The following is a 43917-nucleotide window of genomic DNA, read 5'->3' as shown; positions in this document are numbered from 1 at the left end:
GTCCCGGCGTGCGCCGGGATGACGGGTAGAAGGGACGCCCCGTCCCACGACGGAAAAAGGGCGCCGGTGGTATCCCACCGACGCCCCGATTCGTCGCATCGCACCAGTCGCTTATGCGGCCTGGGGCAGTGCCGCCTTCGCCTGGGCGATGATGGCGCTGAAAGCCGCGCCCTCGTGCATCGCGATGTCGGCCAGGACCTTGCGGTCGAGCTGGACGCCGGCGAGCTTGAGGCCGTGCATGAACTGCGAATAGGTCAGACCCTCGGCGCGGACGCCGGCGTTGATGCGCTGGATCCACAGGCCGCGGAAGGTCCGCTTCTTTACCTTGCGGTCGCGATACGCATACTGGCCGGCCTTTTCGACGGCCTGGCGGGCGATGCGGATGGTGTTCTTGCGGCGACCGTAATAGCCCTTGGCCTGTACAAGAATCCTCTTGTGCTTGGCCCGGGTGGTTACACCGCGCTTGACGCGTGCCATATCCTGTTATCCTTACTTGAGGCCGTACGGCGCCCAGGCCTTCACCGTGGCGGTGTCGGCCTTCGACAGCACCTTGGTGCCGCGATTCTGGCGAATGTACTTGCTGTTGTGGCTAATCAGGCGGTGGCGCTTGCCGGCGACGCCGTGCTTCAGCAGGCCGCTGGCGGTCAGCTTGAAGCGCTTCTTGACGCCGCTCTTGGTCTTGAGCTTGGGCATTTTGGTCCTTTCGCTATGAGCATGGCATGGACAGCCGCGGCAGCCCTTGATGGCCGGGCAGTCCTGTAGCGCCTCGCTCGGGAAGCGCCCCCCTTAGCGGGCCCGATCGCGAAACGCAACCGATGCGGAACCGGAACGAGGCCGCGCGCGCTTGGTGGCTCCATGGACACGGCCACCCCCGCCCCGGATACCCCCGCCCCTTCGCCGACCGAGGTCAGGCGGCGCCGGCGCCGGATATGGCGGATCGCGCGCAACACGCTGCTGACGCTGGTCGGTCTGATCGTCGCGATCTGGCTGGTGCTCTACATCACCAAGGGCCGCTTCCTGAAGCATCCGTTCGAGCGGTTCGTCGGCGGCCAGACGCATCGGCCGGTCACCGTCGCCGGCGATTTCCAGCTCTATTTCGCACCGTTCCGAATCAAGTTCCTCGCCGAAAAGATGACGATCGCCAATCCCGACTGGGCGACGAAACCCTATCTGTTCCAGGCGGAACGGATCGACACGCGGATCGCGCCGCTGTCGCTGATCTGGGGCAAGCGGCGATTGTACTGGCTCGATCTGGCGAACGGCGCGGTCGACCTCGAATGGAATGCGGCGCACACCGCCAATACCTGGACGTTCAGCACCAAGAAGGGCGGCAAGCCGCTCGACTTTCCCCGGATCGACGTCGCCAGCGTGCGCGGCACCACCGTCCGCTATCGCGATCCCCGCATGCAGCTGCTCGCCGACCTCGACGTCGACGACATCCGCTCCACCGATGCGCGGATCGGCAAGGCGGTGGGGGTCGACGGCAAGGGCACGATCCGCGGCACGCCGTTCCGCGTCACCGCGCAACTGCTGTCGCCCGACGCGACCGTCAATCGCGGCCGCAACCAGCTCGTCGCGCGCGCCTGGGCCGCGCACAACGTCGTCGACGTGTCCGGCACGCTGCCGTCGATCGCCGGGATCGAGGGCGTGCCGCTCCAGACCCGCGCACGCGGCCGCAACCTGTCGGAGCTGCTCGGCATCATCGGCGTCGTCATCCCGACCACGCGCACCTACCGGCTGAAGGCGCAGCTGGTGCAGCAGGGCCAGGACTATCGCTTTACGCGGATGAGCGGCACCGTCGGCGCGAGCGACGTCGCCGGCACGCTGACGATCACCAACGGCGACCGGCTGCACCTCGATTCGGTGCTCGCCACGAAGACGCTCGACATCATCGATGCCGCACCGTTCATCGGCTACAACCCCGATATCGTCGCCACCAAAGGTGCGATCGCCGCCGCCGCCGCGACCGGCGCCGCGCCGCAGCGGATCATGCCCGACGCCGAACTGCCGATCGCGACGATGCGGCGGTTCGATGCCGACCTGAAATGGACGATCCGCACGGTCCGGTCGCGCAACCTCCCGATCAGCAACATGGACGTGACGCTGAACCTCGATCGCGGGCGGCTCGCGCTGTCGCCGCTCAGCTTCGCGATGGCGCGCGGCAACGTCGCCTCCGACGTGGTGTTCGACACACGCCAGCGGCCCAGCGCGGTCAGCTACGACATCCGGCTCGCGCCGACGCCGATGGGACGGCTGCTCGCCGGCTATGGCGTCGCCGAGGCGGGGACGACGGGCACGATCAAGGGTCGGATCAAGCTGGACGGGCGTGGCGATTCGATCCACGATTCGCTCAGCACCGCCGCCGGCCGCATCGCCTTCGTCATGCCGCAGGGCCAGTTGTGGACGCGCAACGTCCAGCTGGCGGAGCTCGACCTCGGCACGTTCGTGCAGAAGATGTTCGAGGACAAGTTGAAGAAGCCGGTCGAGGTGAATTGTGGGCTGGTCGCCTTCACCGTCCGCAACGGCGTCGCCGCGGCGGACCCGATCCTGATCGACACGACCAAGAACGTCATCGTCGGACGCGGCGGCTTCAGCTTCCGCACCGAAGGGGTCGATCTCGCCTTCCGCGCCGACGGCAAGAAGTTCAGCCTCTTCTCCGGCCAGTCGCCGGTCGGCGTCGGCGGCGTGTTCGCCGCGCCGAAGCTGAACGTCATCAGCGATCAGCTGCTCGGCCGCGCCGGCGTCGGCCTCGGGCTGGCGCTGGTCGCGACGCCGGTGGCGGGGGTGCTCGCCTTCGTCGATGTCGGCGACGCCAAGTCGGCCGCCTGCGGGCCGGTGCTGTCGGGCGCGACCGCGAAAGCGCAGCGCACGACCAAGGGCGAGGCCCGCGACGACGTCGGCCGCGGCACGACCGCCAAGGCCGAGAACGGCAAGGGATCGGGCGGCGAGAAGAAGGAGCAGCGGAAAAAGTTTCTGGGGATATTCTGAGGGCTATCGTCATCCCCGCACAGGCGGGGATGACTGAGGTCAGTGATCGTGAGGATCGTGACCACCCGCCGTCGCCCGGATCGCCTCCAGCACGTCGTCGGTCCGCGCCGGGTCGCCGATCGCGAGGACGTGGCCGGCGCTGGCGGCGGTCAGCGGGTCGCCGTTCCAGTCGCACATCCGTCCGCCGGCGCCCTCGACCACCGGCACCAGCGCCGCGAAATCGTAGAGCTGCAGCCCCGATTCGCAGACGATGTCGAGGTGACCGCTGGCGAGCAGGCCGTAATTGTAGCAGTCACCGCCATAGACCGGCCCCTGTCGCGCGTGCCCGCCGGAGGCGGCGGCGACCAACGCCATATAATGCGGCACGTCGTCGTCGTCGAACAGGTGCGGGCTGGTCGTCGCCAGCACCGCGCCCTCCAGCGCGGCGCAGGTCCGCGTCCGCGTCGGCGTGCCGTTGAACGTCGTCGGTCGCCCGGCGACGCCGACCCAGCGTTCGCGCTGCACCGGCTGGTCGATGATGCCCAGCAGCGGCCAGCCGTCCTCGACCAGCGCGATCAGCGTGCCGAAGATCGCGCGACCGACGGTGAAGCTGCGCGTGCCGTCGATCGGGTCGAGCACCCATGTCCGCCCCGTCACGCCGGGCTTCTCGCCATATTCCTCGCCGATCACGCCGTCGCCGGGCGCCTCGGCGTCGAGCAGCTTGCGCATCGCCGCCTCCGCCTCGCGGTCCGCGCGGGTGACGGGGGAATGGTCGTCCTTCAGTTCGACGCCATGCTGGCCGCGGAAATAGGGGCGGATCGCGGTGCCGGCGGCGTCGGCGAGGCGGCTGGCGAGCTGGATGTCTGCGGCGGTGATCGGCATGGCCTGCGCCCTATCCTGCCCGCTCGCGCCGCGCTAGGGTGCGGCAACTTCGAGAGGATCGTCTGATGCGCCTGTTTCCCATGCTCGCCGCCGTCGCCATCGTCGCCGCGCCCGCCACCGCCGCGGGCCTGGCGGTCGGGGCCAAGGCGCCGACCTTCGCCACCCGCGGCGCGATCGCGGGCAAGGTCGTCAACATCGACCTCGCGCAGCAGCTGAAGAAGGGGCCGGTGGTGCTCTATTTCTTCCCCGCCGCCTTCACCGGCGGCTGCAATGCCGAGGCGCATGCCTTCGCCGAAGCCGTCCCGGAATTCCAGAAAGCGGGCGCGACGGTGATCGGCATGTCGGCGGACGACGTGCCGACGCTGCAGCGTTTCTCCGCAGAAAAATGTGCCGGCAAGTTCGCGGTGGCCAGCGCCGGTCCGGCGGTCATCGGCAATTATAACGTCGCGCTGAACGCCCGGGGCAAGTCACTGACGACGCGGACAAGTTATGTCATCGGGCGCGACGGCCGCGTCGCCTTCGTGCACGACGACATGAACCCGGCGCAGCATGTCGCGCTGACCCTCGCTGCGGTGCAAAAACTTCATCATTCCTGACCAAAGTGCAACGCTCCGATAACCAATCGCCGCTACATCCATGGCGGAGATTGAAGGGTGGGGCATGCGCGGACCGTTCGCGGCAAGGAAGGACGACAAGGGCGATCTGTTCGCGCAGATCGGCACCTTCCTTGCGTCGCATGCGCTCAGCCCTGAACCGGCCCATTATAATTTCGCCTATGACGTCATCGCCAACCCCGAGGGCCCGATCGCGCAGGCGGTGGCGCGGCTGACCGATGGCGGCGTCCGGCTCAACCGGTCGGATATCGAAAAGCTCGGCGGGACCGTGGTCATGGGCGGCGGCGGCGTGTCATCCCCGCCACCGCGCCACGAGCAGCGCGCCGCGGAGCAGCGCGTCGAGGACGAGGCGGTGCAGCTCGTCGCCGAGACGCAGGCGCAGGTCGACGGCTTCGCCGATATGATGCGGGCGATGCAGGACGAGACGCGCGGCTTCGGCCGCGACTTGGCGCAGAGCGCCGCCGCGATCGAACGCAGCACGCCGGTCTCGCAGGCCGCGGCGGGGCTGGACGAGATCGCGCGCATCACCGGATCAATGCTGTCGCGCATCCGCGATGCCGAAACGCGGCTGGCGCGGGCGACGCACGAGGCGGACGCGCTGCGCGCGAAGCTGGCGGAAGCGAACGACACCGCGCGGCGCGACGCGCTGACCGGCCTGCCCAATCGCCGCGCCTTCGACGAGGCCTTCGCCACCCGTAGCGAGCCGGACGGCCCCTTCTGCCTCGCCATGTGCGATATCGACCGGTTTAAGCGGATCAATGACGTCCACGGCCACCAGATCGGCGATCGCGTGCTGAGTGCGGTCGGCCGGACATTGGCGGAGGAATGCGAAGGGCACCTCGTCGTCCGCCATGGTGGCGAGGAATTTGCTGTCCTGCTTCACGGCATCGCGCTCGCCGACGCCGCCACGCATCTCGACGCCGTGCGCAACGTCATCGCCGGCAAACGCATGCGGCTGCGCGAAACCGACAAGCCGCTAGGGCAAGTGACGATCTCGATCGGCGTCACCGCGGTCCAGACCGGCGAAACCATCGCCGCGGCGTTCGATCGCGCCGACCGCCTTTTGTACACGGCCAAGGCCGAAGGCCGCGATCGGGTATGCGCCGCCTGATAATGGCGTAGAATCCGCAGGCCGCTTGGCGAAAAACGCCAAATCTACTGACACAAATTCGCCTTTTCCCATGTTTTCCGTCAGTTACACAAACTGGCACGGCAGCTGCAACGTCCCTGGCATCGGCGGCGAACACCTCGCACCGATCACAAAAGGGAATGCCATCATGTTCATCCGCTTCGAACTCGCCCAGCGCGCCGCCTTCTCGGTCGTCGCCGCCCTCGCCTTCGCCGCCGTCGCCGTCAGCGCCGCCGTCCCCGTCGTTCCGATCGCCTGATCCGCCACCGCATCAGCGCCCGTAAGGGAGAAACACCATGTATCGCAGTCTTTTCCTCGGCCTCGCCTCGTTCGCGACGACCATCCTCGTCCTCGCCAGCCAGGGCGGCACGACCCTCGGCTGAGCCCGAGGCCAGAGCGGATCGGGCCCGGCGCGTCACGGCCGGGCCTCCGCCCTCCACCGATACTCAGGCGACCGCCGCCGCGCCCACCGGACCAACCGGTGCATCCTCGCCGCGACTATAGGTCCCAATCATCACACCAGCGGCGAGCACATGCCCCGCCATCGCCTCCAGCACCGCGCTACGGCCGGGCGTCTGGCCCGGATCGCCCGCCCCCGCATCCAGCGCGAACAGCTGGAAGGCATAGCGATGCGGTCCGTGCCCGGTAGGCGGGTCGGGCGGCAGCCAGCCTTCACGGAAATAGGAATTGCGCCCGACGTCGCGCTCGGGCGTGCCGGCACCGTCACCGATCACCGCGCCCTCCGCCAGCCGGCCGGCGTCGGCGGGAATCCCCCACACCACCGCATGGACCAGCGGTTGCGGCGCGGGGGCGTCCGCATCCTCGACCAGCAGCGCGAGCCGCGCGGTGCCGGCGGGCGGCATGCCCCAGGTCAGCGGCGGCGACACGCCGTCGCCGTCCGCGGTGAACCGTTCGGGCATCCGCGCGCCATCGGCGAACGCGGGGCTCGACAGCTCCAGCGACGGCACGCCATTGTCGGTCACCAGCCGCGCCACCGCCAGTTTCTCCATGCCGGCGCGCACGTCGCCGAGCGCCTTGCCCAGCCAGGCGGGAACATGTTCGAGCATCGATCTACTCCTGCGGGCAATCGCCGGGACGGGATTTGGGCGCCGCGCCTGCGGCATACCAGCGGCTGGTCGCGCCCATGTCGGCCGCGTCGTGATAACAGGCCTCACCGCGGCTGCCGTCGGCCGCGACGACGAACGTCCAATTGGCATCGGCGCAATTGTGCGGTTCGCAGCCGTGCGCGGCGACGCGGCCGTCCCGCATCGCGAAGATCGGCACGGTCACCGCATCGCGCGCCAGGAAACGGCGGCGGACCGCATCGTCGCCGACCGCGTCGTTCAACGCGCGCGACACCTCGGTCCGGTCGTAGAAGCCGACGCCATCGACCGCATCGGTCGGATATCTGCCGACATAGGCGGTGATCGGATTGCTATGCGCCTGCCCCGGGATCGGCGTCGGTGCCTGCGTCGGCGGCGGCACGAATCCTGCCGCGGCGGCATTGTCCGCCGTTTTGTCGGTCTGGCTGCCGCATCCCGCGAGCAGCAACAACGGGGTGAGGAAAAGCACGCGCATGGAGAGTGGAACGCGGCGAGACGCCCGAGGGTTGCCTGCGCCATGGTAGAGGATCTCGACCGTTTCACATCCGCACAGGCGAGCGTCTACGACCAGGCGCTTGCCGAACTGCATCACGGCCGCAAGTCCAGCCACTGGATGTGGTTCGTCTTTCCACAGATCGCCGGACTAGGCCAAAGCGACACCGCGCGTTTCTATGCGATCCGCGATGCGGCGGAGGCGCGGGCCTATCTGGAACACCCGCTGCTCGGGCCGCGCCTTTACGAAGCGACCGCCGCAGTCACGTCCGCCACCGGCAGCGCCGGGGCGATCCTCGGCGGGATCGACGCGATCAAGCTCCGATCGTCGATGACCCTGTTCGCCGCGGTGGCGGACGACCCGGCACCGTTCGTCGCCGCGCTCGACCGGTTCTTCGGCGGCATGCGCGATCCCGCGACGCTGGCGCTGCTCGACCGGGGGTGACCGGTCAGAACAACCGGCCGCCGTTCGGCACCGGCAGGCTGGGGCCGATCAGCACCACCTTGCCGTCCGCATCGGAAAAGCCCAGCGTCAGCACCTCCGACATGAAAGGCCCGATCTGCCGCGGCGCGAAGTTGACCACCGCCGCCACCTGCCGCCCGACGAGCGTGTCGGGCGTATAATGTTCGGTGATCTGCGCGGAGGATTTCTTGACGCCGATCGCCGCACCGAAATCGATACGCAGCTTGAACGCCGGCTTGCGCGCCTCCGGGAAGGGCTCGGCGGCGACGATCGTGCCGACGCGAATATCGACCGCCTCGAAATCGGCGAAGGCGATGGGATCAGAAGTCGACATTGTCATAATGCACCGGCGGAGCGATCATCTCCATACGTTCGGACAGCAACGGCCGGAAGCTCGGCCGGCTCTTGAAGCCGCGATACCAGCGCGCGGTCTGGTCATGCCCCTTCCAGTCGATGCCGCCGAGATAGTCGGCGACCGAGATCTGCGCCGCGGCGGCGAGATCGGCGAGGCTCATCGTCGCGCCGCCCAGCCAGTTACGGTGATCGAGCAGATAATCGGTGTAATCCAGATGGCTGACCGCCGCCTTCATCGCCTCTCGCAGTCCCTTGGCGTCGGGCGCGGCGCGATGCGCGAGCCGCTTCACGACGCGCTCGTGCAACAGCGGCCCGGTGACGTCGCGATAGAAATGCGTGTCGAACCACGTCACCAGCCGGCGGATTTCGGCGCGGTTGGCGGCGGTGCCGTTGATCGTTGCCGCCTTGTCGACGGTTTCCTCGAAATATTCGCAAATCGCCATCGAATCGATCAGCGGCGCGCCGGGGCGGGAGGCATCGACCATCACCGGCGTTTCTCCGGCGGGGTTCATGTCCATGAATTCGTCGCGCCGATCCCAAGGCGATTCGCGCACCAGCTCATAGCCGATGCCCTTCTCGCCGAGCAGCAGGCGGACCTTGCGACTGAACGGACACAGGGGGAATTGGTAAAGCTGCCACATATCGGCACCTGTAGGCCAATCGTGGCGTGGAGGTGAAGCCGTTGCGTTCCGGCGGGTGTTCTATAAATTGAGGCTGGGTTTTCTAGAAAGCGGCGCGATGGGCATCAACATCAAGCATGACGCCTATGAACAGGCGATCCGTGAACTGGCGGCGAGCCGCGGTCTGTCCCTGACGGACGCCATCGGCATGGCCGTGTGCAACGAGTTGCAGCGTGATCGCGAAGCGGAACGCAAGGCCGGTTTCATGGCCAGGGTGCGGGAAGCGCAGGCCATTTTCGCCGCCGCACCGATGATCGATCCGCGGACGCCGGATGAGATTCTCGGTTATGACGAAAACGGTCTGCCGACATGATTGCGCTCGACACGTCGGCCATCGTCGCGCTGTTGCGTCACGAGCCGGACGCCGAACGGTTTGCCCGGCGAATGTCCGATGCGGCACGACTGCTGATCGGTCGTCCGACGGAGCTCGAACTGCATCTCGTGACCACGAACAAGGTTGGCGATTCCGCCGCCCGTGCATCGTTGGCCGCCATTCTGTCAGGTGTCGAACGAATTGACTTCGATGCCAAGCATCTTGCCGCAGCCACCGCCGCCTTCGATCGCTTCGGCAAGGGGCGGCATCCCGCATCGCTCAACTACGGCGACTGCATGGCCTATGCGGTGGCACACGTCGCGGGTTGCCCCCTGCTCTACAAAGGCGAGGATTTCGCGCGGACCGATATCCGGTCCGCGCTGTGATCCATCACTCCGCCGCGACCAGTTCGACCGTATCGTCGAGCGGATAGGCCTGCCGCGACAGCATTTCCTTCGGCACCACCTGCCAGAAGTCGCCGGCGATCCGGTCCCAGTCGGCGAGCAGACCCTTCGACCATTTGCTGTCGGTCGCCTTGGCATGGCGTTCGACGAGGTCGCGGAGCACACCCTCCCAATGCGCCGAGGCGAGGCGCTGCCAGACGATGCTTTCCGGATTGGCGCGGCGTTCGAAGTCGGCATCGGGATCGTAGACGAACGCCATGCCGCCGGTCATGCCCGCACCGAAATTCTGGCCGACCTTGCCGAGCAACACCGCGACGCCGCCGGTCATATATTCGCAGCCGTTGGCGCCGCAGCCCTCGACCACCACGGTCGCGCCCGAATTGCGCACCGCGAACCGCTCGCCCGCCTGCCCCGCCGCGAGCAATGTGCCGGAGGTCGCGCCATACAGGACGGTGTTGCCGAGGATCGTGTTCTGCTGGCTGGCAAGCGGCGACGACACCGCCGGCCGCAGCACGATCGTGCCGCCCGACAGGCCCTTGCCGACATAGTCGTTGGCGTCGCCGAACACCTCGAGCGTGATGCCCTTGCACATGAACGCGCCGAGCGACTGGCCCGCGCTCCCGCGCAGGCGGATGGTGACATGGCCGTCCGCCAGCTTGCTCATCCCGAACCGGCGGGTGATCTCCGACGACAGCCGCGTGCCGACCGCGCGATGCGTGTTGCGCACCGAATAGGTGAGCTGCATCTTCTCGCCGCGGCTGAACACCGCCGCCGCGTCCTTGATGATCTGCGCATCGAGGCTGTCGGGCACCTCGTTGCGGAAGGTCGAGAGCGAGAAGCGGCGTTCCGCGTCGGTCGCATCGACCTTGGCGAGGATCGGGTTGAGGTCGAGGTCGTCGAGATGCTCGGCGCCGCGGCTGACCTGCCGCAGGAATTCGGTCCGCCCGATCACCTCGTCGAGGCTGCGCACGCCCAGCCGGGCGAGGATGTCGCGCACCTCTTCGGCGATGAAGGTCATCAGGTTGATGACCTTTTCCGGCGTGCCGACGAACTTGCCGCGCAACGCCTCGTCCTGCGTGCAGACGCCGACCGGACAGGTGTTCGAATGGCACTGGCGCACCATGATGCAGCCCATCGCCACCAGCGACAGCGTGCCGATGCCATATTCCTCGGCGCCGAGAATCGCGGCGATGATGATATCGCGCCCGGTCTTGAGCCCACCATCGGTGCGCAGCCGCACCCGGCCGCGCAGGCCGTTGAGGGTCAGCACCTGATTGACCTCGGACAGGCCCATTTCCCACGGCGTCCCGGCATATTTGACGCTGGTCTGCGGGGAGGCGCCGGTGCCGCCGACATGGCCGGCGATCAGGATGACGTCGGCATGCGCCTTGGCGACGCCCGCCGCGACGGTGCCGATACCCGACGAGCTGACCAGCTTGACGCACACCCGCGCGCGCGGGTTGATCTGCTTGAGGTCGTAGATCAGCTGCGCGAGGTCTTCGATCGAATAGATGTCGTGATGCGGCGGCGGCGAGATCAGCGTCACCCCCGGCGTCGCATGACGCAGCTTGGCGATGAACTCGGTCACCTTGAAGCCGGGCAGCTGCCCGCCCTCGCCGGGCTTGGCGCCCTGCGCGACCTTGATCTCGATCTCCTCGCAGGCGTTGAGATATTCGGCGGTGACGCCGAACCGGCCGCTCGCGATCTGCTTGATCGTCGAATTGGCGTTGTCGCCATTCTCGTAGGGCGTGAAGCGCTTGGTATCCTCGCCGCCCTCGCCCGACACCGCCTTGGCGCCGATCCGGTTCATCGCGATCGCCAGCGTCTCGTGCGCCTCCGGCGACAGCGCGCCCAAGGACATGCCCGGCGTCACGAAGCGCTTGCGAATCTCGGTGATCGCCTCGACCTGATCGACCGGCACGCCCTCGTTGGGGAAGTTGAACTGGAGCAGGTCGCGCAGATAGACCGGCGGCAGGTCGGCGACGCCGCGGCTGAACTGCAGGTAGCTGGTATAGCTGTCGGTCGACACCGCGGTCTGCAGCAGGTGCATCAGCTGCGCCGAATAGGCATGCGTCTCGCCGGTATGGCGCTGGCGGTAGAAGCCGCCGATCGGCAGCTTCGCGACCGCTTCGTCCCACGCCAGTTCGTGGCGGACCAGCGCGCTGTAGTGCAGCGAATTATACCCCTCGCCCGAAATCTTGGCGGGCATGCCGGGGAACAGGTCGTTGACGAGGCTGCGGCTCAGGCCGACCGCCTCGAAATTGTAGCCGCCGCGATAGGAGGAGATCACCGCGATCCCCATCTTGCTCATGATCTTGAGCAGTCCCTCCTCGATCGCATGGCGATGCCGCTTCAGGCATTCGTCGAGGCTGAGGTCGCCGAACAGCCCGCGCCGCTGGCGATCGACGATCGCCGCCTCGGCCAGATAGGCGTTCACCGTCGTCGCGCCGACGCCGATAAGCACCGCATAATAATGCGTGTCGAGGCATTCGGCCGAACGCACGTTGATCGAGGCATAGGAGCGCAGGCCACGCCGGACGAGATGCGTATGCACGGCCGCCGCGGCGAGCACGCCGGCGATCGCGATCCGGTCCTCGGAGACATGCTCGTCGGTCAGGAACAGCTCGCTCTTGCCCTGCCGCACCGCCTGTTCGGCCTCGTTGCGGATCCGCTGGATCGCCGCGCGCAGCTTTTCGGGGCCGCCCTCCGCATCGAACGTGCAGTCGATCTCGGTCGCGCTGCCCGCGAAATGCGCGCGCAGCCGCGCCCAATGCTGCCCGGTCAGCACCGGCGAATCGAGCACCAGCACGCGGTCGCGCTGATCCTCGGTATCGAGGATGTTGGCGAGATTACCGAACCGCGTCTTGAGCGACATCACATAGCGTTCGCGCAGCGAATCGATCGGCGGGTTGGTCACCTGGCTGAAGTTCTGGCGGAAGAACTGGCTGATGAGCCGCGGCTTGTCGCTGATGACGGCGAGCGGCGTGTCGTCGCCCATCGACCCGATCGCTTCCTTGGCCGTCTCGACCATCGGCGACAGGATCAGCTCCATGTCCTCCAGCGTCTGGCCGGCGGCGACCTGCCGTCGCGCCAGCGCGGGGCGGTCGTATTGCACCAGGGCGTCCGGCACGTCGGGCAGGTCGTCGAGCGTGTGGAATTCGCCGATCATCGCGGCATAGTCATGCTCGCCGCTGATCCGGTCCTTGACCTCCCGGTCGTTCATCACCCGGCCTTCGTCGAGGTCGACCGCGATCATCTGGCCCGGCCCCAGCCGCCCCTTGGCGACGACGGTCGATTCGGGAACGACGACCATGCCGGTCTCCGATCCGACGATCAGCAGCCCGTCCGAGGTCTGGGTATAGCGCAGCGGCCGCAGCGCGTTGCGGTCGACGCCCGCCACCGCCCAGCGGCCATCGGTCATCGCCAGCGCGGCGGGGCCGTCCCACGGCTCCATGACCGAAGCGAGATACTGGTACATCGCCGAATGGTCGGCGGGGATGTCGGCGTCCTTCTGCCACGCTTCGGGCACCAGCATCAGCTTGGCGGTCGGCGCATCGCGGCCCGAACGGCAAATCGCCTCGAACACCGCGTCCAGCGCCGCGGTGTCGGATGCGCCCGCCGGGATCACCGGCTTGATGTCCTCCGAATTGTCGCCGAACGCGAGGCTCGCCATCCGGATCTCGTGGCTGAGCATCCAGTTCTTGTTGCCGCGGACCGTGTTGATCTCGCCATTGTGCGCGAGGCAGCGGAACGGCTGCGCCAGCCACCATTGCGGAAAGGTGTTGGTCGAATAGCGCTGGTGGAAGATCGCGACGCGCGATTCGAACCGCTGGTCCTGCAGGTCGGGGTAGAAGACCGACAGGCTCTCGGCGAGGAACAGCCCCTTGTAGACGATCGAGCGGCACGACAGCGAACAGATGTAGAAGCCCTGGATCTGCGCCGCGATCACCCGCTTCTCGATCCGGCGGCGGACGAGGTACAGGTTTTTCTCGAACTCGGCGGCGCTGACGTCGTCGGGCATCGGCCCGGCGATCATGATCTGCTCGATCTCCGGCCGCGTCGTCTGCGCCTTCATGCCGATCACCGACACGTCGACCGGCACCTGCCGCCAGCCGTAGATGGTATAGCCCGCCTCGATGATCGCGCTCTCGACGATCGTGCGGCAATTCTCCTGCGCTCCGAGGTCGGTGCGCGGCAGGAAGATCATGCCGACTGCGAGCCGGTTCGGCAGCACCTTGTGCCCGGATGCGACGACGGCATCGTCGAAGAAGCGGTGCGGCAGGTCGATGTGGATGCCCGCGCCGTCACCGGTCTTGCCGTCGGCATCGACCGCGCCGCGATGCCACACCGCCTTCAGCGCATCGACCGCCGACTGCACCACGCGCCGCGACGCGCGCCCGTCGGTGGCGGCGACGAGGCCGACGCCGCAGGCATCGCCTTCGCTGTCGGGGCGGTACATGCCATGCTCGGCGAGATACGCACGCTGGTCGGTCTTCATCGGATCGGTCATGGTTTCGCCTTCCCTGCCGGGCGTCATCATCGTCGGAACGTCGGTCACGCCGCCACCTTCCCGGCCTTGGCCTTCGTCTTCAGCCATTTGTGCATCGTCGCGGCGACGTCGCGGCCGTCGCGGATCGCCCAGACCACCAGGCTCGCGCCGCGGACGATGTCGCCCGCCGCGAAGACGCCGTCGAGGCTGGTCATCAGCGTCTTGCCGTCGACCAGCACCGTGCCCCAGCGGCTCACCCCGAGTTCGGGCGCGCCGAACAGCGCGGGCAGATCCTCGGCGTCGAAGCCCAATGCCTTCACCACCAGATCCGCCTGGAGCGTGAAGTCGCCGCTCGGGTCCGGCTCCGGCGCGCGGCGGCCGCTGGCGTCGGGCGCGCCGAGCCGCATCTTGCGCGCGCGGACCGTCCCGTCGCTGTCGAAGGCGGCGGGGGCCGAGAGCCAGACGAACTCCGCGCCCTCCTCCTCGGCATTGGTCACCTCGCGCTGGCTGCCGGGCATGTTGGTGCGATCGCGACGGTACAGGCACTTCACCGATGCCGCGCCCTGGCGGATCGCGGTACGGACGCAGTCCATCGCGGTGTCGCCGCCGCCGATCACGACGACATGCTTGCCCTCGGCATTGAGCGCGCCGCCATCGAATGCCGGGACGGCATCGCCGAAGCCCTTGCGGTTCGACGCGATCAGATAGTCGAGCGCCGCCACGACGCGATCGTCGCCCCCGCCCACGACGTCGAGCGCGCGCGCCTTGTAGACGCCGGTCGCGATCAGCACCGCATCATGCTGCTGGCGTAGGGCGTCGAGGCTCGCCTGTTCGCCGACGCTGAAGCCTTCGTGGAAGACGATGCCGCCCGCCTTCAGCCGCTCGACCCGGCGCATGACGACCGGCTTCTCCAGCTTGAAGCCGGGGATGCCATAGGTCAGCAGTCCGCCGGCGCGATCGTGGCGATCGTAGACGTGGACGTCATAGCCGTGGCCGCGCAGATATTCCGCCGCGGTCAGGCCCGCGGGTCCGGCGCCGATCACCGCGACCGACTGGCCACGAGCCGGCCCGGCGACGAGCGGTTCGACCCAGCCCTCTTCCCAGGCGGTGTCGGTGATGAACTTCTCGACCGACCCGATCGTCACCGCGCCGTGGCCGGTGAATTCGATCACGCAATTGCCCTCGCACAACCGGTCCTGCGGGCAGATGCGGCCGCAGATCTCGGGCATGGTCGAGGTCGCGTTGCTCAGCTCATAGGCCTCGCGCAGCCGGCCCTCGGCGGTCAGGCGCAGCCAGTCGGGGATATGGTTGTGGAGCGGGCAATGGACCGAGCAATAGGGCACGCCGCATTGCGAGCAGCGCCCGGCCTGATCCTCCGCGGCCGGCGGCGCATAGCGCGCGGCGATCTCGGCGAAGTCCTCCGCCCGGATATCCGCCTCGCGCTTGGCCGGATAGGCCTGCGGGCGGCCAACGAACTTGAGCATCGAATCGTGCGCCATGGGGCCTCCTGACGTCGCCGCTACGAAGGTGGAGGCGCCATGTCACGCACAAAATGGCCTATTGGCAAGCAATGCTGCCCTTGTTTTGGTGCTTTTCTTTGCGACCGCTTCGCAACAACCTCTCAAGGCCATAATTTAGGGTGCTTTTCGGTCCTATCGCATTTGCAGCGCGATCAGCGCGATGGCACCGACGACGATCCGGTACCAGGCGAAGGGCGCGAAGCCGTGGCGGCTGACGATGCCGACGAACCAGCGGATCACCACCAGCGCGACGATGAACGACACCACGAAGCCGATCGCGATGCTCAGCCATTCGCCCTCGCCCAGCGCCGCGCCCGACTTGAGCAGGTCGTAGCCGGACGCCGCCAGCATCGTCGGGATTGCGAGGAAGAACGAGAATTCCGCCGCCGCGCGCCGGTCGACGCCCAGGCTCAGCGCGCCCATGATCGTCGCGCCCGAGCGGCTGACGCCGGGGATCATCGAGATGCACTGGATCACGCCGACGCCGAGCGAGGTCTTCCACGGCATCGCCTCGACCGTGTCGTAGCGCGGCTGCTTCACCATCCGCTCGATCGCGAGGATCGCGACGCCGCCGACGATCAGCGCGACCGCGACCACGGTCGGGCTTTCGAGCAACGCCTTGACCGCCTTGTAGACGACGAGGCCGATCACCGCGGCGGGAATGAAGCCCAACGCGATATTGCGGACGAACGCCCAGGATTTGGGCTGGCCGGCGAACAGGCCGACGGCGACGTCCCAGAACCGGCGCCAGTAGAGCACCACCACCGCCAGGATCGCGCCCAGCTGGATGACGATGTCGAACGTCGCGGTCGCCTTGTCCTGCACGCCGAGCAGCGTACCGGCGAGGATCAGATGCCCGGTCGACGAGACGGGCAGGAACTCGGTGACCCCCTCGACGATGCCGAGGAGGATGACGGTGAGGAGGTCCATGGCAGTTCCCGTAGGTTAAGCGGCGAGCGTTTCGGCGCGACGGCCGAAACGGCCGGTGCGGCGGAAGCGGACGAGCCATTCGGGCGCGACCGCCTGCAGCGGCGTCGCCTCGACGCCGAGCGCGTCCAGCCCGGCCGCGCCCGGCGCGACCACAGTGTCGCGCTGGAGCATCAGCCACTGGTCCTTGCTGATCGGTGCGAACGGCAGGCTGGCGAGCAGCGACCCCGCCGCATCGGGCAGTTCGACGATCGAGGGCGACTTGCCGATCGTCCGGGCGATCCAGCGAATGATCTCGCCCATGCTCATCACGTCGGGGCCGCCCAGTTCGAACGTCTGCCCGGCGAAGCGCGGATCGCTCGCCTGCGCCATCGCTTCGCCGACGTCGCCGGCGAACACCGGCTGGAACTTCACCGGCGCGCGCAGCACCGGCACCACCGGCGACTTGCCGATCATCGCGGCGAAGCGGTTGATGAACTGGTCCTCGCGCCCGAACACGATCGACGGGCGGATGATCGCGGCACCCGGGAACGCCGCACGGACGGCCTCCTCGCCGCGGCCCTTGCTGCTGCCATAGGCCGACGGCGCGGCGCTGTCGGCGCCGATCGCCGACATATGGACGAGGCTGGCGACGCCGGCGCCGGCCGCCGCCTCGGCGACGTTGCGCGCGCCGGCGACATGGATGCGCTCGAAATCGCCGGCGAGCACGCCGACCATGTTGATGACCACGTCCGCCCCGGCGACTGCGCGCCGCACCGTGTCGGACAGCGTCACGTCGGCGGCGACGAATTGCGTCTGGCCCAGCCCGCCCAGCGGCTTCAGGAACCAGGCGTGGCGCGGATCGCGCTCGGCGATGCGCACGCGCGCGCCGCCGCGCAGCAACGCCTGCACCACATAGCGGCCGACGAAGCCGCCGCCCCCGAAGATCGTAACCAGCTTGTCCTTCATGCGCCTGCAGCCTTTTTTCGTCGCTTTCCTGACAATCCGCCCCTTGCCCGGCGAAACCCGTGTTGACAAGCGCAGCGACCGCCCCCTAAAGGCCGCCGCCTACCCCGTGCCCAGATGGCGGAATTGGTAGACGCACCAGCTTCAGGTGCTGGCGATCGCAAGGTCGTGGAGGTTCGAGTCCTCTTCTGGGCACCATTTCTCCTGCCCGCGGGTGATCCGCGGACAGTAGAGAGCGATAGTATCGATCGAATCGGCGGGTCCTGCTCTCTCCGCTGATCTGCGGGGCGCGGCGCGGTTGTGATCGGGGCCCCGGTAAAATCTTTTCCAAACCCTGCCGATCGATTGCGTCGCTTTGGCGATCACCTAAGGACCGCCACGTAACCGGTTGCATCGGCGCTGGCGCGAGAGGATGGTGAGCCCGGCATGTCGACCCCTTCCTTCCATGAACAGATCGCGCGGATGCGTGACCCCATGGCGGTGCCGATCGCACGGCACGACTGGTCCGCCTCGCCGCTCGGGCGGCCCGATGCGTGGCCGCCGGCGTTGCGGACCTTGGTCGGACTGATGCTGGCATCGGACCAGGCGATGGCCGTTGCCTGGGGGCCGCAGCGGACGCTGATCTACAACCATGCCTATGCCGATAGGCTGGCGGGGCATCCCGCGGCGCTCGGCCGCGATGCGCGTGCCGTCGACGTCGACCTCGCGCCGCTGATCGAACGTGCCTTTGCGGGCGAGCCCGCCAGCCATCGCCGGCCCGGCATCGCGCTGTCCTGCACCCCCGTGTGCGATCCCGACGGCACCGTCGTCGGCGCCTTCGCCTCGGGCATCCCGTCGCAGGACACGGGCGCCCGCCGCGGCGATCGCGCCGAAGAGGCGCGGCGCGAAACCGAGGAGCGCTATCGGCTGGTCGCCCGCGCCACCAACGACGCGGTCTGGGACTGGCGCATAGCCGACGGCCATGTAATCTGGAATGCCGCGCTGGCGACGCTGTTCGGCCATCCGCAGCGCGACACCGACGCCGACTGGTGGCTCGACCACATCCACCCCGACGATCGCCAGCGGGTCGGCGACAGCATTCACGCCGTCATCGACGGAGAGGCCGACAGCGACGGCGACGGCAATGGGGACGGCGACCGGGTCAACTGGTCCGCGGAATATCGCTTCCGCCGCGCCGACGGCAGCCATGCGCATGTCCTCGACCGCGGCACGGTGCTGCGCGACGAATCCGGCACAGCGGTGCGCATGATCGGCGCGATGCTCGACCTCACCGAACGCCGCCGGATGGGCGAGCGATTGCGCCAGAGCGAGGCCCGCTACCGCACCCTGTTCGAATCGATCGAATCGGGCTTCTGCGTCGTCGAGGTGCGGCTGGACGCGCGCATCGACTATCGCGTGATCGAGGCGAACCCCGCCTTCCACCGCCAGACCGGCTTTCCCGAAGACGTGATCGGCCGCTGGCTGCGCGAGGCGGCGCCGGCGCTGGAGGAGGAATGGTACGACATCTACGGCCGCGTCGCGCGCACCGGCGTGCCCGAACGGTTCGAACAGGGATCGATCGCGCTCGGCCGCTGGTTCGACGTCTATGCCTTCCGCATCGGCGAGGCGGACGACCGCCGCGTCGCCATCCTGTTCAACGACATCTCCGCCCGGCGCAATGCCGAGGAGCAGCTGCGCCAGCTCAACGAGACGCTGGAGGCACAGGTCGCCGAGCGCACCGCGGACCGCGACCGCATGTGGCGGCTGTCGACCGACATCATGCTGGTCGCGCAGTTCGAGGGCACGATCACCGCGGTCAATCCCGCCTGGACCGCGCTGCTCGGCTGGCAGGAGCAGGACCTGATCGGCCGCTCGTTCCTCGACCTCGTCCACCCGGACGACGGCGCCGCCACGGCCGATGCGGCGGCGGCCCTGTCGGACGGCACGACGATCGGCCGGTTCGAGAACCGCTATCGCACCCGCGACCACGGCTATCGCTGGATCTCCTGGACCGCGGTGCCCGGCGCCGGCCTGATCCATGCGGTCGGCCGCGACGTCACCGCCGAACGCGAACGGCAGGTCGCGCTGGAAGCGGCGCAGGAACAGCTGCGTCAGGCGCAGAAGATGGAGGCGGTCGGCCAGCTGACCGGCGGCATCGCGCATGATTTCAACAATCTGCTGACCGGGGTGATCGGCTCGCTCGACATGATGCAGCGGCGGATCGCGCGCGGCGAGCTGGACAGGATCGAACGCTACGCGACCACCGCGATGACCTCCGCCAACCGCGCCGCCGCGCTGACGCACCGGCTGCTCGCCTTCTCGCGCCGCCAGCCGCTCGACCCCAAACCGGTCAACGCCAACCGGCTGGTCACCGGCATGGAGGAGCTGCTGCGCCGGACGATCGGCGAGGCCGTGCGGCTGGAGATCGTCACCGCCGGCGGGCTGTGGCAGACGCTGTGCGATCCGCACCAGCTGGAAAGCGCGATCCTCAACCTCGCGATCAACGCGCGCGACGCGATGCCGACGGGCGGCATCCTGACGATCGAGACCTGCAACGCGCATCTCGACGGCGCCTATGCCGCCCGCCAGCGCGACGTCCGCCCCGGCCAGTACGTCTGCATCTGCGTCACCGACACCGGCACGGGCATGACCCGCGAGACGATCGAAAAGGCGTTCGAACCCTTCTTCACCACCAAGCCGATCGGTCAGGGGACCGGGCTCGGCCTGTCGATGATCTACGGCTTCGCGCGCCAGTCGGAAGGCTATGCGCGCATCTATTCCGAGCTTGGCCAGGGCAGCACGATCAAGCTCTACCTGCCGCGTCATCACGGCGCCGCCGATCAGGACGAAGCCGATGCCGCCGGCCTGACGGAGGAGCATCGCGCCGAACATGGCGAGGTGGTGCTCGTCGTCGAGGACGAAACCGCGGTGCGCGACCTCGTCGTCGAACTGCTGCAGGAGCTCGGCTATCGCGCGATCGAGGCGAGCGACGGCCCCTCCGGGCTCCAGCTGCTGCAATCGTCGCTGCACATCGACCTGCTCGTCACCGACGTCGGCCTGCCCGGGCTGAACGGCCGCCAGCTCGCCGATGCCGCGCGCCAGCACCGGCCGGGGCTGAAGGTGCTGTTCATGACCGGCTATGCGGAAAATGCGGCGGTCGCCAACGGCTTCCTCGATCCGGGCATGGCGATGATAACCAAGCCCTTCGCCATCGACGCACTGGCGACCCGCATCCGCGACATCATCGGCACCGAGGGATGAGGCACGCCGGCGCCTGAAGCGCTTCGCCGGTCACCGCTGAAGCACACACGCTGTTCGCGCAAAGGCGCAGAGGGCGCGGAGGTGTCCCAAGTGGGAAAGCGTGGCCCTGTCATCACGACGGCGTAATGGGAGGGCCGCGGATGAGGCGAGGACAGCACCCCCGTGTCCTCTGCGCCTCCGCGCGAACCCGCTCGTCTTCGCCCGAACCGGACCGTCGATCCGATCTAACCCGCCATATCCTCCAGCTCGCGCCCGCGGGTTTCGTTGACCATCGCCCGCACGAAGAAGAACGACACCGCCGCGAAGAAGGCATAGCCGAAATAGGTCGCCGACAGCCCCGGCGACACCGCCAGCGCCGGGAAGCTGACCGAGATCGCGGCATTGGCGATCCACTGCGCGAAGCCCGACACCGCCAGCCCCGATCCGCGGATCTGGTTGGGGAACATTTCGCCCAGCATCACCCACATCACCGGGCCCCAGCTGGCGTTGAAGAAGATGACGTACAGATTGGCCGCGACCAGCGCGAGGATGCCGTTGTTGCCGGGCAGCGACACCGCGCCCGCCGCATCGGTGACCGCGGTGGAAAAGGCATAGGCGACCACCGCCAGCGTCACCGCCATGCCCGCCGATCCGACCAGCAGCAGCGGCTTGCGGCCGATCCGGTCGACCGTCAGGATCGTGAACAGGCACGCCGCGATCGACAGCACGCCCGACAGGATGTTGATCTGCAACGCATTGTCTTCGGTGAAGCCGACCGCCTCCCACAGCACCGCGCCATAATAGAAGACGACGTTGATGCCGACGAACTGCTGGAACACGGCAAGGCCGATGCCCGCCCACAGGATCGGGCGGATCTTGCCCGTCGTCTTGTCGCGCAGGTCGGACAGCCTCGGCTTGTGGTGGTCCGCGGCGAGGCTGCGGCGGATCTCGCCGACCTTGCGATCCGCCTCGGCGCTGCCGAACAGGCGGGTGAGCACGACATGCGCCTCGGCATCGCGCCCCTTGGCGACGAGGAAGCGCGGGCTTTCGGGGATCACCAGCAGCGCGACGAGATAGATCGCCGCCGGGATCGCCTGCAGCCAGAACATCCAGCGCCACGCCGGAAAGCCGAGCCAGAAGTCCGCCGTCGATCCGCCGGCGTAGCGCGCGAGCGCGAAATTCGCGACGAAGGCGCCGGTCAGGCCGGTGATGATCATCACCTGCTGCACGCTCGACAGCCGGCCGCGGATCGAGGCGGGGGTGACTTCGGAGATATAGACGGGCGAGATCACGCTCGCCGCGCCGACGCCGAGGCCGCCGATGATGCGCGCGATGATGAAGACGACCGATCCGTTGGCGGCGCCCGCCAGCATCGCGCTGACGAGGAACAGGAAAGCGGCGATCATCATCACGTTGCGTCGCCCGATCGCATCGGCCAGCCGCCCCGCCCCGAACGCGCCGATCGCCGAACCTACCAGGATCGCGCCGACGTTGACGCCGATGCCGAGCCGGCCGAGGTCGAACGCCGCCTCCAGCCCCTTCTGGGTGCCGTTGATGACCCCCGAATCATAGCCGAACATGAAACCGCCGATCGTGGCGACCGCGACGATCGCCGCGATGAAGCCGTGATTGGTGGCGGTGCCCCCCGCCGCGCGCGCGCTGTCCGTCATCGTCTCTCCTCCGCCGGCGGCCGCCGGCCGGCGCGTGTCGAACCGCGGGCGAGCCTGTTCGCCGGCGATGGACCGCACCTTATTCTGGTAACGCTATCACCATCCGGCCCCGCGTCAAGCGGCGTGCGCGGACGGGACGGCGCTTAGCGGGCGCGTGGACGACGCCGCGGCGGCGCGTCCGACTGGCGGCGGATCAGCGTATAATCGAGCACCTGCTGCTGCGGCATGCCCTCCCCGCCCTTCTGCCGGCGCAGCGTGCCGACGAGCAGTTCGACCGCGGCGCGCGCCATGTCGGCGATCGGCTGGTGGATCGTGGTCAGTTCCGGCCAGATCGCGGTCGACAGCGTCGTGTCGTCGAACCCGCACACCGTCAGGTCGCCCGGCACGTCCAGCCCGCGGCGATGCGCCACCGCCACCGTCGCCGCCGCCATGTCGTCGTTGGACGAGAAGATCGCGGTCGGCGGGTCGTCCTGTTCGAGCAGTTGCTCCGCGGCATCGAGGCCGGAGAGATAGGTGAACAATCCGTCGACGATCAACGCCGGATCGACCGGGATGTCGGCGGCGGTCAGCGCCTCGCGATAGCCCTCCAGCCTTTGGTCGCTGGCGGACAGGTTGGGATTGCCCTTGATGAAGCCGATGCGGCGATGGCCCAGGTCCATGATATGCCGCGTCATCGTCGCCGCCGCCTCGCGGTCGTCGATGCGGATCGCCAGCTGGCTCGCGGCGGGCAGGCCGGTCGCCACCGCGATCGTCGGCACGTTCGCGGCGGCGAGCAGCGCGAGCAGCGCCGGTGCCTCGCACAGCGGCGGCGGCAGGATGATGCCGTCGATGCCGCCGTCGACCAGATGTTGCGCGACCTCCAGCTCATGGTCGCCCAGATCGCATTTCTCGACGACGATCTGCACGTCGCTGCGGCTCGCCTGGTCGAGGCTGCCGAGCAGGAATTCGCTGAGGAAGCCGGCGCTGGGGTTGCTGTAGAGCAGGCCGATCCGCGCCGGCCCTGCCCCGGCCAGGCTGCGCGCCGCCGGATTGGGTGCGTAATTGAGCGCGCTGATCGCCGCATTCACCGCCTCGCGCGTCGTCGGGCGGACGTTGGTCTCGCCGTTGATGACGCGCGACACGGTCATCGGCGACACGCCCGCACGCCGCGCCACGTCGCTGATCGTCGGCGCGGACCCCGAGCGGCGGGAGGAACGGGGCGGGGCGGCGGTGGGTGGGCGCATGCGGCGGGTCGGCCAATCCGGAGAGGAAACCGGACAGGCATGGACGCAAGCGGCAGGCGGAGCAAGAGCGCCCCCGTGCCGCATATGCCTTGCGCGCCGTGGGATGCCGCCATATGGTAGCGCTATCTAGACCGCGTGGGCGGTCGCGCAGGTCTCGCCAGAAGGCCGTCGGACAGGAAGGATCACGGGCCATGCCCCCTCGTATGACGCTGTGTCTGGCGACCGCCGCACTTGCCGCCACCACCGCCCTCGCCCGGACGACTTCGCCCGCCGGAACGGCACCGCGTAGCCCTGATGGCCGCGGCTACCGGTCCCAGCCGCTGGTCACCGATATCTACACCGCCGATCCTTCGGCGCACGTCTTCGGCGGCAGGCTCTACGTCTATCCCAGCCACGACGTCGATGCGGGCATCCCCGACGACGACCTCGGCAGCCAATATGCGATGCACGATTATCGCGTTCTCAGCATGGACCGGATCGGCGGCCCGGTGACCGTCCACCCGGTCGCGATCGACGTGAAGCAGATTCCCTGGGCATCGAAGCAGACCTGGGCGCCCGATGCGGCGTACCGGAACGGCACCTATTATCTCTACATGCCCGCCCGCGACAGACAGGGCATCTTCCGCATCGGCGTCGCCACCTCGCGGTCGACGACCGGCCCGTTCCGGGCGGAGCCGCAACCGATCCGCGGCAGCTATTCGATCGACCCGGCGGTGTTCACCGACGACGACGGCCGGAGCTACATGTATTTCGGCGGCATCTGGGGCGGGCAGCTGCAGCGCTGGGCCACCGGCACCTACGACCCGGACGGTGGCGACACCGACCTGAAGCGGGACGACCGCCCCGCCCTCGCCCCCCGGATCGCGCGGATGCGCGCGGACATGACGCAGTTCGCCGAACGCCCCCGCGCCGTCGTCATCACCGACGCGGCCGGCAAGCCGATCCTCGGCGGCGACCACGACCGCCGCTTCTTCGAAGCGGCATGGACGTTCAAGCGCGGCGGCAGATATTATTTCACCTATTCGACCGGTGACACCCACTTCCTCAACTATGCGATCGGCGCGTCACCCTATGGCCCGTTCCGCTACGCCGGCCATATCCTGTCGCCGGTGCAGGGCTGGACGACGCATCATTCGATCGTCGCCTTCCAGGGCAAATGGTGGCTGTTCTACCACGACACCCAGCTGTCGAACCGGAACCACCTGCGTTCGGCCAAGGTCACCGAACTGACGTTCAACCCGGACGGCACGATCCGCCCGCTCGATCCGTTCGCCGCCTGATGTTCCTCGGCATCGATATCGGCACGTCCGGCGTGAAGGCGGTGGTGCTGGACACCGCCGGCCAGGTCGTCGGGCAGGGCACCGCCGCGCTGACCGTACAGCGCCCCCATCCGTCCTGGTCGGAACAGGACCCCGACGCCTGGTGGGATGCGACCACCGCCGCCGTGCGGGCGATCGACCCGGCGATCCGGCGGCAGGTGCGCGGCATCGGCCTTGCCGGGCAGATGCACGGCGCGACGCTGCTCGGTGCGGACGACCGGCCGCTGCGGCCTGCGATCCTGTGGAACGACGGCCGCTCCGCCGCCGAATGCGCCGAGCTGGAGGCGGCGACGCCGGCCTTCCACGCGATCGGCGGCAACCTCGTCATGCCGGGCTTCACCGCGCCCAAGCTGCAATGGGTCCGCCATCACGAACCCGAGGTGTTCGACCGCATCGCCACCGTGCTGCTGCCCAAGGATTACGTCCGGCTGCGGATGACCGGCGACATGGCGTCGGACGTGTCGGATTCCGCCGGCACGCTGTGGCTCGACGTCGCGGAACGCCGGTGGAGCGACACGCTGCTCGCCGCCACCGGCCTAACCGAGGAACAGATGCCGCGGCTGGTCGAGGGCAGCGCCGCGACCGGTCGCCTGCGCCCCGACGTCGCTGCCGACTGGGGGATGGACGCGGTTCCCGTCGCGGGCGGCGGCGGCGACAATGCCGCGGGCGCGGCCGGTGTCGGCGCGGTGCGCGACGGCGATGCCCTGCTGTCGCTCGGCACGTCGGGGGTGATCTTCGTCGCCACCGACGGCTTCCGTCCCAATGTCGCCGGCGCGGTCCACGCCTTCTGTCATTGCGTGCCGGACATGTGGCACCAGATGGCGGTCCATCTCTCCGCCGCCGCCTGTATCGACTGGGTTGCGCGGCTCACCGGCGCGGACGGCGCCGCCGACCTGTTCGCGCGGGCCGAGCGCGCCGGCCCGGCCTCCGGCCCCGAACTCTTCCTCCCCTATCTGTCCGGCGAACGCACCCCGCACAACGATGCGCAGGTGCGCGGCGCCTTCCTCCGCCTCGACAACGACAGCGGCCCCGACGCCCTCGCGCAGGCGGTGCTGGAGGGGGTCGGCTTCGCGCTCGCCGACGGCCTCGGCGTCGTCCGCGACGCCGGCACGACGGTCGAGCGGCTGTCGGTGATCGGTGGCGGCGCCCGCTCGCGCTATTGGGGCGAGACGCTCGCCGCCGCGATGAACGTCGAGCTCGTCTATCTGAAGGGCGGCGAGGTCGGCCCCGCGCTCGGCGCCGCCCGGCTCGCGCAGCTCGCGGTCGACGGCGGCACCCCTGCCGACGTCTGCCAGCCGCCGCCGGTCAGCCACGTCATCGCCCCCGATCCGGCGCTCGTCGACCGCCTCGCCCCCAAATACGCCGCCTTCCGCGACGCCTATCCCCGCATAAGGACCCTCTAGATGGCCGACTTCTTCGCCGACATTCCGCAGATCCGCTACGAAGGGCCGGACAGCGACAACGACCTCGCCTATCGCTTCTACGACAAGGACCGCGTCGTTCTCGGCAAGACGATGGCCGAGCATCTGCGCTTCGCCGCCTGTTTCTGGCACAGCTTCTGCTGGCCGGGCAGCGACGTGTTCGGCGGCGGCACCTTCGACCGGCCGTGGCATCGCGGTGCCAACGACGCCGCCGCCGCGGCGCAGAAGCGCGAGGTCGCGTTCGATTTCTTCGCGAAGCTCGACGTGCCTTATTATTGCTTCCACGACGTCGACGTGATGGCGGATGCCGGCAATGTCGCCGAACACCGCCGCTCCTTCGCCGAGGCGGTCGACCATCTCGAGCGGTTGCAGGCGGCATCGGGCCGCCAATTGCTGTGGGGCACCGCCAACCTGTTCAGCCACCCCCGTTTCGCCGCCGGCGGCGCGACCAACCCCGATCCGGAGGTGTTCGCGTTCGGCGCGATGCAGGTCCGCGACGCGCTGGAGGCGACGCACCGGCTCGGCGGCCAGAACTACGTGCTGTGGGGCGGCCGCGAGGGCTATGAGACGCTGCTCAACACCGACATGAAGCGCGAGCTCGACAATCTCGGCCGCTTCCTCGGCCTCGTGGTCGAACACAAGCACCGGATCGGCTTCACCGGCACGATCCTGATCGAACCCAAGCCGCACGAGCCGACCAAGCATCAATACGACTTCGACACCGCGACCGTATACGGCTTCCTCAAGCGCTACGGCCTCGAGAACGAGGTGCGCGTCAACATCGAGGCGAACCACGCCACGCTGTCGGGCCACACGTTCGAACACGAGATCGCGACCGCGGGCGCGCTCGGCATCTTCGGCTCGATCGACGCCAATCGCGGCGATCCGCAGAACGGCTGGGATACCGACCAATTCCCGAACTCGGTCGAGGAGATGACGCTGGCGATGCTGGAGATCCTGCGCGCGGGCGGCTTCACCACCGGCGGGTTCAACTTCGATGCCAAGGTGCGCCGCCAGTCGATCGACGCGGTGGACCTGTTCCACGGCCATATCGGCGGCATCGACGTGGTGGCGAAGGGGCTGCTCAACGCCGCCGCGCTGATCGAGGACGGGCGGCTCGATGCGGCCCGGACCGAACGCTATGCCGGCTGGACCGGCGACTTCGGCAGCGCGATCGCCGGCCTCGACCTCGTCGGCATCGCCGACCTCGCCGTCGCACGCGCGATCGATCCGAAGCCGCGTTCGGGCCGGCAGGAGCGGCTGGAGAATCTCGTCAACCGCTTCGTCTGACCGATCCGGACGGCGGTGCCGGTCGACGCTAGCGGAACAGCGTCACCGGCACCGCGTCCGCCATAGCGCGATAGCCGGCGGCGCCGGGGTGCAGGCCGTCGCCGCTGTCATAGGCGGGGGCGAGATAGGCGGGGCGGGCCGGATCGCGCAGCGCCGCGTCGAAATCGATCACCGCATCGAAATGGCCGGGGGTGCGGATCCAGGCGTTGATCGCCTGGCGCATCCGCTCCGACGCCGCGTCGGGATGGTAATAGCGGTTCGCCATGAACGGCAGGATCGTACCGCCATAGACCCGGATCCCGCGCTGGTGCGCCCGCGCGACCATCTGCGCATAGCCCGCCGTCACCTGCGCGATCAGCGCATCCTGTTCGCCGACGCCCGCCGGGGCGTCGCGCTGCAGCACGCCGACGTCGTTGATCCCCTCCAGCAGCACGACATGGCCGACGCCCGCCTGCGACAGCACGTCGCGTTCGAAGCGGGCGAGCGCGTTCGGCCCGGTGCCGTCGCGCAGGATGCGGTTGCCGCTGATCCCCTGGTTGACCACCGCCCGACGGCCGCCCAGCCGGCGCGCGAGCACGTCGGTCCAGCGCCCGTTCGAATCGATCGCCACGCCATGGCCGTCGGTGATCGAATCGCCGAACGCGACGATCCCGCGCGCGCTGCCGCAGCGGCGCACTTCGATCCCGCCGACGAAGTACCAGTGCGGCGTCGTGTCCGCGCCCGGCAGCGCGGTGTCGGCGACATGCGCGCCCTTCGCCAGATAGGACGTGGCGCGCGATCCGGGATGGCCGGTCTGCCCCTCGGGATCCGCGGGCAGATGCAGGCTGACCGCCAGATCGGCGAAGGCGGCGACCGGCAGCGAGACCGGATCGCTCCACCAGTCGGCGCCCGCGGGGATCAGCACGTCGGCGCGCCCGGCGAAGGTCAGCGCGCGGCTGCTGCCCGGCGCCAGTGTCGCGGCGGTGTTCGCCGCGACCCGGCCGATCGCGGCACCGTCGATGCGCAGCGGCGCGCGGCCGAAGGCATTGGACAGCCGCACCCGCACGCTGTCGCCGCCGACGCTGACCCGCATCACCTGCCGCAACGTCGCATCGGCGAGCCGGCCGGCAGGCAGGGTCGAATCGGCCCCCGGCTGCATCACCGACGTTCCCCAGCTCGCCTGCCACGGACAGGCGGCGGGAGCCGGTGCGGCGGCGAGCAACAGGGCGGGCAACAGCGACGACAGCATGCGCAGGTCCTTTCGGGGAACGGACACCCTTCTGGATGCCCCGCCCCCCGGCGCGCAAGCGGTTATGACGCCGCTAGCCGCGCAGCCAGTCGCGCAGCAATTGCGTCACCTCGCCCGGCCGCTCCATCGGCGACAGATGCCCGCAGGACCGCAGCATGTGGAAATGCGCGTGCGGGATCAGCTTCGCCAACGCCAGCGCATCGTCGGGCGTGCAGATGCGGTCGCGATCGCCGACCGCGACCAGCGTCGGCACGCGGATCGCCGCGATCGCCTCGGCGATGTCGGGACGGGCGAGCAGGGCGCGCTGCTGGCGGGCGAAGACGGCGGGGCCGACGCGCTCCGCCATCGCCGCCGCCGGGCCGCTGACGATCGCCGACAGCTGCGGGTCGGCATGCGGCGCGGTCGCGATCGATCCCTGATCGGCGACCGAGCGCGTCCGGGCCTCCATCGACGCGCGCGTGCCGAACAGCGCGATGCGCGTCACCCGCGCCGGCGCCTGCCGCAGCAGCTCGAGCGCGACATACCCGCCCAGGCTGACGCCCGCGACCGCGAAGCGCGGCGGCGCATCGGCGAGCACCCGCGCCGCCATCGCCGCGATCGTCGCATCCTGCGACAGGTCGCCGAACTCGGGCTCGGCGACGTCGCCCAGATCCATGATCTGCCGCGCCCATAATTGCCCGTCGCAGCCCATCGCGGGCAGCAGCATCAACGGCGCACGCGGGTGATCCGCGTGACTTCTGCGAAGCGCCGCCACGCTCAGCCCGCCACGAATGGAAAGGCGAGCGCGATCATGCCGACCAGCGTCATCACGACGCACACCAGCGTGGCGGGCAGCAGCGTGAACCTTTGATGGTCGGCCAGGTCGATGCCGGCGAGGCTGACGAGCAGATAGGTCGAGGGCACCAGCGGGCTGAGCAGATGCACCGGCTGCCCCATCAGCGACGCGCGCGCGATCGCCATCGGCGACACGCCGTAATGCGCGCCCGCCTCCGCCAGGATCGGCAGCATCCCGAAATAGAAGGCGTCGTTGGAGATGAAGAAGGTGAAGGGCAGGCTCAGCGCGGCGGTGATCGGCGCCATATACGGCCCCAGCGCCGGCGGGATCATGCCGACCACCTCCTTGCTCATCGCCTCGACCATGCCGGTGCCGCCGAGGATGCCGGTGAAGATGCCCGCGGCGAAGATCAGCGACACGACCGACAGCACGTTGCCGGCATGCGCGGCGATCCGCTCCTTCTGTTCGGCGACGCCGGGATAATTGACGATCATCGCGATCGCGAAGGCGATCATCATCAGCACCGACAGCGGCAGCAGCCCCCAGACTAGCAGCGTCAGCAGCGTCACCACCAGCAGCCCGTTGAACCAGATCAGCCGCGGCCGCCGCGCCTCGGGATATTGCGACACGGCCATGCCGGTGAACTCCGCCTCCTCGCGCGTCTCGACCGTACCGATGCGCGCGCGCTCCTTGCGGCCGAACCACACGGCGAGCGCGAGCAGGCCGGCGAGCCCTGCGATCATCCCGGGGATCAGCGGCAGGAACAGCGTCGCCGGATCGAGCTTCAGCGCGCTCGCCGCGCGCGCGGTCGGCCCGCCCCATGGCGTCAGGTTCATGATGCCGCTGGTCGCCATCAACAGGCAGCACAGGTACAGCCGGTTCATGTCGTAGCGCTTGTAGAGCGGCAGCAGCGCGGCGATCGTGATGATATAGGTCGTCGACCCGTCGCCATCGAGGCTGACCAGCGCGCACAGCACCACCGTCCCCAGCAGGATGCGGGTCGGGTCGCCATGGACCAGCCGGATGAGCTTGCCGACCAGCGGATCGAACAATCCGGTATCGGTCATCGTCGAGAAGAACAGGATCGCGAACAGCAGCATCACGCCGGTCGGCGCGAGGTTCTTGATCCCGTCGATCATCATGTCGCCCAGGCCCGCGGCCTGGCCGGCGACGATGCCGAAGATCGTCGGGATGACGATCAGCGCGACCAGCGGCGTCATCCGCCGGGTCATGATGAGCGTCATGAAGGTGGCCACCATCAGGAAGCCGAGCAGCGCCAGGTTCATGGGCGTTAGGTCCTCGATGTCGAAAAGGTCAGAAGGTCACGGCGACGCGGGCACTGACGGTTTCGCCGTCGTCGCTGCCGGTCACCGCGCCGCTGCGGTTGTCGGTGTTCCAGTGGATCGCGTTGACCTGGAACCGGGTGAAGCTGTTGAGATACCAGTTGACGCCCAGCGTCCCCGCCCAGCCCTCGCCGCCGGTAACGAGGTCGGTGTAATCGAGGCTTTCGTAGCGCGCGGTCAGCTCGATCGCGCCCGGACCGCCGTCGAAGGTGGGCTTGAGCACCTTGGGCTGGCCGAAGCTGCCGAGCCGCGGATTGTACGGCGGCAGGTCGCCGGTGAGGAAGAACCCGCCCGACAGGCTCCACGCCTTGCTGGTGAAATCGTGGCGCCCGGCGTCAAGACGGGCGTCGCGGCGACCGGCCTCCGCCATCACCCACACCGGCCCGCGATAGCCGCCGAATTCGAGGCCGTAGCCGGTCGTGCCGGTGCCGCCGAGCAGCGGCCCGGTCGACACCCGCAGGCCGCCGTTGAACCGTCCGCCGATCACCGTGTTGCGGGTCAGCGTCGTCGCGGCGGACGACAGGCTCTCGTCGAAGCCCCAGAGGCCCAGATGCAGCACCGTGTCGTCGGTCTTGACCGGATTCCAATGGGCGCGGCCCAGCACCGTGCGCCCGTCGCTGACCGCCTGCGTGCCGTCGACCCGGTCGCCGGTGACGGTCAGCGAGGCGTGGCCGGTCTTCCAGAACAGCCGCGGCATGATGCCGATGCCGTAGAAGCCGCGCTGCGGGATGATCGCGGTGGCGACCGTGGTGCGTTCGAGGAACGGCGTCGAATCCGACCCCGTCGATCCTTCGAAGCCGCGGTCGTTGAACAGGTGCCCGGCGCGTACATCGTAATCGAGGCCCGGCCGGATCCGGTCGCGCCAGCCCATGAAGGCGGTGACGACGTCGACCTCGTTCTCCGAGAAATCCGCCTCCATCTGGTAGAAGAAATGCGTGCCGACCCCGCCTTCGAGGCCGAGGCGCAGCGCGCGCATGCCGGTGGTCGTCAGGTTGCGCGTGTCGGACTTCGACCCGAAGGTGCTGCTGACGTCGGCGAGGATGCGACCGCGCGGCTTGAACGTGTAGACGCCGTCCGCCGAGTGGAACACCGGCAGCCCCGATCCCCATTCGGTGGTGATCCCCGATGGATTGTCGCGCGCCGCCAGTGCCTGCGTCACGTCGCGGTCGGCGGGCCCGGGCGGCACGAGCTGCGGCGCGAACGGCACCGTCCGGCGCGGCTCGGCGGCCTGCGCGACCTGCGGCGGGGTGGGCACAGGTGCCGGTGCCGGTGCGGCCACCGCCGTCTGCTGCCCCTCCAGCCGGTCGAGCCGCGCCTTCAGCGTCGCGATCTCCGCCGCCTGGGCGCGGACGAGGTCGGCGAGGTCGGACGGGCTCGGCGTCTGCGCGAGCGCAGGCGTGGCGATGACGAGCGCCAACAGGGCGCTCCCGGTACGCAGGATCATGGGGTCGGGGCTCCGGCAAGGATCGCCTGCCAGTCGCGCAGGAAGCGCTGGCGGGTGATGCGGTCGAGGTGGACGAGCAATTGCGGCCCGACGCGGATCGGGCGCGCCTGCGCCGCGGGCAGCCGCCGCGCCGGCACGTCGGTGCGCACCGGCCACAGGCTGCGCGCGGCGAGCAGGCTCTGGCCGCGCCGCGACAGCAGGAAATCGAGGAACAGCCGCGCGCTGGCCGGCGCCCGCGCATCGCGCGCGATGAAGGCGATGCGCGAGGTGACGATGGTGTAATCCGCGGGCAGGACGACGCCCAGCCGGGGATCGCGCTTCGCCTGTTCCAGCGCATAGGATCCGATGACGTTATAGGCGATCGCCTGCTTCCCCGCGGCGACCGCGGCGAGCATCGGTTCGGTGTTCGCCTGCAGCACCGGCTTCGTCGCCGCGATGCTGCGCAGCAGCGCGCGGCTGTCGCGGGTGATCGCCATGTCCTGCGCCAGATAGAGATAGCCGACGTTGGAACGGGCGGGGTCGAAGGTCGTCACCTTGCCGGTGAACGCGACCCGCCGCCGGCGCAGCATCGCCTCCAGCGCGGCATGGCTGCGCGGCATCTGCGCATCGGGGATCAGACGGCGGTTGTAGACGATGCCGATCGGCTCGGCGGTGACGCCATAGCCCATGTTCTTCCACACCGCCTGCGGCGGCAGCGCCGGCTTTTCCGGGCTGGCATAGCCCTGCGCATAGCCGTCGTTGATGAGCTTGACCTGCAACGCCATCGCCGACGACCAGACGAGGTCGGCGGAGGGGCGCTTCGCCCGCGTCTCGGTGACCAGCCGGCGATAGATGTCGAGCGAGCCGAGATCGGCGTAGCGCACCGCGATGCCCGGATAGGCGCGGCGGAAGGCGGCGACGACGCCGACCAGCTCGGCGCGATCGGCATTGCCGTAGATGGTGAGCCCGCGCTCCGCCTTCGCCGTCGCGATCAGCGCGTCATAGGAGCGTGGATAGCCGGCCGGACGCGACTCGGGGCGCAACTGGGCCTGCGCCGGTACGGCGACCGTCAGCCACGTCATCGTCAGAAATAGGACAGACCTCATCCCGGCTCCTCTCGCTTTTCCGCTTCTGTGATCGGATAAGCTGCCACCGTGGAATACGAGGCGCACCTGTCAGCAACCTTTCACCGGTGTCGCCCGTGCGGATCCTGATGATCGAGGATGATGCCGCGCTCGCCCGCAGCATCGCCGCGCTGCTGCGCGCCAGCGGCCATGCGGTCGATCACACCGCCAGCGGCGAGGAGGCGCTGACCTTGGTGTCGGGCGAACCCTATGCGCTGGTCATCCTCGACGTCGGCCTGCCCGATATCGACGGCTTCACCGTGCTCGAACGGCTGCGGCGGCGCGGCGAGCGGGTGCCGGTGCTGATGCTGACCGCGCGCGACGCGCTCGACGACCGGGTGCGCGGGCTCGACCTCGGCGCCGACGATTATCTGCGCAAGCCGTTCGAACCGGTCGAGCTGGAGGCCCGCGTCCGCGCGCTCGGGCGGCGGCGCGGCGGCGATCCGGCGGCGGCGGTGACGATCGGCGCGCTGACGCTCAACCGTTCGTCGGGCCAGGCGGAGGTCGCCGGCCGCGCGCTCGACCTGCGCCGGCGCGAATGGGCGGTGCTCGACGCGCTCGCCACCCGGGCGGGACAGGTCGTGCCGCGCGAGCTGCTGCTCGCCGAGGTGTTCGGCTATGACGAGCCGGTCGGCCCCAATGCGATCGAGGTCAACGTCACCCGGCTGCGCAGCAAGCTCGCCCCCGACGGCCCGCAGATCCGCACGATCCGCGGCGTCGGCTATCTGCTAGATGCCGGATGACGGGCCGGACGACGGGCCAGACGACGGGCGGGAGGACCGCCCCGCGTTCGATCGCGCTGCGGACGCGGCTGCTGGTGGCGATGATCGGGCCGCTGCTCGGCGTCGCGATACTGCTCGGCATCGCCGGTGCGGCGCTGATCGCCGACGTCGTCCGCCGCACCAACGACCGCGTGCTCGGCGGCGCGCTCGGCGCGATCGCCGAGACGGTGCAGGTCGAACGCGGCGAGGTGACGCTCGACCTGCCGCCCGCCGCCTTCGGCATGTTGGAGAACAGCGAGCGCGACAACGTCTATTACCGGATCGCGGTCGGCGGCGACCTGCTCACCGGCTATGCCGACCTGCCCGCGCCCGCGCCCGACGACCTCGCGATCGACCAGCCGCGCTTCCGCTTCGCCAGCTATCGCGGCCAGCGCATCCGCATCGCCGAGGTGCGCCGCGCGCTGCCCGCGATCGAGCGCCCGGTCGTCGTCCAGATCGCCGAGACGCTCGACGGCCGCCGCGCACTCACCCGCCGGCTGCTGATCGCGCTGTTCGGCGGCGAGGTCGCGCTGGTCGGCATCGCCATCCTGCTGCTCCGCCCCGCGCTCGGCTGGAGCCTGCGCCCGCTCGCCCGGCTGCGCGGCGCGGTGGAGGCGCGCAACGGCCCCGCCGCGCCCGACCTGTCGCCGATCGACGCCGGGCCGCTGCCGCTCGAACTGCGCCCGCTCGCCGAGGCGTTCGACCGCCTGCTCGCGCAGCTCGACACCGCCACCGCGGCGACGCGGCGCTTCACCGCCGACGCGTCGCACCAGATGCGCACACCCCTGTCGGTGCTCAAGGTGCAGATCGAGCTCGCCCGCCGCGGCTCGCGCGAGGCGCTGGACGAGATTGCGACCGCGGTCGCCCGCCTCGAACGGCTGCTCGTGCAGCTGCTCGCGCTCGCCCGCGCCGAGGAGGCGGGCGTCGCCCCGCCGCTCGAACGCGTCGACCTGCGCGAGGTGGCGGTGCGCGTCATCAGCCGCCGCATCGGCGCGGCGATCGAGGCGGGGGTCGAGCTGCAGCTCGACGCCCCCGATGCGCCGATGCCGGTCACCGGCCACCGCACCCTGCTGGTCGAGATCCTCGGCAACCTTGTCGACAACGGCATCCGCTACAACCGCCCCGGCGGGACGGTGACGGTCGCCATCGCCACCGCGGCGGACGGCGCGACGCTGCTGTCCGTGCGCGACGACGGCCCCGGCATCGCCGCCGCCGACCGGGAGCGCGTGTTCGAGCGCTTCGTCCGGCTCGGCGACCCCGCCGGCCCCGACGGCAGCGGCCTCGGCCTCGCCGTCGTCCGCTCGGCGGCGGCGCGGATCGGCGCGCGCGTGACGCTGGCGGATGCCGCGCCGGGCCTGATCGTCCGCCTGCGCTTCTAGCGCGCCGCGCCTTCGAACTTGTCGCGACGCCGCCGGCCGACCAGGAGGCCGCTTTCCAGCCGCGCGCACAGTGCGGTGTAATAATCCGTCAGGAACGCCGCATCGTCGCCCTGATCGGCCAGCCCCGCCTTGCGCCGGATCGTCGCCGCGACCGCCCCGATCGCGACCGGGTCGCCGCCGCGCAGCACGTCCTCCAGCGTCTGCAATTCGTAGACGCCGTACAGCGCCAGCGCCGCCTCCGGGAACCGGCGGCGCGGCCGTTCCGCGGTCACCGCCAGATCGACCGCGAGCGTCCGCACCACGGTCTGCACCACCCACGTCCCCGCCACCAGATCGCCGATCCGCAGCCGGTCGCGGTTGAACAGCGGGAAGAACAGGAAGATACCCGTCCACAACAGCGCGAAGATGGTCAGGAACGCATCCGCCGTCCCCGCCGCCGCCTGCGCGCCGAGGAAGGACAGCGGCAGGAACACCTCGATCTCGCGCATCGCGTTGCGCGCCAGCACCGCGCCCGCGGTCAGCCGCGCCCCGTCGCGCGCGACGACGCGCAGCCCCATCAGCCGCTTGCCCGGCGTCGCGCCGCGTCCGCCCATCTCGAACAGGACGAACCAGCCGTTGCGCAACAGGAAGGCGCCGATCAGCCACAGGATCTTGGCGATGTCGGCACCGGTCGACCGGTCGATATAGGCGAGCGCGATCGTCGCGACGATCAGCGCGACCAGCATCGCGCCGACGTCGATCAGGAACGCTGCCGCGCGCGTACCGGCCCCGCCCAGCTCGAGCTGCAGGTCGACGCCCTCCGGCGTGACGAAGCCGCGCCGCAGCGACGCCGGCCCCCTAGTCCGGCGACCAATGCGCATGCCGCCTCCCGATCCCGTAATAATAGACCAGCCACGCCGCCAGCATCGCCGCCCCGATCCCCAGCCGTGCGCCGTCGCCGGTCACCACCTGCCGCCCGACCCCTTCCAGGATCGCCGCCACCGCCAGCATCAGCACCACCCCGGCGACCGCGACCGCCGCGGTGCGCCCGGCGGCGACCAGCGCGACCATCCGCTCCTGCGCCCCCGGAAAGGCGATCGCGGTGCCGATCCGCATCCCCGCCGCGCCGGCGATCATGATCGCGAACAGCTCCGTCGTGCCGTGGATCGCCAGCCACGCGCCGAAATTCGGGCCGAGCCCCTTATCGGCGAACACCGCGATCATCGCGCCGAGCGTCAGTCCGTTGTACAGCACCAGCAGCGCGGTCGGCACGACAAAGGCGAAGCCGAGCGCGAAGGCGAAGATCGCGATCTGCGCATTGTGCCCGAACAGGAAGCTGGCGAACACGCCCAGCCCGTCCTGCTGGGTCGTGTAGAGGGTGTTGCGCAGCATCGCCGCCGAGGCGCCCGGATCGCGCCCGCCCGCCAGGCCTTCGGGGATGATGCCGAAGAACCACGACGGGTCCGCCCGCACCAGCGCATAGGCGGCGAGCGTCCCCGCCAGCGTCAGCACCGCCATCACCAGCGTCTCGCGCCACAGCGACGCGACCGCCGCCGGCCAGCCGTGCGTGAAGAACCGCCCGAGGTCGCGCCACGCCGAATCCGACACGCCGTAGATCTGGAAATAGGCGCGCGCGCACAATTGCTCGAGATAGGCGACCAGCGCCCGGTCGAGCGACGTCTCGCGCGCCACCGACAGCGACGACAGCGCCGACCGGTAGAGCAGCGGCAACGCGAGCAGATCGTCGTCGGCCAGCACCCGCACCGAACGCTTCTCGATCCGGCCGAGCAATGCGTCCAGCCGCGCCCAGTCGGCGCCGTGCGCCGCGCGAAAGCGGCTGGCGTTGAGCGGCGGCGGGGCGGCATCGACGAATGCGCTCACAACAGGCTCCTCCGCTTGAGGTCGACATAGCCCTCGACCAGCCGCTCGGGCACCTGATCGTACGGGCTCTCGATGACGTGGACGCCGAGGTGCCGCAGGCGCAGCAGCACCAGCCGCCGGTCGCGGAGCAGCGCCGCGGCGGTCACCGCGCGGGTGACGTCGGCGGGCGTCGCGGGGGCGCGCGCGACGATCGTCTCCAGCTCCTCGTCGCGCAGCACGACGATCAGCACCAGATGCGTGCGCAGCAGCCGCGCGACCGCGCGGACCATGAAATCGGCGGAGGTCGGGTCGGTGAATTCGGTGAACAGCACGATCATCGACCGCCGCGTCAGCCCCGCCGCCATCGTCGTCAGCGCAAAGGTGTAATTGGTTTCCTCGCCGCTGTAATCGATCCCCGCCGCCAGCTGCTGCAGCGCGGGAAAGGCCGCCGATCCGCCGATGAAGCCGCTCGCGACGCGGGGGCGCGAATCGAAGGCGTGGAGCGCGACCCGGTCGCCCAGCTTCAGCGCCACCCAGCCGGTCAGCAGCGCCGCCGACACCGCGCGGTCGACGCGCGGGATGCCGCCGACCGGCTCCGACATCTGCCGCCCCGCATCGATCGCGAAGACGATCTGGCTGTTGCGTTCGGTGCGATATTCCTTGGCGTGCAGCTTCAGGTGGCGCGCCGACTGTTTCCAGTCGATCGCGCGCCGGTCCATCCCCGAGCGGAATTCGACCAGCGCGTCGAAATCGGTGCCGTCGCCGCGGTCGCTCTGCGCGAGCAGGCCCTGCACCGCGTGGCGCTGGAACACCTGCGCGCCCTGCCGCCGGATCGCCTCGACATCGGGCAGTACCGGCAGCACCTGCCCCGTTCCGATCCGCGCCTGCCGCCAGACCAGCCCGAGCGGCCCCGCCCAGCGCACCCACAGGGTATCGAGCCGCGCGGTGCCGCGCCGCACCGGCGTCAGCATTATTGCCCCCTCGCCGCGCCCGCCGGCCAGCATGACGTCGAACCGGTCGTCGCCGGCGAGCAGCGGGTCGGGCGCCAGCGCCACCTGTGCGGTCTTCGCCCGCGCCGCTCCTGCGATCGTCACGCCGACCGGCACGGTCAGCGGCACGCCGATCGACGCGCTTGGCGGCAGCGCCAGCGTCGCGCTCGCTCGGCCGCGCCCAAGCAGCGCATCGGTGAGCACCAGCAGCAGCAGCGCGAACGGCCAGCCGAGCCCCGCATACCAGCGCCCCGGCACCAGCATGGCGACCAGCAGCGCGACCGGAGCCCCGATCGCCGCTGCCAGCACCGCCATGCGGGTCGGATAGATCAACGCGGCGCCTCGATCGTCTCGATGATCTGCGCGACGACATCCTCGATGCCGCGCCCACCGATTTCCGCCGCGGGGGACAGGATCAGGCGATGGCGCAGCAGCGCGGGGGCGAGCGCCTTGACGTCGTCGGGGATGACGAAGTCGCGGCCGTCGAGCGCCGCCCGCGCCCGCGCCGCGCCCGCCAGCATCGCGCCCGCGCGCGGCGAGGCGCCGCTCTCCAGATCGGCGACGTCGCGGGTGCCGCGGACCAGCGCGACGATATAGTCGATCACCGCATCGACGAGCTGAACGCCCGCGACCGTCTTCACCGCGGCATCGATCGTCGCCGCATCCGTGCAGCGCGCGACGCCCCAGTCGGCCGGCGACATCGCGGCGGCGCGCGCGCCATGCGCCGCGACGATCCGCCGCTCCTCCTCCGCACTTGGATAGGCCACCGTCTGCTTGAACAGGAACCGGTCGAGCTGCGCCTCGGGCAGCGGATAGACGCCCTGCTGCTCGATCGGATTCTGCGTCGCCACCACCATGAAGCGGTTGCTCAGCGGCAGGCTTTCGCCGTCGATCGTGACGGTACGCTCCTGCATCGCCTCCAGCAGCGCCGCCTGCGTCTTGGGCGAGGTGCGGTTGATCTCGTCCGCGAGCAGCAATTCGGTGAAGATCGGGCCGCGCGTCAGCGTGAAGGTCGACGTCTGGAAGTTGAACAGATTGGCGCCGATGATATCGCCCGGCATCAGGTCGGGGGTGAACTGGATGCGCCCGAAATCGAGCCCGACCGTGTGCGCGAAGCTGTGTGCGATCAGCGTTTTGGCGGTGCCCGGCGGCCCTTCCAGCAGGATATGCCCGCCCGCGAACAGCGCCACCAGCAGCAGGTCGACGGTGCCGTCGTGGCCGACCACCGCCTTGCCGATCTCGGCGCGGATCGCCTGCCCCAGCGCCTGGACCTCTTCAACCGTCACCGTGTCTTCTCCTGTTGCCATCGATGGAGCGCCCGTGCGGCGGCCAGCATGTCGTCGCGATGATCGGCGCGGGTCGCGTCGGCGGCGAGCGCGCTGAACCTGCTCCCCCCGCGCAGCCGGTCGAGATAGCGGTCGGCGTCGTCGTCGGACAGGCCCGGCGGCACGCCGAAGATCGCGCGCGCGCGTTCGCGGACCAGCGCCGCATAACGCCCGCCGAGCCCGCCCTCGCGCCCCGCCTTGCGCACGATCATCGCGCTGTTGTCGACCAGCGCCGCCTTGCCGAAGGCGATCGCGCGGGCGCGCGGGTGCGCCGCGCCGAAGCGGACCAGCGCCTGCCAGCCGACCAGCGCCAGCGCGACGAGGATGGCGAGCGTCATCGCCAGGAACGGCGGCTCGAATGCGAGCTTCAACGGACTGCGGCCGCGCCCCAGCCCGTTGAGCGTCACGTCGAAGGCGACGCCCTGCGCCCCGGTCGCATTGACGAAATCGATGAGGTCGAGCGCGGCGCGGGCCCGGTCCAGCCGCCGGATGCCGTGGTTGGCCAGCAGGTCGGGGTCGGCGAGGATATAGGTGTTGGTGCCGGACACCTGCCCCAGCACGATCCGGCCGGCATCGTCGCTGACCAGCGGCGTCAGCGCCGGCCCGGTCACCGCCTGCAACGGTCGCGGCGCCGCCACCGCCAGCGTTTTGGGCGCCCAGGCCACCGGGCGCAGCGGCCGCGCCCTGCTCGGCCGGCGGGTGACCGTCATCTCCGTCGCCGGCGCCAGCATCGCCGCCGGGTCCGCGGCCGCCAGCAGCCCGGCGACGTCGACCCAGCCCTCGACCGCGTCGTCCGCCACGCTCGCCCATTTCGGCAGGACGATCAGCGTCGCGCGATTGCGCCGCATCTCCATGAACGTGCTGACGTCGACGGTGCCGTGGTCGGGGGTGGCGACCACCAGATCCTCGGTATCCCACCCCTCCTCGGCGCGCAGGATTCGCGGGTTGCGCCCGGTCGCCCGGGCCAGCTCGACGATCCCCGCATAGCCGGTCGCCGCATGCGACAGCGCATGCGCGCCGGCGTTGCGACCCGATGCGAAATCGGGCGCATAGGCACCGAGCAGCAGCGATCCGGCGAACCCCAGCACGCCGATGACCAGCAGCAACGCCACGGTCAGCGGCGCAAAGACGCTGTCCGCCCGCGCCCGCGCGCCGATCGCGACCTCGCTCATGAACGCCACGCCTGCGGCAGCGCGAAACCGGCATAAGCGGCGCGCGCCGCCTGCCAGTCCGCATCGGCGACGGGCCGGCCACCGAACTGGCTGCGCTCGACCGGCGCGGCGATGCTGGCGAACAGCGGCCGCACCGCCGCCGGCAGCATGGGCGCGGCGGCGAGTTCGCGCGCGGTCAGCGACGGCCGGCGCAACTGCGGGCGGCGGCGGGCGATATCGTCGATCGAATGGAACAGCAGGGAATGGATCGCCTCGGCGAAGCGCCCCTCCGCGGCGAGCCGGTCCGCCTCGCGCAGCCACGCCCGCGCCGGCGCCGCATCGGGCACCCAGCCGTCGCCGTCGCTTTCCGCCATGGGCGCACCGCGCCGCCGCCGGGGCAGGCGCCATTCGCCCGAGCGGATGCGCTCGACCACCATCCAGACCATCGCCGCCGCGACCGCCACGAGCAGCGTCCACAGCAGGATGCGGGCATAAGGCGCATCTGGCATCAGGCTCGCGATCCAGCCGAGCAGCCGCCCGACCGGGCGGAACGCCGCGGCGATCCAGCGGCCGATCGTCTCCAGCCATTCCGGCGTCTGCGGCGGCGGCGGCGGACGCGTCAGCGTGAACTGGATCGACGGATCGGCGCGCAGCGCGGCATGCGCTGCGGCGAGCCGGTCGGCCACCGCCGGATCCTGTGCTGACGCCGCGATACTACCCTCCCAGCCCCTACCCTCCGAGCCCCGATGCCCGACGGCATCAGGCACGCCCCGCGGCGAACCTAGCCGGATCGGCCCGTCGCGCAATCACCGAAATCCGCCTGCCCGTCGATCGGGCTGGACAGCCTCCGGATCGGCCGCCACCATCGCCTTCGGGACAGAGCCGGGGGACGAGAAAGATGGCGGGCAGCGCGAGGGTCGGGCGCGGACACGGCATGTCCGTCGGCAGCGTGTTCGGCCGCAGCACCGACGTCATCCGCACCAATCCGGTGGCGACGCTCGGCACCAGTTTCGTGCTGATGGCCCTGCCGCAGCTGCTGACCGCGCAGATCGGCCGCGGCGGCGCTATCTTCGACGGCGTCCGTGACGGACTGTACGTCGCGGCGGGCCTCTATGTGCTGGTGATCGGCGCGCTGTGGCTGGTCGCGAGCGGCGCGCTGGTCCAGGCGACGATCGCGCACGATCAGGGTCGCGAGGCCGCAGTACCCGAGATGCTGCGCGTCGGCGTCCTGCGCATCCTGCCGCTGTTCGCGGTCTATCTGCTGTTCACGATCGGCGTGATGATCGGCACGATGCTGCTGATCGTTCCCGGCGTCATGCTGGCGGTGATGTGGTCGGTGTCGCTGCCCGCGATCGTCGCGGAACGGACCGGCGTGTTCGGCGCGTTCGGGCGCAGCCGCACGCTGACCAAGGGCGCCCGCTGGCCGGTGTTCGGCATCCTGCTGCTCGCGCTCGTCATCTACAGCCTCGCCTCGGCGGCGGTCGGGGTGGCGAGCGTCGCCGGGTCGGGCTCGTTCGCGGCGATCGCCGGCGGGGCGGAGGTCGCGACGCCGCGCGTGCCGCTGCTCGCGCAATTGCTCCAGTCGGTGGTGACGACGGTGATGCTGACCTGGTTCACCATCGTCGGTGCATCGCTGTTCGTCGAGCTGCGCCACTGGAAGGACGGCCCGGACGCCGATCGCCTCGCCGACATCTTCGCCTGACACGGGGGGCCGGACCTCGCGGCGCCGTCGACCGTTGCACGCGCACCACAGGAGCCCCGCCATGACGCACACCCTCGCCGAACTCGATGCGATCCGCGCCGACTGCCGCCGCATGGTCACCAGGCGCGCGGCGATCTCCGCCGGGGCGTCGGTGGTGCCCGTGCCGGGCGCCGACCTCGTCGCCGACGTCGGCATCCTCAAGAAGATGCTGCCCCAGATCAGCGAACGCTTCGGCCTGCGCGCCGACCAGGTCGAAAAGATGGATTCCACCCGCGCCCAACAGGTCCTCGCGATCGCCGCGAGCCTGGGAAACAAAGTGATCGGCCACACCATCACCAAACACGTCGTCCTGCTGCTGCTGCGGCGGATGGGCGTCCGCGTCGCCACCGCCTCGGTTGCGCGCTACGTGCCCTTCATCGGATCGGCGGTGGCGGCGACGATCAGCTTCGGCGCGATGAAGCTCGCCGGCAACGCGCATATCGAAGATTGCTACACCACCGCCAGGGCACTCGCGGGGCTGGACGACGCACGCCCCTGACGATCGGTCGTCGAACCGGCCCGACGATAAAAAGCAAACAAACGTACCTGCCGGTACAGAAAGCGGTTGACGCACCGCCTTCGCCGTTTATATACCGCTCAGTATAGAACGTGGCAGCCGCAGCGCAACAGCCATGCAACCCGTCCTCCAGCCGGAGCGATCCGACGGCGTGCAGCCCTGTGCGCCGATCGTGGTCGCTCGCCATCGCCGACCATCAGCCACGGACCAGGCGTCCGCGGGCAACGACCCGCCGCGTCCACACGACATGATCGAGGGAGATCATCATGGCCTATCTAGCCTTCACTGCCTGGGATGCCGACACCATCACCGCGGCACCGCGTCCGGTCGCCGACCCCATCCCCGCCGCACCGACGCCCCGCCCCCGGCTCAGCGCGCTCGAATGGTCGGTCGTCGCGCTCGCCGCCAAGGACCCGTTGTCGTCGCTGCGCACGCCCGGCCGCATGGCGGTGGCGATGGGCGCGCTGTTCGGCGACCGCCGCCGCTCCGCGCTCGCCGACCACCGGCTGGAGGCACTGCGCCGGATCGCGGTGCTCAGCCGCCATCAGGGCTATACCGTCGCCCCGACCGAGATCCGCGCCTTCGTCGCCGCCGGCTTCAGCGAGGATCAGTACGAACTGATCGTCGACAGCCTGCGCGCCGCAACCCGCCATGCGGGAGCCTACGCATGAACATGCATGCCCCCATCGATACCGACGCGGTCGACACGACCGTCCGCCCGAAGCGCCCGTGGCGCAAGGGCGCGCTGATGCTGGTGCCGATCGCCGCCGCCGGCATCGCCTATGGCCTGATCGATCGCGATGCGCCCGCCACGGCCGCGCCGCCACCGCCCGCTGTCACGGTCGCGCAACCTTTGGTCCGCGCGGTCAACGAATGGGACGATTACGTCGGCCGCTTC

40 protein-coding genes and 1 tRNA gene (1 of these 41 running past the window's edge) are annotated in these 43917 nt (G+C 69.7%); 17 read left to right on the top strand and 24 right to left on the bottom strand.

Features of this window, described 5'->3' with window-relative positions; translation table 11 throughout:
* Positions 1-111: 111 nt before the first annotated feature.
* Both rplT and rpmI read right to left on the bottom strand, forming a co-directional pair.
* A complete protein-coding gene (rplT, locus tag B2515_RS04760) occupies positions 112-477 on the bottom strand; it encodes a 50S ribosomal protein L20 (RefSeq protein ID WP_293874306.1) in 366 nt (121 codons plus the stop codon).
* Positions 478-489: 12 nt separating this feature from the next.
* Positions 490-693: a 50S ribosomal protein L35 gene (rpmI, locus tag B2515_RS04755; RefSeq protein WP_017977259.1), complete on the bottom strand. Its 204-nt coding sequence runs from the start codon at positions 691-693 to the stop codon at positions 490-492.
* Between the two features lie 162 nt (positions 694-855).
* Here rpmI and B2515_RS04750 point away from each other — a divergent pair, with 162 nt between their 5' ends.
* Positions 856-2988, top strand: coding sequence for an AsmA family protein (locus B2515_RS04750; protein ID WP_293874291.1), 2133 nt, complete (start codon positions 856-858; stop codon positions 2986-2988).
* A gap of 39 nt (positions 2989-3027) precedes the next feature.
* Here B2515_RS04750 and B2515_RS04745 read toward each other — a convergent pair whose 3' ends face one another.
* Entirely contained in the window at positions 3028-3849 is an 822-nt protein-coding gene (locus tag B2515_RS04745; protein WP_293874289.1) for an inositol monophosphatase family protein, read from the bottom strand.
* 65 nt (positions 3850-3914) lie between these two features.
* Between B2515_RS04745 and B2515_RS04740 the strand changes: the two genes are divergently transcribed.
* A complete protein-coding gene (locus B2515_RS04740; protein WP_293874287.1) occupies positions 3915-4445 on the top strand; it encodes a peroxiredoxin in 531 nt (176 codons plus the stop codon).
* A 64-nt stretch (positions 4446-4509) separates the two neighbouring features.
* Positions 4510-5574 carry a GGDEF domain-containing protein gene (locus tag B2515_RS04735; RefSeq protein ID WP_293874285.1) on the top strand — a complete coding sequence of 355 codons (1065 nt, stop codon included), beginning with the start codon at positions 4510-4512 and terminating at the stop codon, positions 5572-5574.
* A gap of 464 nt (positions 5575-6038) precedes the next feature.
* On the opposite strand, the gene B2515_RS04730 is transcribed toward B2515_RS04735, so the two are convergent.
* Positions 6039-6659 carry a YbhB/YbcL family Raf kinase inhibitor-like protein gene (locus tag B2515_RS04730; protein WP_293874283.1) on the bottom strand — a complete coding sequence of 207 codons (621 nt, stop codon included), beginning with the start codon at positions 6657-6659 and terminating at the stop codon, positions 6039-6041.
* Positions 6660-6663: 4 nt separating this feature from the next.
* Positions 6664-7170, bottom strand: coding sequence for a hypothetical protein (locus B2515_RS04725; RefSeq protein ID WP_293874281.1), 507 nt, complete (start codon positions 7168-7170; stop codon positions 6664-6666).
* A gap of 42 nt (positions 7171-7212) precedes the next feature.
* Here B2515_RS04725 and B2515_RS04720 point away from each other — a divergent pair, with 42 nt between their 5' ends.
* On the top strand, positions 7213-7632 hold the full coding sequence (locus B2515_RS04720; protein WP_293874279.1) for a DUF1810 domain-containing protein: 420 nt from the start codon (positions 7213-7215) through the stop codon (positions 7630-7632).
* A gap of 4 nt (positions 7633-7636) precedes the next feature.
* Here the strand turns inward: B2515_RS04720 and B2515_RS04715 are convergent, their stop codons facing one another.
* On the bottom strand, positions 7637-7984 hold the full coding sequence (locus B2515_RS04715; RefSeq protein WP_293874277.1) for a tRNA-binding protein: 348 nt from the start codon (positions 7982-7984) through the stop codon (positions 7637-7639).
* A complete protein-coding gene (locus tag B2515_RS04710) occupies positions 7971-8645 on the bottom strand; it encodes a glutathione S-transferase family protein (protein WP_293874275.1) in 675 nt (224 codons plus the stop codon). Before B2515_RS04710 ends, B2515_RS04715 begins: the two co-directional genes overlap by 14 nt.
* 97 nt (positions 8646-8742) lie before the next feature.
* On the opposite strand from B2515_RS04710, the gene B2515_RS04705 reads away from it, so the two are divergent.
* Both B2515_RS04705 and B2515_RS04700 read left to right on the top strand, forming a co-directional pair.
* Positions 8743-8997 carry a type II toxin-antitoxin system VapB family antitoxin gene (locus B2515_RS04705; protein ID WP_293874273.1) on the top strand — a complete coding sequence of 85 codons (255 nt, stop codon included), beginning with the start codon at positions 8743-8745 and terminating at the stop codon, positions 8995-8997.
* Positions 8994-9383 carry a type II toxin-antitoxin system VapC family toxin gene (locus tag B2515_RS04700; RefSeq protein WP_293874270.1) on the top strand — a complete coding sequence of 130 codons (390 nt, stop codon included), beginning with the start codon at positions 8994-8996 and terminating at the stop codon, positions 9381-9383. The genes B2515_RS04705 and B2515_RS04700 overlap by 4 nt, the downstream gene beginning before the upstream one ends.
* Before the next feature lie 4 nt (positions 9384-9387).
* On the opposite strand, the gene gltB is transcribed toward B2515_RS04700, so the two are convergent.
* The 4 genes from gltB to B2515_RS04680 all read right to left on the bottom strand — a co-directional run bounded on the left by gltB (position 9388) and on the right by B2515_RS04680 (position 17285).
* A complete protein-coding gene (gene gltB / locus B2515_RS04695) occupies positions 9388-13911 on the bottom strand; it encodes a glutamate synthase large subunit (protein WP_293874341.1) in 4524 nt (1507 codons plus the stop codon).
* A 44-nt stretch (positions 13912-13955) separates the two neighbouring features.
* Positions 13956-15389 (bottom strand): NAD(P)-dependent oxidoreductase, encoded by a 1434-nt coding sequence (locus B2515_RS04690; protein ID WP_293874267.1) that lies wholly within the window; start codon positions 15387-15389, stop codon positions 13956-13958.
* A 153-nt stretch (positions 15390-15542) separates the two neighbouring features.
* The gene (locus B2515_RS04685) at positions 15543-16340 is read right to left on the bottom strand and encodes an undecaprenyl-diphosphate phosphatase (protein WP_293874264.1); all 798 of its coding nucleotides are present in this window, start codon (positions 16338-16340) and stop codon (positions 15543-15545) included.
* 15 nt (positions 16341-16355) lie between these two features.
* Complete coding sequence (locus B2515_RS04680) at positions 16356-17285, bottom strand: complex I NDUFA9 subunit family protein (RefSeq protein WP_293874261.1); 930 nt, start codon at positions 17283-17285, stop codon at positions 16356-16358.
* Between the two features lie 108 nt (positions 17286-17393).
* On the opposite strand from B2515_RS04680, the gene B2515_RS04675 reads away from it, so the two are divergent.
* A tRNA-Leu gene (locus B2515_RS04675) sits at positions 17394-17480 on the top strand.
* A gap of 228 nt (positions 17481-17708) precedes the next feature.
* On the top strand, positions 17709-20522 hold the full coding sequence (locus B2515_RS04670) for a hybrid sensor histidine kinase/response regulator (protein WP_414711361.1): 2814 nt from the start codon (positions 17709-17711) through the stop codon (positions 20520-20522).
* A gap of 224 nt (positions 20523-20746) precedes the next feature.
* On the opposite strand, the gene B2515_RS04665 is transcribed toward B2515_RS04670, so the two are convergent.
* Positions 20747-22171 carry a sugar porter family MFS transporter gene (locus tag B2515_RS04665; RefSeq protein ID WP_293874258.1) on the bottom strand — a complete coding sequence of 475 codons (1425 nt, stop codon included), beginning with the start codon at positions 22169-22171 and terminating at the stop codon, positions 20747-20749.
* Positions 22172-22314: 143 nt separating this feature from the next.
* The gene (locus tag B2515_RS04660) at positions 22315-23394 is read right to left on the bottom strand and encodes a LacI family DNA-binding transcriptional regulator (protein ID WP_293874256.1); all 1080 of its coding nucleotides are present in this window, start codon (positions 23392-23394) and stop codon (positions 22315-22317) included.
* 191 nt (positions 23395-23585) lie between these two features.
* Here B2515_RS04660 and B2515_RS04655 point away from each other — a divergent pair, with 191 nt between their 5' ends.
* Genes B2515_RS04655 through xylA form a run of 3 tightly spaced genes read left to right on the top strand, consistent with a single transcriptional unit; the run spans position 23586 to position 27424 of the window.
* Positions 23586-24674, top strand: a complete 1089-nt coding sequence (locus B2515_RS04655; protein WP_293874253.1) for a glycoside hydrolase family 43 protein — start codon at positions 23586-23588, stop codon at positions 24672-24674.
* A complete protein-coding gene (xylB, locus tag B2515_RS04650; RefSeq protein ID WP_293874250.1) occupies positions 24674-26116 on the top strand; it encodes a xylulokinase in 1443 nt (480 codons plus the stop codon). Before B2515_RS04655 ends, xylB begins: the two co-directional genes overlap by 1 nt.
* Positions 26117-27424 carry a xylose isomerase gene (xylA, locus tag B2515_RS04645; protein ID WP_293874247.1) on the top strand — a complete coding sequence of 436 codons (1308 nt, stop codon included), beginning with the start codon at positions 26117-26119 and terminating at the stop codon, positions 27422-27424.
* 28 nt (positions 27425-27452) lie between these two features.
* Here xylA and B2515_RS04640 read toward each other — a convergent pair whose 3' ends face one another.
* The 5 genes from B2515_RS04640 to B2515_RS04620 all read right to left on the bottom strand — a co-directional run bounded on the left by B2515_RS04640 (position 27453) and on the right by B2515_RS04620 (position 33299).
* Complete coding sequence (locus B2515_RS04640) at positions 27453-28652, bottom strand: SGNH/GDSL hydrolase family protein (protein ID WP_293874244.1); 1200 nt, start codon at positions 28650-28652, stop codon at positions 27453-27455.
* Between the two features lie 73 nt (positions 28653-28725).
* Positions 28726-29358, bottom strand: a complete 633-nt coding sequence (locus B2515_RS04635; protein ID WP_293874241.1) for an alpha/beta fold hydrolase — start codon at positions 29356-29358, stop codon at positions 28726-28728.
* A 50-nt stretch (positions 29359-29408) separates the two neighbouring features.
* Positions 29409-30713, bottom strand: a complete 1305-nt coding sequence (locus B2515_RS04630; protein ID WP_293874239.1) for a CitMHS family transporter — start codon at positions 30711-30713, stop codon at positions 29409-29411.
* Positions 30714-30741: 28 nt separating this feature from the next.
* Positions 30742-32214 carry an OprO/OprP family phosphate-selective porin gene (locus B2515_RS04625; protein WP_293874236.1) on the bottom strand — a complete coding sequence of 491 codons (1473 nt, stop codon included), beginning with the start codon at positions 32212-32214 and terminating at the stop codon, positions 30742-30744.
* Positions 32211-33299: an ABC transporter substrate-binding protein gene (locus tag B2515_RS04620; RefSeq protein WP_293874233.1), complete on the bottom strand. Its 1089-nt coding sequence runs from the start codon at positions 33297-33299 to the stop codon at positions 32211-32213. Before B2515_RS04620 ends, B2515_RS04625 begins: the two co-directional genes overlap by 4 nt.
* Positions 33300-33406: 107 nt before the next feature.
* Between B2515_RS04620 and B2515_RS04615 the strand changes: the two genes are divergently transcribed.
* Together B2515_RS04615 and B2515_RS04610 are read left to right on the top strand one after the other, a co-directional pair.
* A complete protein-coding gene (locus B2515_RS04615; RefSeq protein WP_293874337.1) occupies positions 33407-34060 on the top strand; it encodes a response regulator in 654 nt (217 codons plus the stop codon).
* Positions 34057-35457 (top strand): sensor histidine kinase, encoded by a 1401-nt coding sequence (locus B2515_RS04610; protein ID WP_293874231.1) that lies wholly within the window; start codon positions 34057-34059, stop codon positions 35455-35457. Before B2515_RS04615 ends, B2515_RS04610 begins: the two co-directional genes overlap by 4 nt.
* Here the strand turns inward: B2515_RS04610 and B2515_RS04605 are convergent.
* From B2515_RS04605 to B2515_RS04580, 6 genes are read right to left on the bottom strand one after another with little or no spacing between them, the layout of a single operon-like run.
* Positions 35454-36317 carry an RDD family protein gene (locus B2515_RS04605; RefSeq protein WP_293874229.1) on the bottom strand — a complete coding sequence of 288 codons (864 nt, stop codon included), beginning with the start codon at positions 36315-36317 and terminating at the stop codon, positions 35454-35456. The genes B2515_RS04610 and B2515_RS04605 overlap by 4 nt on opposite strands.
* Entirely contained in the window at positions 36295-37317 is a 1023-nt protein-coding gene (locus tag B2515_RS04600; protein WP_293874227.1) for a stage II sporulation protein M, read from the bottom strand. Before B2515_RS04600 ends, B2515_RS04605 begins: the two co-directional genes overlap by 23 nt.
* Entirely contained in the window at positions 37314-38618 is a 1305-nt protein-coding gene (locus B2515_RS04595; RefSeq protein WP_293874225.1) for a DUF58 domain-containing protein, read from the bottom strand. Before B2515_RS04595 ends, B2515_RS04600 begins: the two co-directional genes overlap by 4 nt.
* Positions 38615-39571 carry an AAA family ATPase gene (locus tag B2515_RS04590; protein ID WP_293874223.1) on the bottom strand — a complete coding sequence of 319 codons (957 nt, stop codon included), beginning with the start codon at positions 39569-39571 and terminating at the stop codon, positions 38615-38617. The genes B2515_RS04595 and B2515_RS04590 overlap by 4 nt, the downstream gene beginning before the upstream one ends.
* Positions 39568-40782, bottom strand: coding sequence for a hypothetical protein (locus tag B2515_RS04585; protein WP_293874221.1), 1215 nt, complete (start codon positions 40780-40782; stop codon positions 39568-39570). The genes B2515_RS04590 and B2515_RS04585 overlap by 4 nt, the downstream gene beginning before the upstream one ends.
* Positions 40779-41447: a DUF4129 domain-containing protein gene (locus B2515_RS04580; RefSeq protein ID WP_293874219.1), complete on the bottom strand. Its 669-nt coding sequence runs from the start codon at positions 41445-41447 to the stop codon at positions 40779-40781. Before B2515_RS04580 ends, B2515_RS04585 begins: the two co-directional genes overlap by 4 nt.
* Before the next feature lie 248 nt (positions 41448-41695).
* Here B2515_RS04580 and B2515_RS04575 point away from each other — a divergent pair, with 248 nt between their 5' ends.
* The 4 genes from B2515_RS04575 to B2515_RS04560 form a co-directional block, all read left to right on the top strand.
* Positions 41696-42463: a hypothetical protein gene (locus B2515_RS04575; protein WP_293874216.1), complete on the top strand. Its 768-nt coding sequence runs from the start codon at positions 41696-41698 to the stop codon at positions 42461-42463.
* Between the two features lie 61 nt (positions 42464-42524).
* On the top strand, positions 42525-43001 hold the full coding sequence (locus tag B2515_RS04570) for a hypothetical protein (protein WP_293874213.1): 477 nt from the start codon (positions 42525-42527) through the stop codon (positions 42999-43001).
* A gap of 284 nt (positions 43002-43285) precedes the next feature.
* Positions 43286-43690 carry a hypothetical protein gene (locus tag B2515_RS04565; RefSeq protein WP_293874210.1) on the top strand — a complete coding sequence of 135 codons (405 nt, stop codon included), beginning with the start codon at positions 43286-43288 and terminating at the stop codon, positions 43688-43690.
* Positions 43687-43917 carry the beginning of an efflux RND transporter periplasmic adaptor subunit gene (locus B2515_RS04560; protein ID WP_293874207.1) on the top strand. 1023 nt of this gene lie beyond the right edge of the window, so the window shows 231 of its 1254 coding nt (coding positions 1-231); it begins with the start codon at positions 43687-43689; the stop codon falls past the right edge of the window. Before B2515_RS04565 ends, B2515_RS04560 begins: the two co-directional genes overlap by 4 nt.

The organism is Sphingomonas sp. UBA978 (assembly GCF_002292295.1).
Taxonomy (GTDB): Bacteria; Pseudomonadota; Alphaproteobacteria; order Sphingomonadales; family Sphingomonadaceae; genus Sphingomonas.
The sequence above is the reverse complement of the archived record's forward strand: the minus strand, read 5'-3'. Positions and strand labels throughout refer to the sequence as shown.

Excerpts from the sequence above, each read along its gene's own strand:
- rplT (WP_293874306.1), bottom strand. The coding sequence starts at position 477 with ATGGCACGCGTCAAGCGCGGTGTAACCACCCGGGCCAAGCACAAGAGG.
- rpmI (WP_017977259.1), bottom strand. The coding sequence starts at position 693 with ATGCCCAAGCTCAAGACCAAGAGCGGCGTCAAGAAGCGCTTCAAGCTG.
- B2515_RS04750 (WP_293874291.1), top strand. The coding sequence starts at position 856 with ATGGACACGGCCACCCCCGCCCCGGATACCCCCGCCCCTTCGCCGACC.
- B2515_RS04745 (WP_293874289.1), bottom strand. The coding sequence starts at position 3,849 with ATGCCGATCACCGCCGCAGACATCCAGCTCGCCAGCCGCCTCGCCGAC.
- B2515_RS04740 (WP_293874287.1), top strand. The coding sequence starts at position 3,915 with ATGCGCCTGTTTCCCATGCTCGCCGCCGTCGCCATCGTCGCCGCGCCC.
- B2515_RS04735 (WP_293874285.1), top strand. The coding sequence starts at position 4,510 with ATGCGCGGACCGTTCGCGGCAAGGAAGGACGACAAGGGCGATCTGTTC.
- B2515_RS04730 (WP_293874283.1), bottom strand. The coding sequence starts at position 6,659 with ATGCTCGAACATGTTCCCGCCTGGCTGGGCAAGGCGCTCGGCGACGTG.
- B2515_RS04725 (WP_293874281.1), bottom strand. The coding sequence starts at position 7,170 with ATGCGCGTGCTTTTCCTCACCCCGTTGTTGCTGCTCGCGGGATGCGGC.
- B2515_RS04720 (WP_293874279.1), top strand. The coding sequence starts at position 7,213 with ATGGTAGAGGATCTCGACCGTTTCACATCCGCACAGGCGAGCGTCTAC.
- B2515_RS04715 (WP_293874277.1), bottom strand. The coding sequence starts at position 7,984 with ATGTCGACTTCTGATCCCATCGCCTTCGCCGATTTCGAGGCGGTCGAT.
- B2515_RS04710 (WP_293874275.1), bottom strand. The coding sequence starts at position 8,645 with ATGTGGCAGCTTTACCAATTCCCCCTGTGTCCGTTCAGTCGCAAGGTC.
- B2515_RS04705 (WP_293874273.1), top strand. The coding sequence starts at position 8,743 with ATGGGCATCAACATCAAGCATGACGCCTATGAACAGGCGATCCGTGAA.
- B2515_RS04700 (WP_293874270.1), top strand. The coding sequence starts at position 8,994 with ATGATTGCGCTCGACACGTCGGCCATCGTCGCGCTGTTGCGTCACGAG.
- gltB (WP_293874341.1), bottom strand. The coding sequence starts at position 13,911 with ATGACCGATCCGATGAAGACCGACCAGCGTGCGTATCTCGCCGAGCAT.
- B2515_RS04690 (WP_293874267.1), bottom strand. The coding sequence starts at position 15,389 with ATGGCGCACGATTCGATGCTCAAGTTCGTTGGCCGCCCGCAGGCCTAT.
- B2515_RS04685 (WP_293874264.1), bottom strand. The coding sequence starts at position 16,340 with ATGGACCTCCTCACCGTCATCCTCCTCGGCATCGTCGAGGGGGTCACC.
- B2515_RS04680 (WP_293874261.1), bottom strand. The coding sequence starts at position 17,285 with ATGAAGGACAAGCTGGTTACGATCTTCGGGGGCGGCGGCTTCGTCGGC.
- B2515_RS04670 (WP_414711361.1), top strand. The coding sequence starts at position 17,709 with ATGTCGACCCCTTCCTTCCATGAACAGATCGCGCGGATGCGTGACCCC.
- B2515_RS04665 (WP_293874258.1), bottom strand. The coding sequence starts at position 22,171 with ATGACGGACAGCGCGCGCGCGGCGGGGGGCACCGCCACCAATCACGGC.
- B2515_RS04660 (WP_293874256.1), bottom strand. The coding sequence starts at position 23,394 with ATGCGCCCACCCACCGCCGCCCCGCCCCGTTCCTCCCGCCGCTCGGGG.
- B2515_RS04655 (WP_293874253.1), top strand. The coding sequence starts at position 23,586 with ATGCCCCCTCGTATGACGCTGTGTCTGGCGACCGCCGCACTTGCCGCC.
- xylB (WP_293874250.1), top strand. The coding sequence starts at position 24,674 with ATGTTCCTCGGCATCGATATCGGCACGTCCGGCGTGAAGGCGGTGGTG.
- xylA (WP_293874247.1), top strand. The coding sequence starts at position 26,117 with ATGGCCGACTTCTTCGCCGACATTCCGCAGATCCGCTACGAAGGGCCG.
- B2515_RS04640 (WP_293874244.1), bottom strand. The coding sequence starts at position 28,652 with ATGCTGTCGTCGCTGTTGCCCGCCCTGTTGCTCGCCGCCGCACCGGCT.
- B2515_RS04635 (WP_293874241.1), bottom strand. The coding sequence starts at position 29,358 with ATGCTGCTGCCCGCGATGGGCTGCGACGGGCAATTATGGGCGCGGCAG.
- B2515_RS04630 (WP_293874239.1), bottom strand. The coding sequence starts at position 30,713 with ATGAACCTGGCGCTGCTCGGCTTCCTGATGGTGGCCACCTTCATGACG.
- B2515_RS04625 (WP_293874236.1), bottom strand. The coding sequence starts at position 32,214 with ATGATCCTGCGTACCGGGAGCGCCCTGTTGGCGCTCGTCATCGCCACG.
- B2515_RS04620 (WP_293874233.1), bottom strand. The coding sequence starts at position 33,299 with ATGAGGTCTGTCCTATTTCTGACGATGACGTGGCTGACGGTCGCCGTA.
- B2515_RS04615 (WP_293874337.1), top strand. The coding sequence starts at position 33,407 with ATGATCGAGGATGATGCCGCGCTCGCCCGCAGCATCGCCGCGCTGCTG.
- B2515_RS04610 (WP_293874231.1), top strand. The coding sequence starts at position 34,057 with ATGACGGGCCGGACGACGGGCCAGACGACGGGCGGGAGGACCGCCCCG.
- B2515_RS04605 (WP_293874229.1), bottom strand. The coding sequence starts at position 36,317 with ATGCGCATTGGTCGCCGGACTAGGGGGCCGGCGTCGCTGCGGCGCGGC.
- B2515_RS04585 (WP_293874221.1), bottom strand. The coding sequence starts at position 40,782 with ATGAGCGAGGTCGCGATCGGCGCGCGGGCGCGGGCGGACAGCGTCTTT.
- B2515_RS04575 (WP_293874216.1), top strand. The coding sequence starts at position 41,696 with ATGTCCGTCGGCAGCGTGTTCGGCCGCAGCACCGACGTCATCCGCACC.
- B2515_RS04570 (WP_293874213.1), top strand. The coding sequence starts at position 42,525 with ATGACGCACACCCTCGCCGAACTCGATGCGATCCGCGCCGACTGCCGC.
- B2515_RS04565 (WP_293874210.1), top strand. The coding sequence starts at position 43,286 with ATGGCCTATCTAGCCTTCACTGCCTGGGATGCCGACACCATCACCGCG.